Origin of the sequence: Klebsiella ornithinolytica NBRC 105727 = ATCC 31898 (assembly GCF_001598295.1) — a bacterium.
Classification (GTDB): domain Bacteria; phylum Pseudomonadota; class Gammaproteobacteria; order Enterobacterales; family Enterobacteriaceae; genus Klebsiella; species Klebsiella ornithinolytica.
Window position 1 is genome coordinate 1 of the sequence record NZ_BCYR01000011.1, and the last position, 56,373, is coordinate 56,373.

Here is a 56,373-nt window from a genome sequence, read left to right on the forward strand (position 1 = left end):
GCGAATCTATCCCCCCCTCACCGCCATATTTAAAGAAGAGCTCGTACGCAGGTACGGGCTTTTTTTTCGCATATTGCACCCAGCTGGAGGTATGGCCTTATCGCTCCTCCGCCAAACCCCCCGCTCTCTGACCTGACCGCTTCGCGGTGCATCCCTGCCCCGCGAAGCGTCACACGTTTAGAACGCCAGCGACGCCTGAACAAAGAAGGTTCGCGGCTCGCCGACATATTTGCCGTAGTTATTATCCGTTGAACGCGTGTAGTAGCGCTGATCGAAAAGGTTTTTAACCCCGGCGCCCAGTTTCAGATTTGACCACGACGGCCCCATGTCATATTCGCCGCGCATATTCCACACCATATAGCCGGCAATATTACCGTACTGGCCATCATCGCTCTCCTGGGTGATATAACCATTCCCGGCAGCAGAAGACCCCGGAGAATGCTGGCGGGATTGCGAATAGCCATCGACGTTCCACACCCAGTTGCCCGTCGCGTAGCGGGAACCTACCGTCAGCACCTGGCGGGAATAGAAGGGCAGATCTTTACCCGAAAACTCGCCGCTGACGGATACGGCGCGGGTATAGGTATAGGTGGAATAGAGGCTGACCCCATCCAGGCTGTGCGTCAGTTCGCTGAGATCGTAGTTCAGAGCCAGCTCGACGCCTTGATGTTTGGTGGCGCCCAGCGTGGTCCAGCCGATGGTGTTGTTGATGTACTGCAGCTGATTATCAAAATCAATGTAGAAAGCCGTCAGCTCCGCTTTGAGTAAGGAGTCGTCATAGCGGGTACCGACTTCATAGGTGCGCGCCTTTTCCGGCTGCAGGCCCGGAGCCGGCTGCCCGTGATTCCCTCCGCGGGTGAGCTGGAAATACTGCAAGCTGCCGAAAGAGGTATTGGCATTAGCAAATAGCTTCCAGCTATCGGACAGGTGATACATCACGTTGATCGATGGCAGCGGTTCACTGTACGATTTTTCACGCGCAATATCGGCAAAAGCGTCATTCACATGCGTGCGGATGCTTTCATAACGCAGCCCCGGGGTAATCGTCCAGTTACCAACGTTGACGGCATCATCAATATAAAACGCGTTAGCTTCCGTACCGCCGGAGGTATGCTGATAATAGTTTTCTTTAGAATTCGGGGCGGAGGTCGTGGTCGTCGGATCGTACCAGTTGGACCGATATCCTTTTTCATCCGATGTCTCGTTCAGATAGCGATAGCCAAGGGTGACTTCATGGGCCATATCCCAGAAGCGGAACAGATGCGAATAGGTTGGTTCGATGGCCCAGGTGGTGTAGTGGCGAGGGGCGGCAGCCAGACGACTCTGTCCTTCCAGAGCCCCGGAGCCGTTGGTCTGAATATCGCTGGTGCGGAAACTTTTGGTGAAATAGGTCAGCACTTCAAACTGGCTATCCTCTTCCTGATGGCGATATTTGAAAGACATATCCTGGCGGCGTCCGGCGAACTGATCGAACGGGCGCACTGACTGGAAGGGATTTTGCTGGTACTGCTCTTTCGTCAGGCCGCCGGGCATACCCGCAGAGGCGTTATAATAATGGAAGTTACCGGTCAGTTCGTCCTGCGGAGTGAAACGATAACGCGTTTTCAGCATAAAATCGTCAATATCGGTATTGTCATTATTTTCCCGGTATCCCTGCCCGTGCAGACCCGAGTACAGCAGCTCCGCCCCCAGACCGTTCTCCGCCGTGCCGCCAACGGAAGCGCTGGTCAGCGTTTTTAATCCGCCGTGTGAGGCCCCTTCCGTTTGCGCGCTCACCGCGCCGCCGAACGTTTCCGGAATATCCTTCGAGACAAAGTTGATCACTCCGCCGACGTTCTGCGGCCCGTAACGAACGGCGCTGCCGCCGCGGATGACGTCAATGGACTGAATGTTCCCCATTGACAGCGGAGCCATTGACAGCTGAGGCTGGCCGTAAGGCGCGACAGAAAGCGGTACGCCGTCCATCATGATGGTTGAGCGAGGCGAAAGGCGCGATGTCAGGCCGCGCACGCCGACGTTCAGTGACACATCGCTCCCGCCGGTGCCGTTATTCTCCTGAACCTGAACCCCGGGAATACCGCGCAGCGCTTCTGAAATCGTCTCGCCGCCTTTTTCCTTAACCTGCTGCTCCGTCACGATGGTCCTTGCGCCGGGATGATCGAGCACTACCGTGCTGTAATCCGGCGAATCAAGCCAGTTGCCCACGACCGTCAGGGTATCCGTACGATCGGTTGATGAAGAGTTATCATTTTTATCAGCAGCCCAGGCCGGGAACGCTAAAACAATAGCGCTAGCAAGCAGCGAGAGCCGGAAGTGACCAGACATGAGAAGATCCCCTGTAAAATAAATATATTAATTATCAATTATTTGTATTGCGAATGATTTGAATTATGAGAAACGAAATGATAATAGTTAGCAATACATAGCAATGTAAACTTTTTTTTGAACGGAAGGTTGTTTTACGCTCCAGCCAAACTGGCCGGGTTGTGTCGCTGCTATTTGGATTGGGAAAATGAGAGAGAAACGTTAGTGGCAGCTGGCGTTAACCGGCCGTATTTACTCTTTGCAGCAAATCTGCAGGCATCCCCCGTCACGGCGACGGATATTGCCGGAAGAGAAGTGCCCCTCCAGCAACCGGCAAAAAGAGTCATCCTGGCGGATGCCAGGGCCATTCAGGCATGACAGATTGTGCATCCGGATAATCCTTTTGCGCAGCTGATTGCCTGGGATAATCCCCTCAAAATCAAAGCGCCGGACCTTGACTCGCTTTATCTTGCAAAATCCCCCCAGCTAAAACAGCTGCCGATGCTTGAAAATGCATATCTCACTGGTTTCAGCGTCGAGCGCGCCGTTCAGATGCAGCCGGATCTGAACGTCTTCGATTTTGGCGTACGGGGAAAACTGAAAGAGAGCCGCGTGCTGGATCTGCTTGCGGCGATCGGTATTCCCGTCGTCTTTATCGACTTTCGCCTGCGCCCTCTTACCAACAGCGTCACCAGCAAAAGGCTGCTGGGGAAAGTGCTGGGCGGCGACGACGCGCCGAAGCGTGGGCGCGTTTCTATGAAGAGCGGCTCAACCTGATACGCCAGCGCACCGCCGGATTAAATGACAAAGAAAAGCCGCTTAATAAATGGTTAAGCGAAATGTCAGGGCACAAACTCCGCTACAAGAAAGATTGTCTACAGGCGAAGCAAAACTCCCACATACAGGCATACGTCCTTCTCCCGGAATCGACATAAATGCCTCCCCGACTGGCCGCCCCGCAGGCAGAATCCGACGTTCGTCGTTTTTTGTCGTCAACACATTACGTTACTACTTTTTCCCCATGAAGCATGACAGACAATGTTTTAAATAAAACCCTGGTCATTTATTCCGTTATAAATATTAAAAACATACAGTTAATGTCATCATAACAGCCAACAATGCCCCTCAACCGAGTAGATCGCATCCGCTGACAAATTTATACTTAGCGCACATTTTTATTCCAAAGGTCTGGACATGACGTTCTCTTCTCCACTTAACAAACGCGGCGTAACGCCGGCGAAAGCCATGGTCGCGGCGATCAGCGGCTACGCAATGGATGGCTTTGACCTGCTGATCCTCGGTTTCATGCTGCCGGCAATCAGCGTTTCGCTGGCGCTCACCACTTCTCAGGCCGGTTCCCTCGTTACCTGGACGCTGATTGGCGCGGTACTGGGCGGGATTTTTTTCGGCCATCTCAGCGACCGTCTGGGCCGCATTCGCGTCCTGACCTTCACGATCCTGATGTTCTCGGTCTTTACCGGTCTCTGTGCGGTTGCCCAGGGCTATTGGGATCTGCTGGCCTATCGCACCCTTGCGGGTATGGGGCTCGGTGGCGAATTCGGTATCGGCATGGCGCTGATTGCCGAAGTCTGGCCGGCCCATAAGCGCAACCGCGCCTCGGCGTGGGTTGGTATCGGCTGGCAGCTTGGCGTGCTGCTGGCCGCCTTTATCACCCCTCTCCTGCTGGATATCATCGGCTGGCGCGGGATGTTTCTGGTTGGCCTTCTGCCGGCGCTGGTCTCATTTGCCATCCGCCGCGGGATGGGAGAACCGGAGGCGTTTACCAAAGATAGCCGTGTCGCGCAGGAAATATCGTTCACCGCGCGCCTCAGGATGCTGTTTGCCGACCGCGCCACCTCGAAGGCCAGTATCGGCATCCTCATCCTCTGCTCGGTACAGAATTTTGGCTACTATGGCCTGATGATCTGGATGCCCAGCTATCTCTCCTCCAGTTTTGGCTTTTCGCTCACCAAATCAGGGCTGTGGACGGCGGTCACCGTCGTGGGGATGACCTTCGGCATCTGGCTGTTCGGCGTGCTGGCAGACCGTTTCGCCCGCTGGAAGATCTTTCTGATTTACCAGGTGGGGGCCGTCGTGATGGTCATCGTCTACGCCCAGCTGCGGGACCCGACCCTGATGCTGTTTACCGGAGCGGTAATGGGGATGTTTGTCAACGGCATGATTGGCGGCTATGGCGCGCTGATCTCTGATACCTACCCGCTACAGGTCCGCGCCACCGCGCAGAACGTGCTGTTTAACCTCGGGCGCGGCGTGGGCGGCTTTGGACCGCTGGTGATTGGCCTGTTCGTCAGCCACTGGTCGTTTACCGCGGCGATCACCCTGCTGGCCCTGCTCTATCTGCTGGATATTTTCGCCACCCTGTTCCTGCTGCCAAAAACCCAGGGCAGCGAAGATGCGCTGGGCGCGATCGGCTAACGCCCTGCGCTCCAGATAACAAAGCCCGGGTTTCCCCGGGCTTTGCACACAAGATAGCGATCAGTAGTAGGCTTTCAACGTTCGCTGGCAAAGCATCGAACGGACGCAATCATCGGCGGTAAAACGCACAACGCCGATCATGTCGTCTTCCGCAAAACGCGCCAGCGCATCGACCAGCCCGGACTTCACGCCAGAGGGTAAATCACACTGGGTAATGTCGCCGTTCACGATGACCGTCACGTTTTCCCCGAGGCGGGTTAAAAACATTTTCATTTGCGCAGCGGTCACGTTCTGAGCCTCGTCCAGAATCACAACCGCATTTTCAAATGTACGTCCGCGCATATAGGCGAACGGCGCGATTTCCACCTTGCCAATTTCCGGTCGCAGGCAGTATTGCATAAAGGAAGCGCCCAGCCTTCTCACCAGTACGTCGTACACCGGTCGGAAATAGGGAGCAAACTTCTCGGCGATATCTCCCGGTAAGAAGCCGAGATCTTCATCGGCCTGCAGAACGGGACGGGTAACAATAATCCTGTCCACATCTTTGTGAATCAGGGCTTCAGCGGCTTTTGCTGCGCTAATCCAGGTTTTACCGCACCCGGCTTCGCCCGTGGCAAAAATCAGCTGTTTATTGTCGATGGCATTCAAATAATGCGCCTGAGCGTCATTGCGCGCTTCAATTGGGGAAGTATCACGGCTGTCCCGCGCCATGCCAATTGCTTCTACGCCACTCATTTGCACAAGCGATGTGACCGATTCTTCTTCGCGTTGCTTATGGCTGCGCGAATCCTGTCTCAGCACACGTTTGGCCTCACGACGAGCTTTGGTCACTGCTTTTTGTCTTCCCATGGATAGCACCTTGCGTTGTTGGTTTACATCACACGCGTCAATATCGACGCGATTATGCGCACGAACGATTGAGGTTTGGCTTCCTTGTAAGCCATTGCTTGCCTGTCGAATTGACAACGGGTCACGGCTACGCGCACCGCGTACCCGGTCTGGGTTTAGGTTATTGGTGGTGACTGGAGAAAAATTCGAGGTGTGGGAATCGCGGCCGGAAGTGTGGCCCCCGTGCTGAGGAGTACGGTAAGAAGATTTACATTTTCCGTTACAGCAATCGGGCATTCGCGATCTCCATAGTGAAACGACATCACTGCCGGGAACTACCGCGTCTGTAATAAGTACATCAAAAATAATTCTTAATGCAACTTATTTTTTACATGCGGACAACAAATAATTCTCATCGCAGCTCAGGAGAGTTTCCGACAAATAGATTACAGAAAAATAACACAAGGCAGGAAATACAAAAAAAGAATGGAAAAACAGCAGAAACGCCCTGCCCTTGCGGGCAGGTGCGTCAGGCTTCGAGCAGAGATTGCGCCAGGTAGTGCTGGCTGTCGATTACGCCCGGTAACACAAAGAAGTAGCCGCCGCCGATAGGTTTGACGTACTCCTCCAGCGCTTCGCCGTTAAGGCGTTTTTGCACCGTCAGGAATCCCTTCTCCAGATCATGCTGATAGCAGACAAACAGCAGTCCCATATCCAGCTGCCCGGAGTTGGTCACCCCCAGTGAATAACTGTAGCCGCGACGCATCATCAGACTGGACTGCGTCTGCGGTGTGCGCGGGTTCGCCAGACGAATGTGGCTATCCAGCGCGATAATATCGCCATCAGGATCCCGACTGTAATCCGGCACGTCATGCTCATGCTGCATACCCAGCGGCGCGCCGCTGTGCTTATCGCGCCCAAAAATGGTCTGCTGCTCTTTCAGCGGGGTGCGATCCCAGAACTCCACATGGAACTGGATGATACGCGCCGCCTGATAGCTGCCGCCGGTTGCCCACGCAGGCTCGCCTTGATCGGAGGTCACCCATACCACTTCATCCATCAGCGCCTTATCGGTACTGACCGGGTTCGCGGTGCCGTCTTTAAAGCCCAGCAGGTTAACCGGCGTCTCTTTGCCTTTACTCCGCGCGGCGCTATCGGAAATAAACCCTTCGCGCTTCCAGCGGACGCTGAGCAGGTCCGGCGTATGTTTAATCACATCGCGCAGCGCATGGATAACCGTATCCTGAGTATTGGCACAGATTTGCAACAGCAGATCGCCATGACAGAGCGCCGCATCCAGCGAATCGTTGGGGAAGCGGGTCATTTTTTGCAGCTTTTTCGGCGCCTTATCCGCTAATCCATAGCGCTCATCAAACAGCGAATGGCCAACCGAAACGGTGACAGTCAGGTTATCCGGGGAGATCCACGCGCCGAGGATCCCCGAATCCATCGGCGGCAGACGCGGATTTGGCGTGTCCGGCGCCGGCCCCCCTTTGGTCAGAAAGGCAATGCGCTGAGTCAGCAGGCGAAACAGGCGCTCCAGGTCAGCTTTATCGCTGGCCAGCACATCAAAGGCCACCAGCATCATCGATGCCTGCTGCGGCGTCAGCACGCCGGCCTGGTGCTGCCCGTAAAAAGGCTGCGCTTCGGCACGCGCGTCCGGCGACAGCACGCCCGGAGAGCTGTTGCCCTTCGCCGCGTGTGCCACCGGACAGCCGCCGGTGATAGCCAGCGCGCCGCCAAGCGCGCCGATCCCTTTTAATAATCGACGACGTGAAGGTTCATTCACATCAAGTTGCTTCTGTTCTGCCATCGACTTAGTCCAGCCCAAGGATCCCGCGCAACTGAGCCAGATCTTCCGCCAGCGTGGTGATCGGCCCTTTTAACGCATTACGATCCGCATCCGTCAGCTTGTCATACGTTTCGAAGCCGTCTTTAGTGCGGTATTTGCTGAGGATAGCGTCAACTTTCTTGAAGTTAGCGTCAACTTTCGCCAGCAGCGCGCTGTTCTCTTTTTGCAGCTGCGGGCGCAGCAGGTCAACGATCTTCTGCGCGCCGTCGATGTTCGCCTGGAAGTCCCACAGATCGGTGTGGCTGTAGCGATCTTCTTCACCGCTGATTTTGCTGGCCGCGACTTCTTCAATCAGGCCCGCCGCGCCGCCCACCACTTTCGACGGCGGGAACGCCAGTTCGCTGATGCGTTTTTGCAGTTCAAGCACATCGCTGTTCAGCTGATCGGCATACTTTTCCATCCCCTTGACGCTGTTGTCGCCAAACAGGGCTTTTTCCAGACGGTGGAAGCCGGTGAATTTCGGATCTTCGGCTTTTTTCTCGTAATCGTCTTCACGAGCATCAATACTGCCGTCCAGATCGGAGAACAGCTCCGCGATCGGTTCAATGCGCTCGTAGTGCTGACGCGTCGGAGCATACAGCGCTTTCGCTTTTTCAATATCTCCCGCCTTCACCGCGTCGGTGAACGCTTTCGTGCCGCTAACCAGCTGTGCGGTTTCCGCCGTAACGTAGGCTTTATAGGCGGTAATCGCCTCGCCAAGACTCAGCAGCGCATCGGCTTTCGCCGCATCTTTGGTGGCGGCACCGGTCACAATCAGCTTGCCTTTCGGGTTGGTCAGCAGCCCGCAGGTCATATCGTATTCGCCCGGCTGCAGGTTCGCCGTCAGCTTTTGCGTAAAGCCTGGCGCAATGTTCTCGCGCTCTTCAACGACCATCACGCCTTTGAGAATCTCCCACTCCAGCGCTTTCTGACTGTGGTTTTGAATAATGAACTGCGTTTTCCCCGCTTTCACGGTGACGTTCATCGGCTCACACTGTTTGTCGTTAACGGTGACTTTTACCTGCGGGATATCCGCAGCCTGAGCGTAGAAGGCAGAGCTGAACAACGCTGCGACGGCAAGCTGCAGCGCATTACGGCGAAAATGAATCATCATGATCATCCCTTTCGGTAAGTATGTTGTAACCATAATCCTGCGGCGCCCTACTTAAGCGGAGCGGTGCGCGAGGTTGCTGTATTGCTACGCGGCGGCAGCGCAAACAGCACCAGCGCCGGAATCAAATAGATAAAGTAGACCGCCACTTCACTGACGGTAGGCGCCTCCTGGTAACCGAAGATCCCTTCGAGCAGCGTGCCGAAAAGCGTGTGGGTCGACAGCACGCCGCTCAGGTCAAACGCCACGTCCTGGAAGTGGTTCCACAGACCGGCTTCATGGAAGGCGCGAATGGCCCCGGCCGCCAGCCCGGCCGCCACCAGCAGAATGAACAGACTGGTCCATTTGAAGAACACCCCGAGGTTGAGGCGGATCCCGCCCCAGTAAAGCAGAAAGCCGAGGACAATCGCGGTAGCCAGCCCCAGCATCGCCCCGAGCGGCGGCCAAATCCCCACATCCTGCTGGAAGGCCGCCAGCAGGAAGAACACCGACTCCAGCCCTTCCCGCGCGACGGCGAAAAAGACCATCATGATCAGCGCCCAGCCATGATGATTACCGCGCTGCAGCGCATTATCCACCGCCTGTTCCAGCTGCTGTTTCACGTTGCGCGAGACTTTGCGCATCCAGAAGACCATCCAGGTCAGGATGCATACCGCTACCAGTGCCACGATGCCTTCGAACAGCTCCTGTTCCCGCTGGGGAAACTCGCCGGTCGTTTCGTTAATGAAGATCCCCAGGCCCAGGCACAGCGCCGCCGCCAGGATAACGCCAATCCACATGACGCCAATCAAGCTGCCGCGCTGGGTGCGTTTGAGATAGCTGGCAATCAGGCTGACAATCAGCGCCGCCTCCAGCCCTTCGCGTAACATAATGAGAAATGGAACGAACATGCCGACACCCTTCAATGTGAATCGCAGTCAGTGGATGCAAAGATAAGTAAATATTTCTGATAGTGATTATCATTACAATAATCAGAAACACAAGTGAAATGTAGAGAGTTTGGTATCGAGTTGTAAATTAATCGCTTTAAAATAATTACTTAGGGGATTATCTGTCTTCATCGCGGTCAGGCAGCCGGCGCGGCGGTTTTTTCGCTACAGATATTTACCAGGCTGACCGGCTGTGGCTAAATAGCGGCCTTATTGACCTGCGAAAAGAACAACATGACACAATTCTTGCACTTCCTGCTGGCGCTGGCGGTTATTCTCGGCCTTGCCTGGCTTGCCAGCTATGACCGACAAAAAATCCGTGTTCGTTATATTATCCAGTTAATTATCATTGAAATTGCGCTGGCATTCTTTTTTCTGCATGCCGAAAGCGGTCTGTGGATAGTTAAAAATATCTCAAGCTTTTTCACTTCGTTGCTCGGTTTTGCTGCCGAAGGCACCAACTTTGTATTTGGCGGTATGAGCGAAAAAGGAATGGCGTTTATTTTCCTTGGCGTGCTGTGCCCGATTGTCTTTATTTCGGCGCTGATCGGTATTCTTCAGCACTGGCGCATTCTGCCTGTTTTCATCCGTGTGATTGGCACCCTGCTCTCCAAAGTCAACGGCATGGGTAAACTGGAATCCTTCAACGCCGTCAGCTCGCTGATTCTCGGCCAGTCGGAGAACTTTATCGCCTATAAGGGCGTGCTCGGCGACCTCTCCTCACGCCGGCTGTTCACCATGGCAGCCACCGCGATGTCAACGGTATCGCTCTCCATCGTCGGCGCCTATATGAGCATGCTCGATGCAAAATATGTGGTCGCGGCGCTGATCCTTAATATGTTCAGCACCTTTATTGTACTGTCGATTATTAACCCGACGCGTCCGGGTAGCGAAGAAGAGATTAAGCTGGAGAAGCTCCACGAATCACAAAGCTTCTTCGAAATGCTCGGGGAATATATTCTTGCCGGCTTTAAAGTGGCGATGATTATTCTGGCGATGCTGATTGGTTTTATTGCCCTGATCAGCGCCATTAATGCCCTGTTTGCCACGCTATTTGGCCTGAGTTTCCAACAAATTCTCGGCTACGTTTTTTATCCGCTGGCCTGGCTGATTGGTATTCCGCTCAGCGATGCGTTGAGCGCCGGAAGTATTATGGCAACCAAGCTGGTGGCGAATGAGTTCGTGGCGATGATTGAGCTGCAAAAAATTGCCGCCGGCATGACCCCGCGTGGACTGGGTATCCTCTCGGTCTTCCTGGTCTCTTTCGCGAACTTTGCCTCCATCGGCATTATTGCCGGAGCCATTAAAGGACTGAACGAACAGCAGGGGAATATCGTCTCCCGCTTCGGCCTGCGTCTGGTCTACGGCGCCACGTTGGTCAGTCTGCTTTCCGCCAGCTTCGCCGGCCTGGTGCTGTAACAGACAGGGCGGGGAATTTCCCCGCCCTGTTTTCAGAAGTGAACGCAGACCGGCTGGTCAACGCGCATCACCGACTCCTGGGCAAAGCGCGATTTATAGAGGTGACGTAACGCCTCAATCCCCTCTTCGCTGCCACCGTCTTTACCATGAATCAGCATCAGCGCTTTGCTCTGCTCGCGGGCCACGCTGCCGTCATTCCCCAGCCACTGGCCCCGGGCGTCAAACACCGTTAACCCCTCGCGAAAACGCGGCGTGACGTCGCGGTCAACAAACTGCTGCCACTCCTGGGCGGTGATATCTTTACCCGCCGGCCGGCTTAAACCGAAATAGAGCGTGGTCTGCACCATCGCATTCTCTGCCGGGCATACCGCTGCCGTGGGAGTCGGCGGACGCTTCTTCGCCGGCGCCACGCAACCGCCAAGCAGCCCTGCCATCACCAGCACCAGCGCACCCTGTCTGAACGTCATTTTGCTATCCTCATTGTTTTTTGTGCCCCCGATATCAGCGTATTTTCATGGAATTAGCAAGAGGGGGGAGCTGTGGCGGACGCCGGAACTGCTTTCAGCAACAAAAAAGCCCGCTGAACGCGGGCTTGATTAAGCGGTCCTGAATTTACTCGGCGGTAGCCGGTATCGACGGAGCCGAATGATAATGGGCGTCCGCTTCGGCAAAGCGTTGCTGCATGGATGTCGACGGGGCTTTGCCCAGCAGGCTGAAGACCACGATGCCCAGGCTGCCGAAGATAAAGCCAGGGATGATTTCATACAGCCCCAGCCAGCCGAACTGTTTCCAGACAATCACCGTCAGCGCGCCAATCACCATCCCGGCCAGCGCCCCGTTACGCGTCATGCGCGACCACATCACCGAGAACAGCACCACCGGACCAAACGCGGCGCCGAAGCCTGCCCAGGCATAGCTCACCAGACCCAGCACACGGTTGTTCGGGTTTGCCGCCAGCGCAATGGCGATCAGCGCCACCACCAGGACCATCGTCCGTCCGACCCACACCAGCTCTTTCTGACCGGCGTTTTTACGCAGAAACGCTTTATACAGGTCTTCGGTAATCGCGCTGGAGCACACCAGCAGCTGGCAGCTCAGGGTGGACATTACCGCCGCCAGAATCGCCGACAGCAGAATACCGGCAATCCACGGGTTAAACAGGATTTGCGCCAGTTCGATAAACACGCGCTCGGAGTTCTGATTCACCGCGCCGGCCAGCGCCGGGTTATTATTGAACCATGCAATACCGAAGAAACCGACCGCCACGGCACCCGCCAGGCAGAGAATCATCCAGGTCATGCTGATACGACGTGCGTGAACGATACTGTGGTGGGAATCCGCCGCCATAAAACGCGCCAGAATATGCGGCTGGCCAAAGTAGCCCAGGCCCCAGCCCATCAGCGAAATAATCGCCACAAAATTCAGTCCTTTGAGCATATCGACGTTTTCAATGCTCTTCTGCTTGATCACTTCCAGCGATTCGCCAAAACCGCCAACGGAAATAATCACCATCACCGGCGTCAGAATCAGCGCGAAAATCATCAGGCTGGCCTGCACGGTATCGGTCCAGCTTACCGCGAGGAATCCGCCGACGAAGGTATACACAATCGTCGCCGCCGCACCGGCCCACAGCGCCGTTTCATAGCTCATGCCAAAGGTGCTTTCAAACAGACGAGCACCGGCGACAATCCCGGAGGCACAATAAATGGTGAAGAACAGCAAAATAACCAGCGCCGAAATAATACGCAGCACACGGCTTTTATCTTCAAAGCGGCCGGTAAAATAATCCGGCAAGGTCAGCGCATTATTATTTACCTCGGTATGAACGCGCAGACGACCGGCGACCAGTTTCCAGTTAATCCATGCGCCGAGCGTCAGACCAATGGCAATCCAGCTCTCAGAAATACCGGAGAGAAATATTGCGCCAGGTAATCCCATCAGCAGCCAGCCGCTCATATCGGAGGCGCCGGCGGAGAGCGCCGTCACAAATGGCCCGAGACTGCGGCCGCCGAGAATATAATCATCAAAGTTTTTCGTCGATCGCCAGGCAATAAAACCGATCAGTACCATGCCAAATATATAAATAGTAAAAGTCACCAACATGGGGGTGCTAATAGCCATGTAAAATCTCCAGATTCTTTTGTCGACAACATCCTGCTTTGTCATTTTATTCCACTACCGGAACGGGGTAATGGCACAATGGTTGTATTGGGCGACCGTATCCTGACGGAAGCGTCGGAATTTCACAAACGATTTAACACAGCATTTACACTACTTTTTGTCCGCACCAAACTTCATTTTGTTATAGGTTGCACTCTCTCACGTTTTTATTGGTTGCACCTTGTAAAACTGTTAACTGACGCATAAAAACACCCTGATGGAGAAAGGTTAATTTCCCGTTACATCCACCATCTCAATTAACAACTCACTCATTTCTCAGCTTGCTACACAGGTCACGATTAACAAGGTTGCACAAAGTTGCAACATAGTGGATATTTTCGCGTAACCGCAAAAAAGAACAACGATTCATAACAGGAGTGATAAGCATGGGCACCACTACCATGGGTGTTAAGCTTGACGACGCGACGCGTGAACGCATCAAGTTCGCCGCGAGCCGTATTGACCGCACGCCGCATTGGCTGATTAAACAGGCCATTTTCAACTATCTGGAAAAGCTGGAAAACGACGAGACGCTGCCCGAGCTGCCGGCCCTGCTTGCCGGCGCCGCCAATGAAAGCGATGACGTCAGCAGCCCGGTCGATGAACCGTGGCAGCCTTTCCTCGATTTTGCCGAGCAGATTCTGCCGCAGTCCGTCACCCGGGCCTCGATTACCGCCGCCTACCGCCGGGCAGAAACCGACGCCGTCCCGATGTTGCTGGAGCAGGCGCGCCTGCCGCAGCCGCTGGCAGACCAGGCGCATAAGCTGGCTTATCAGCTGGCGGAAAAACTGCGTAATCAAAAAACCGCCAGCGGTCGTGCCGGCATGGTGCAGAGTCTGCTGCAGGAGTTTTCGCTCTCTTCACAGGAAGGGGTGGCGCTGATGTGTCTGGCGGAGGCGCTGCTGCGTATTCCGGACAAAGCCACCCGCGATGCCCTTATCCGCGACAAAATCAGCAACGGTAACTGGCAGTCGCACATCGGTCGCAGCCCGTCGCTGTTCGTCAATGCGGCAACCTGGGGCCTGCTGTTTACCGGCAAACTGGTCTCAACCCACAACGAAACCAGCCTTTCGCGCTCGCTGAACCGGATTATCGGCAAAAGCGGCGAACCGCTGATTCGCAAAGGCGTCGACATGGCGATGCGTTTGATGGGCGAACAGTTCGTGACCGGCGAAACCATCGCCGAAGCGCTGGCCAACGCCCGCAAGCTGGAAGAGAAAGGGTTCCGTTACTCCTACGATATGCTGGGCGAAGAGGCGCTCACCGCCGCCGATGCTCAGGCCTATATGGTCTCCTACCAGCAGGCGATCCACGCGATCGGCAAAGCCTCTAATGGCCGCGGCATTTATGAAGGCCCGGGGATTTCGATCAAGCTCTCCGCGCTGCACCCGCGCTACAGCCGCGCGCAATACGATCGGGTGATGGATGAACTGTATCCGCGCCTGAAATCATTGACCCTGCTGGCGCGTCAGTACGATATCGGAATTAACATCGATGCCGAAGAGGCCGATCGCCTGGAGATCTCTCTCGACCTGCTGGAGAAGCTGTGCTTTGAACCGGAGCTGGCCGGCTGGAACGGGATCGGCTTCGTCATTCAGGCCTATCAGAAACGCTGCCCGTTCGTCATTGATTCCCTGATCGATCTTGCCACCCGCAGCCGCCGTCGCCTGATGATCCGCCTGGTAAAAGGGGCCTACTGGGATAGCGAAATCAAACGCGCGCAGATGGACGGCCTCGAAGGCTATCCGGTCTATACCCGCAAAGTGTATACCGACGTCTCCTACCTCGCCTGCGCAAAAAAGCTGCTGGCGGTGCCGAGCCTGATCTATCCGCAGTTCGCCACCCACAACGCCCACACCCTGGCAGCCATTTATCAGTTGGCCGGGCAGAACTACTATCCGGGCCAGTATGAATTCCAGTGCCTGCACGGCATGGGTGAACCGCTCTACGAACAGGTAGTCGGCAAGGTTGCCGACGGGAAACTGAACCGTCCATGCCGGATTTATGCGCCGGTCGGGACCCACGAAACGCTGCTGGCATACCTGGTACGCCGCCTGCTGGAAAACGGCGCCAACACCTCCTTTGTTAACCGTATCGCGGATACGACGCTACCGCTGGATGAGCTGGTTGCCGACCCGGTCAGCGCCGTGGAAAAACTGGCTCAGCAGGAGGGTCAGGCCGGTCTGCCCCATCCGAAGATCCCGCTGCCGCGCGATCTGTACGGCAAAGGCCGCAGCAACTCCGCGGGCCTGGATCTGGCCAACGAACATCGTCTGGCCTCCCTCTCCTCCTCTCTGCTGAACAGCGCATTGCACAAATGGCAGGCGCTGCCGGCGCTGGAACATCCGGTCATTGCCGGGGAACTGCAGACGGTAATTAACCCGGCCGAGCCGAAAGATATCGTCGGCCACGTGCGTGAAGCCCGCCCGGAAGAGATTGAACTGGCGCTGACCAGCGCAGTCAATAACGCGCCTATCTGGTTTGCCACCCCGCCGCAGGAGCGAGCGGCGATCCTTGAACGCGCGGCGGTGCTGATGGAAGATCAGATGCAGACGCTGATCGGCATTCTGGTCCGCGAAGCCGGTAAAACCTTCAGCAACGCCATCGCCGAAGTCCGCGAAGCCGTCGATTTCCTCCACTACTATGCCGGTCAGGTGCGCGACGATTTCGATAATGAAACCCACCGTCCGCTGGGACCGGTCGTTTGTATTAGTCCGTGGAACTTCCCGCTGGCGATTTTCACCGGTCAGATTGCCGCCGCGCTGGCCGCCGGTAACAGCGTACTGGCGAAACCCGCCGAACAGACGCCGCTGATTGCCGCTCAGGGCGTGGCAATTCTGCTGGAAGCCGGCGTTCCGCCGGGCGTAATTCAGCTGCTGCCGGGCCGCGGGGAAACCGTCGGCGCCGCGCTAACCACCGACGAACGCGTTCGCGGCGTGATGTTCACAGGCTCAACCGAAGTCGCCACGTTGCTGCAACGCAACATCGCCAGCCGCCTGGATGCACAGGGTCGCCCGACGCCGCTTATCGCTGAAACCGGCGGGATGAACGCCATGATCGTCGACTCCTCCGCCCTCACCGAGCAAGTGGTGGTCGACGTGCTGGCCTCGGCGTTTGATAGCGCCGGGCAGCGCTGTTCCGCCCTGCGTATACTCTGCCTGCAGGAAGAGATCGCCGACCATACGCTGACCATGCTGCGCGGCGCGATGGGCGAATGCCGGATGGGCAACCCTGGCCGTCTGACCACCGACATTGGTCCGGTCATCGATGCCGAAGCGAAAGAGAATATTGAACGCCATATTCAGAGCCTGCGCGCCAAGGGCCGCACGGTGTTCCAGGCGGTACGGGAAAACAGCGAGGATGCGCGTGAGTGGCAAAGCGGGACCTTCATTCCGCCGACCCTGATCGAGCTCGAGAGCTTTGATGAGCTGAAAAAAGAGGTCTTTGGCCCGGTGCTGCACGTGGTTCGCTATAACCGTAACGCCCTGGATCAGCTGGTCGAGCAGATTAACGCCTCCGGCTACGGTCTGACCCTCGGCGTCCATACCCGCATCGATGAGACCATCGCTCAGGTCACCGGCAGCGCCAAAGTCGGTAACCTGTACGTTAACCGCAATATGGTTGGCGCCGTGGTCGGCGTGCAGCCGTTTGGCGGCGAAGGTCTGTCGGGGACCGGACCGAAAGCCGGCGGCCCGCTGTATCTGTATCGCCTGCTCTCCAGCCGTCCGCAAAATGCCGTGGGGACCACCCTTGCCCGCCAGGATGCGGAGCGTCCGCTGGATGCGCAGCTGAAAACCCTGCTGGAAAAACCGCTGAACGCGCTGCAGCAGTGGGCCGCCGGTCGCCCTGAACTGCAGGCGCTGTGCCAGCAGTACCGTGACCTGGCGCAAGCCGGAACCCAACGTCTGCTGCCGGGCCCGACCGGCGAGCGCAATACCCTGACCTTTATCCCTCGCGACCGCGTACTGTGCGTAGCGGATAACGAGCAGGATGCGCTGATTCAGCTGGCGGCGGTCACCGCGGTCGGCTGTGAAATCCTGTGGCCGGAGAGCGCTCTGCATCGTGAGCTGGCGAAAAAGCTGCCGCGCGAGGTCAGCGAACGTCTCCACTTTGCCAAACCAGAGATGCTGACCGCTCAGGCTTTCGATGCGGTGATCTACCACGGCGACTCCGATCAGCTGCGTGAATTGTGCGAACAGGTGGCGGCACGCGACGGCGCGATTATTTCGGTCCAGGGCTTCGCCCGCGGTGAAACCAACCTGCTGCTGGAACGCCTCTACATTGAACGCTCGCTGAGCGTCAATACCGCGGCGGCAGGCGGTAACGCCAGCCTGATGACCATCGGCTAAGGGTCTGTTCCGACCGGTATCCACGTCGGCTGATGACACCGGACGCCGGCTGTGGTTAATTAAAGCTCCCCGACGGGAGCTTTTTTTATGGGAGTGGACCAATGAAACGAACTTTAGTTGCCCTCGCAGCTCTGCTGGCAAGCGGACATGCGCTGGCGGACGAATGCGCCAACGCCGGCAATCAGGCTGAGATGAACCAGTGTACGGCCGCGCAATATCAGGCGGCCGATAGCAAGCTGAATCAGACTTATCAGGAAGCGTTGAAGCGCGCGGCGGGTAAACAGCAGGAACAGCTGAAAAAAGCGCAGCTGGCGTGGATAGCGCTGCGCGACGCCGACTGCACCTTCCTCGCTTCCGGCGCCGAAGGCGGCAGCGTCCAGCCGATGCTTATTAACCAGTGTATGGCAGACAAAACCGTTGAGCGCGAATCGTTCCTTGCTTCGCTGCTGCAGTGTGAAGATGGCGACCAGAGCTGCCCGCTTCCCCCCGCCAATTAACGTACCCGGATTCCTTCAATGATCATCCGCTGAACGTTGTCTACGGTTTGTTGAAAAAACGCCTCGTCGCGTAACGTTGCGCCGGTGACCGCCTCAATCTGCGTGGCAAAATCGGCGTAATGTTGAGTGGTGGCCCAGATCATGAAGATCAGATGCTGAGGGTCGACCGGCGCCAGTTTCCCGCTATCGACCCAGCCAGAGACAATCGCCGATTTCTCATCAACCAGCGCTTTCAGATCGCCGGTCAGCTCGCCCATCAGCAGCGGCGCGCCCTGTAGCATCTCCAGACAAAACAGCCGGGAGGCCTGCGGATAATCGCGCGACACCTCCAGCTTAAGGCGAATATATTCGCGGATAGCAACCAGCGGGCTGATATCTTCGCGAAACGCCCTCAGCGGCGCCAGCCAGATGGTGAGGATCTGCTGCAGTACGGCAACATACAGCGCCTCTTTCGACGGGTAGTAATAGAGTAGATTGGTTTTCGATACCCCGGCCAACTCTGCAACCTGCTCAAGCCGCGTACCGTGGATACCAAATTGGGAAAATGCGTCCAGCGCAGCGGCCAGGATAGCCTCTTTCTTTGCGCTCACCGCCTGCGAACGCTTCCCGGTTTTTTTCACAGCGCCCTCTGCCATCATCATCTCCTTCTTTCAACGCCATCAGCATAGCAAAAGCCCACCCCTGGCACGACCTTATGCACTCCAATTGCGCATGACTGCCGTTTTTTCGTGCACTCATTTTGACCATTCAGTCCACTTTTATCACGCTCACTTTCAGCAACCAATACGCAACACATTAATAACATTGGTTTTTGCAAAACTGGCATCGCCTTTGCTTTAGCTTTCTGGCGAGGTGACCCAGGAGATGCAGGATGCAGCACCGCGCGCCTTCTTCTTCACGATTGCAGAGAGGTACGTATGAAAATTGGTGTCTTCGTTCCGATTGGTAATAACGGCTGGCTGATTTCAACCCACGCTCCGCAGTACATGCCGACGTTCGAACTGAATAAAGCGATCGTCCAGAAAGCGGAGCATTACCACTTTGATTTTGCGCTGTCGATGATCAAACTGCGCGGTTTCGGCGGCAAAACCGAGTTCTGGGATCACAACCTCGAATCCTTTACCTTAATGGCCGGCCTGGCGGCGGTCACCTCGCGGATCCAGATCTACGCCACCGCCGCGACGCTCACGCTGCCGCCGGCCATTGTCGCTCGTATGGCCTCCACCATCGACGCTATCTCCGGCGGCCGCTTTGGCGTCAATCTGGTGACCGGCTGGCAAAAACCAGAATATGAGCAGATGGGCATCTGGCCCGGCGACGACTACTTCGCCCGTCGCTACGACTATCTCACCGAATATGTCCAGGTGCTGCGCGACCTGTGGGGCACCGGGCGCAGCGACTTTAAAGGCGACTACTTCACGATGAATGACTGTCGCGTCAGCCCGCAGCCGTCGCAGCCGATGAAAGTTATCTGCGCCGGACAGAGCGATGCAGGGATGGCCTTCTCCGCCCAGTATGCCGACTATAACTTCTGCTTCGGAAAAGGGGTCAATACGCCGACCGCCTTTGCGCCGACCGCCGCGCGCATGATGCAGGCGGCGGAAAAGACCGGTCGCGACGTGGGCTCCTATGTGCTGTTCATGGTTATCGCCGATGAAACCGACGAAGCGGCTCGTGCTAAATGGGAGCACTACAAGGCGGGAGCCGATGACGAAGCGCTGGCCTGGCTCACCGAACAAAGCCAGAAAGACACCCGTTCCGGGAGCGACACCAACGTGCGGCAAATGGCCGATCCGACCTCGGCGGTCAATATCAATATGGGCACGCTGGTTGGATCCTACGCCAGCGTCGCCCGTATGCTCGACGACGTCGCCTCCGTACCCGGCACCGACGGCGTACTGCTCACGTTTGATGATTTTCTTTCCGGCATCGATGCCTTTGGCGAGCGCATTCAGCCGCTGATGCGCTGCCGCGACCATATTGCCACCGTTACCCGCGAGGTTGCCTGATGATTACGCTTTCCGCCCGTCCGGAATCCCTGACCTTCCCGGCGCAAAACAGCGCGCTGATCGTCGTCGATATGCAAAACGCCTATGCCAGCCAGGGAGGATATCTCGACCTCGCCGGATTTGACGTCTCCACCACCCGGCCGGTTATCGACAACATTAAAACCGCCGTCGCCGCGGCTCGCGCCGCCGGAATGGCGATCGTCTGGTTCCAGAACGGCTGGGACGAGGAGTATATGGAAGCCGGTGGCCCGGGGTCGCCGAACTACCACAAATCTAACGCCCTGAAGACCATGCGCCGTCGTCCTGAGCTGCAGGGCAAGCTGCTGGCTAAAGGCGGCTGGGATTATCAGCTGGTCGATGAGCTGCAGCCCCTGCCCGGTGATGTGGTGCTGCCGAAACCGCGCTACAGCGGCTTTTTCAACACGCAACTGGACAGTATTTTGCGCAGCCGCGGCATCCGTCACCTGATTTTTACCGGTATCGCCACCAACGTTTGCGTGGAGTCCACCCTGCGCGACGGCTTCTTCCTGGAGTATTTCGGCGTCGTGCTGGAAGACGCCACCCACCAGGCGGGCCCGGCCTTCGCCCAGCAGGCTGCGCTGTTCAATATTGAGACCTTTTTTGGCTGGGTCAGCAATGTCGCCAGCTTCTGCGATGCGCTGGCCCCGGCCGCCGCGCACTCTCTCCCGGAGGAGAAACGTTATGCCTAAACAGGTCATTATTCCGCCCGGCACCACCACGCCGATCGCCCCTTTTGTCCCCGGTACGCTGGCCGATGGCGTGGTTTACGTCTCCGGTACGCTGCCGTTTGATAAACACAATAACGTGGTCTATCTCGATGACCCAAAGGCGCAAACCCGCCACGTTCTCGAAACGATCAAAACGGTGATCGAAACGGCGGGTGGCCGCATGGAGGATGTGACGTTCAACAGCATCTTTATCACCGACTGGAAAAACTACGCCGCGATTAACGAAGTCTATGCCGAGTTCTTCCCCGGGGATAAACCGGCGCGCTTCTGCATCCAGTGCGGACTGGTCAAGCCAGAGGCGCTGGTTGAGATTGCGACCGTCGCCCATATCGGAAAAACCGCATCATGAAACTGAATATCTCCCCGGCCCCCTTTGAGGGCGCACCGACGGTGGTGCTGAGCGCCGGTTTAGGCGGTGCGGGCAGCTACTGGCTCCCGCAGCGCGCGGCGCTGGAACAACGGTATCAGCTGGTGAGCTATGATCAGAACGGCACCGGTGAAAACGCCGGGCCGCTGCCCGCCGGCTACAGCACGGCGATCATGGCGCAGGAGCTCAATCAGGCGCTGCAGGCGGCGGGAATCTCCCGCTTTGCCCTGGTGGGGCACGCCCTCGGTGCGCTGATCGCCCTGCAGCTGGCGTTGGATTTTCCCGACGCGGTCAGCGGCCTGGTGTTGGTCAACGGCTGGCTAACCCTGTCTCCCCACACCCGTCGCTGTTTTCAGGTACGCGAGCGGCTGCTGCACGCCGGCGGCGCCCAGGCGTGGGTTGAGGCGCAGCCTTTGTTCCTCTACCCCGCGGAGTGGATGGCCGCCCGGATGCCAAGGCTGGAAGCGGAAGATGCGCTTGCGCTCAGCCATTTTCAGGGCAAGGAGAATCTGCTCAAGCGGCTGCAGGCGCTGAAGCAGGCCGACTTCACTCGCCGGGCCGCCGCCGTGGCATGCCCGACCCTGATCGTCAGCGCCCATGACGATCTGCTGGTTCCTGCTTCCTGCTCGCGCACGCTACAAGCGGCGATACCGGGTAGCCAGCGGGTCGAGATGGCCTGGGGCGGCCACGCCTGCAACGTGACCGATGCCGACACCTTCAACCCTATTTTATGCAACGGTCTGGCCGCCATGCTGGCCTGATATCAGGAGAATCTATGAGCGAAAGCATTAGCCAAAGCGCGCGCGACAGTCTGTTTACTCACGCCCGTACCCACAACGGCTGGCTGGATAAACCGGTCAGCGATAGCCTGCTGCACGAAATATACGATCTGATGAAAATGGGTCCGACCTCCGCCAACTGCTCCCCCGCGCGGATCCTTTTTGTCCGCACGCCGGAAGGAAAGGAGAAGCTGCGCCCGACGCTCTCCAGCGGCAACCTCGAAAAAACCCTGCGCGCGCCGGTGACCGCCATCGTGGCCTGGGATCGCGCCTTCTACGATCGTCTGCCGACGCTGTTTCCCCACGGCGATGCCCGCAGCTGGTTCACCTCCAGCCCACAGCTGGCGGAAGAGACCGCCTTTCGCAACAGCTCTCTGCAGGCGGCATATCTGATTTTCGCCTGCCGCGCCCTTGGCCTGGATACCGGCCCGATGTCGGGATTTGACCGCGACAAGGTCGATGCGGCGTTCTTCGCCGAAAACGGCTGGAAGAGCAATCTGTTGATCAATATCGGTTACGGCGACGAGACCCGGCTGTACGGTCGTCTGCCGCGCCTGCCCTTCGATGATGCCTGCCAGCTGGCGTAAGGAGCCACTATGTCCGTAGCGGATAAACAGAGTTTTCGTGACGCCATGGCCCAGGTCGGCGCAGCGGTCAACGTCATTACCACCGATGGCCCGGCGGGTCGGGCCGGATTTACCGCCAGCGCGGTCTGTAGCGTGACCGATACGCCCCCCACGCTGCTGGTCTGTCTCAACCGTTCCGCCTCGGTGTGGCCAACCTTCCGCCAGCACCAGGCGCTGTGCGTCAACACCCTGGCGGCTGGCCAGGAGTCGCTCTCCAACGTCTTTGGCGGTAAAACGCCGATGGCGGAGCGTTTCGCTGCCGCCGAATGGCAAACCGGTCTCACCGGCTGCCCGCGGCTGGTGGATGCGCTGGTCAGCTTCGATTGTCGTATCAACCAGATAGTCAGCGTCGGCACCCACGACATTTTGTTCTGTGAAGTGGCCGCCATCGTCAGACATCCAGAGCCGCGCGGGCTGATGTGGTTCGACCGCGGCTACCATACGCTTATGCGTCCAGCCTGTTAACTTCAAACCCGGGATATCATCATGGCACTTTTCGATTTTCCTCGCTGGCAGTTGACCTCCCCTTCCGCCGCGTCCGGCGTGGTGGCCCCCGATGAACGCCTCTCCGTCGGACAAACGATGGTCATGGGCGTCCAGCACGCGGTCGCCATGTTTGGCGCCACGGTGCTGATGCCCATCCTGATGGGGCTGGATCCTAACCTGGCGATTTTATTGTCCGGTATCGGCACGCTACTGTTTTTCCTCGTGACCGGCGGCCGGGTGCCAAGCTATCTGGGCTCCAGCGCCGCCTTCATCGGCGTGGTTATCGCCGTCACCGGCTTTAATGGGCAGGGACTCAATCCGCACCTTAGCGTTGCCCTCGGGGGGATTATCGCCTGCGGCCTGGTCTACACCCTGATTGGCGTCGTGGTGATGAAAATCGGTACCCGCTGGATTGAACGACTGATGCCGCCGGTAGTGACCGGCGCGGTGGTAATGGCCATTGGGCTCAATCTCGCCCCTATCGCCGTGCACAGCGTCTCCGCCTCCGCCTTCGATGGCTGGATGGCGGTGCTGACCGTACTCTGTATCGGACTGGTGGCGGTTTTTACCCGCGGGATGATCCAGCGGCTGCTGATTCTCGTTGGCCTGATCGTCGCCTGCGGGCTGTACGCGCTGCTGGCGAATATCTTCGGGCTGGGTAAACCGCTCGACTTTACCTTACTCCACCAGGCGGCGTGGTTCGGGCTGCCGCACTTTACCGCCCCGACCTTTGACGGCCAGGCAATGATGCTGATAGCCCCGGTGGCGGTGATTCTGGTGGCGGAAAACCTGGGGCATCTGAAAGCGGTCGCCGGAATGACCGGACGCAATATGGATCCTTATATGGGACGGGCGTTCGTCGGTGACGGGCTGGCGACGATGCTCTCCGGCGCGGTTGGCGGCAGCGGCGTGACCACCTATGCCGAAAATATCGGCGTGATGGCGGTGACCAAAGTCTATTCCACCCTGGTGTTCGTAGCCGCCGCGCTGATTGCCATTTTACTCGGCTTTTCACCGAAGTTTGGCGCGTTAATCCACACCATTCCCGGGCCGGTTATCGGCGGCGCGTCGATCGTGGTGTTTGGCTTGATTGCGGTCGCCGGCGCCCGTATCTGGGTGCAGAATCGGGTTGATCTGAGTCAGAACAGCAATCTGATCATGGTGGCGGTCACGCTGGTGCTCGGTGCCGGTGATTTTGCCCTGTCGCTGGGCGGGTTTACCCTTGGCGGGATCGGAACGGCCACCTTCGGCGCCATTTTACTTCACGCGCTGCTTAACCGCCGCGCACGTGAAGCAGAACAGCCCGGCGTCACCCCCGTTTAAATCGCAGCGCTTACGGGCGGCGAAGAGGGTGTCGCCCCACCCTCTATGCGCTGCCAGCAGGCTCTCGCGATGGGCAATAAAAACCGCCGGCGAATGCCGGCGGCGAGGAGAATGTGGCTGGCGCCGAGGAGAGGATAGCCACATCGAACACAGTCAGCCGCGCCGATCAGCTATGACGATTGCCGTGACTGTTTTTCCCCCCTTTTTTGCCTGCTTCCGAGGCGCGCTGGGGATCGTTTTTGAAGTTCCCCCCGCTATGCTGGCCACCCTTACGACCTGCTTCTGATGCTCTTTCACGATCCTCAGCAAAATTGCCGGAACCGCCACGATGGTTTGCCATCACTGACCTCCACTTGGTTAGACATCATCTTGCATTGCGTACAATACGAGGCCGCGACTCAGCGGCAGATGGCATGGCCATTTTTCGTATTGCGTGCTGTTAAGCGTAGTGAATGAAACTCATTCACCAGGTAAATAGTAACATTCTGTAATAATTTGACGCCCGCAACGGATTTACCGCCGTCCGCGCCGCGCTAAGCGTCTCTTATGGCTGATGAAAAGCGGGCGGATAAAGATGTTTCTTTTTGCGACAAACGCGTTCTTTGCAATTTTGTTATAAATCAAATAAATGATTGTTAGATTTGCACTCTTAGCCAGAGGCCTTATCTTTAAAGGTAGCCAGTCGTTTGGCTGGTCTCAAACGCAACCGAGGAGTGATGCAAATGGCTAAAATTCTGGTGCTTTATTATTCAATGTATGGACACATCGAAACCATGGCTCATGCCGTCGCCGAAGGGGCGAACAAAGTAGACGGCGTTGAGGTGGTCGTGAAGCGCGTGCCGGAAACTATGCAAGCTGAGGCGTTCGCCAAAGCAGGCGGGAAAACGCAAAATGCACCCGTCGCCACGCCGCAGGAACTGGCAGAGTATGATGCTATCATCTTTGGTACCCCCACCCGCTTCGGCAATATGTCCGGGCAAATGCGCACCTTCCTCGATCAGACCGGCGGCCTGTGGGCATCGGGCGCACTGTACGGCAAACTGGCCAGCGTCTTTAGCTCTACCGGTACCGGCGGCGGACAAGAGCAGACCATTACCTCTACCTGGACAACGCTTGCCCACCATGGGATGGTGATTGTCCCTATCGGCTACGGTGCCCAGGAGCTTTTTGATGTGTCGGCGGTGCGCGGCGGCACACCGTATGGCGCAACCACTATCGCCGGCGGCGATGGTTCCCGTCAGCCAAGTCAGGAAGAGCTGGCGATCGCCCGCTATCAGGGTGAACATGTCGCAGGACTGGCAGTTAAACTACACGGCTAACCTTCAGCAGGAGGATTTGCATGCCAACTCAAGAAGCGAAAGCCCACCACGTGGGTGAATGGGCAAGTTTACGAAATACCTCTTTAGAGATCGCCGAAGCGATTTTTGAATTAGCCAAATACGATGAGAAGTTAGCAGAAAAAATCTGGGAAGAAGGCAGCGATGAAGTGCTCTCTTTGGCCTTCGCGAAAACGGATAAAGACGCCCTTTTCTGGGGTGAGCAAACCATCGAGCGCAAAAACGTATAACCCGAAGCGCCCGGCGCACGATCGGGCCAACAAAACAAAACCCGGACCGACCAGCCATGGCCGGTCCGTTTTTTCTATTTCGCCGCGTCGTTCATCACCTGCTTAAAGGTCTCCATCGGACAGAAGCCGTTGGCATCCACCGGGCAGCCGTTCAGCGCCAGGGTCACGCGCTGCGGCGGGGATTGCAGGGTTAAGGTTTCGGTATTGCGCAGCTGCGCCGTGCTTTGATACACATACTCGATTTTCATCAGCTCGCGGTTAGCGCCGCTATCATGCCAGCGCTGGAAAACGATCTTCCCGCCGATCGGGGTGCGTTCATACTGGTCATGCAGCTGATAAGGTCTGAAGTCTAATGCCGTCAGCAGTGAGGCAATATTGGAATCGTGCCCCACCAGCAGCGTCACTTTCGCCGCCTGAGCGGGATCGCTGACCAGCGCTTTATCGATATATTTCACCAGCGGTTTAGCCACGTTGCGCGCCACTTCCGCCGAGGTGAACAGGCTATCCTGATAGCCGTTTTTCAGCTTCGATAACACCTGCCACTGTTTGTCGGTTTTTATCTCACCCCACGCCACCTGATCCAGCGGATACCCTTCGTAATACTGCAGCGTGAAGGCATCAACCAGCGAATTACCCACCTTTAACGGCCCGGAAACACCCGGTTCCTGCTGATATTTTGCGCTGAAGGTATCTTTGCCGTCGCTCAGCGAGCACTGCTGCTTCTCTTTACAGGAGGGTGAATTTTGATAGTCCGTCATCACTTCGAGTAGCTTGTAGCTGTCGGCCAGCTGCATTGTCTGCCGCTCTTTTTCCATCGCCTGTACGGCTTTTTCGCTAAAGGCGGCAGAATCGTCGGTAATCACCGGGTTAAACGTCGGGTCCATGGTGCCCATTTGCGGCTGGTGATGAACCGTGACTCCACAGCCGGGGAAGGCGCCGGTTATAAAGAACTGCGCGGTCGCCACGGTACGTTGCAGACTGTTGGCGTAAGCGTAAACGGTATTCTCCGGCGGACACTCACCGCGGGTGACCAGCCCCTGCTGCGCCAGCCATTCACGCATATAGTGCCCCATATAGACCTCAAGCACTCCGCCCTTCGTGGTCAGCTGGCCGCCGGGCACATCCCACTCCGGCCATGATTTCGGCGTTGACTGCTCCAGCACGCTGCCGTTGTTGGCCAGCGGCGCGCGCAGGTTGTGGCGACTCATGATCAACACCTGCTGTAGCTGATAGCCCTGCGGTGCCGTCTGTTCCTCAGCCTGGGCAGCCGTCGATAACAATACGGCGCCGGCCACGACGCTGGCGAGTAGACTCTTTTGCATCCCTTAATCCTCAGTCAGTGATTATCATCGCTTACATTGTGACAAATTGATGACATTTTTCCGCACGACGGCTCGCAAACTGACGCAACGGGAGAAACTTTTCTCAGCCCGGGGAAATAGTTTTATAATAAAACAACTGAAGCCACAGGAGCTCTCGTGAAACGTACCCGTCTGGAAAACAGCAGTTGCCCTATTGCCCGCTCACTTGACGTCATTGGCGACTGGTGGTCGCTACTCATTGTCCGCGATGCCCTGGGGGGGACCCGGCGCTTCAGCGAATTTCAAAAGCACCTTGGCATTGCTAAGAACATGCTCGCCGGGCGGCTAAAAATGCTGGTGGATGAAGGTATTCTCACGATGCAGCCCGCTTCAGACGGTAGCGCATGGCAGGAGTACGTGCTTACCGAAAAGGGGCGTGGGCTGCAAACTGTGCTGGTTGCGCTGGCGCAATGGGCCGACGAGTATCTGTTGACGCCCGACGAACCCGCCACCGTATTGATTGATAATCTCACGCGCCAGCCGCTGCGCAAACTGGTGCTGCAGGCCGCCGATGGCCGGACGCTCCGACCCGATGACATCACCACCAGGCTACCTGTAACAGACTGATTTTAATTATTATTCTGTTTTAATCATTTCTCATAATAAAATAATCCTTACATATTGGTTGCATTATTAAACTATTTAACTCAGGCTGAATTTGGTTTAATAATGCAACTATATTACTTGAGGTAACGCCATGACGACCCCTTCCCAAACCGCGTTAATTACCGGCGCATCTTCCGGCATCGGCGCCCTGTATGCCGAACGTCTCGCCGCGCGCGGCTATCACCTGATTCTGGTCGCACGCCGTGAAGAACGTTTGCAGGCCCTCGCCGAGGAGCTGCAACGCCAGTATGGCATTCGGGCCGACGTGCTAAAGGCAGACCTGAGCGAAGAAAGCGGTATCCGCGCCGTTGAAGCGCGCCTGCAGTCGGATCCGACGATTGCGCTGGTGATTAATAACGCCGGCACGGCGAAAATGGGAGGATTGCTGAGCGCGGATGTGCGCGAGCATCAGATGATTCATACCCTGAATACCACCGCTCTGCTGCGCCTGAGCTATGCTGCGTTGGCTGCCTTCAGCCCCCGAGGTCAGGGGACGCTGATCAATATCGCCTCAATCCTTGCGCTGCATGCGCTACCGGGCAGCGCCGTCTACAGCGCCAGCAAAGCGTGGGTGCTGAGCTTTACCCGCGCGCTTCAGGAAGAGTTTGCCGACAGCGGTGTGCGTATTCAGGCGGTGCTTCCGGCGGCAACCGCGACGGATCTGTGGCCCACCTCCGGCGTCGCTCTTGACGCCCTGCCGGCAGGATCGGTGATGACGACGGAAGATCTGGTGGACGCGGCGCTGAGCGGCCTCGATCAGGGCGAGAATATCACCCTGCCGCCGGTTCACGATCTGGCGCTGTGGACCCATTTCGACCAGGCGAGACTCGCGCTGTTCGGCAGTGCACGCACCGGCCAACCGGCGCCGCGCTATCGCCGGGCTTAACGTTTGAGCAGGTGGCCGTGCTGACTCATCCACTCCGCCAGCGGCTGAAGCGCACTGCGCATCGACAGCCCCAGGGCAGTTATCTGATATTCAACGCGGGGGGGTATTTCGGGATAGACGCAGCGCGACACCAGCCCGCGCTGCTCGAACAGCCGCAGCTGGCGGGTCAGCTCTTTTTGCGTAATCGGCGCCGCCGCGCGCAGCAGCTCGCCGAAGCGCACCGGCGCATTTAGGACAATCAGCCGGTAGAGAATCGGGATCGCCCACTTCCCGGCAATCAGATTCACAAAATCGGTCATCGGGCACGCATGCTGCACAAAATTATTTTCCCCGACGCGCGCCGCTCTCTTCGCCATAGCACACCTTTCGCCTCATTAGTATCCAATTGGTACCTGGTATCCTTTGGATACTAAAGCTTTTATAGTCCCTTTTCCAGAGCACAGTCAGGAGAAGATAATGGGACGTTTAGCAGGAAAATATGCGCTGATCACCGGCGGCACCAGCGGGATTGGTCTCGCGACGGCGCAGACGTTTATCGCCGAAGGGGCGCAGGTGGCGGTGACCGGGCGTAATCCGCTCGCCCTTGAGCAGGCGCAGGCGCTATTGGGTGACAATGGCTGGGTCATCGCCGCCGATTCCGGCGACGCCGCCGGGCAGCGCCAGCTGGCCGCAACCCTCGCCGACCGCTGGCCGCAGCTGGATGTGGTATTCGTCAACGCCGGTGATGTCACCCACGCCCCCTTCGGCGACTGGCGCGAAGCGGAGTGGGATCGATTGATGAATATCAACCTGAAAGGGCCGTTCTTCTTGCTGCAGGCGCTGCTGCCGCTGCTCGCCAACCCGGCGTCGGTCATTCTTTGCGGATCGGTCAGCGCCCACATCGGCCTGCCCACCAGCAGCGCCTATGCCGCCAGTAAAGCCGGGCTGCTGTCGCTGGCGCGCACCCTGTCGGCGGAGCTGCTGCCGCGCGGGATCCGGGTGAATGGCCTGAGTCCGGGACCGGTGCGCACCCCGGCGCTGGATAAGCTGGGCCTCAGCGCCCAGGCCTTGAGCGACCTGCAGGAGGAGATCAAAAACCTGGTGCCGCTGGGACGGATGGGCACGCCGCAGGAACTGGCCAACGCCGCTCTGTATCTGGCATCGGATGAGTCCAGCTACGTCCTCGGCAGCGAACTGCGGGTGGATGGCGGCACGGGAAATCTCTGACCCGGCGGCGGCGTGGGTTACTCCGGTAGCGGTACCGCCGCCAGCGTGCAGATCGCCTGATGTTCGCCGCCGCGGCGATCGACCATCACTACTTTGTCCCCCGCTTTTTTGCCTTCACAGGGTTTTAGCACCTGATCCATGATGCGTTCGCGGGTTTGCTGGCGATCTGACTCCGCTGCGCCGGCAAATGAAGTCAGGATAAGAGTCAGCCCAACCAGGCCGACGATATGTTGATTACGCATGCATTACTCTCAGATAATTCTTACTCAAATGCAGGGTATCAGCCCGCGGGCTGTACGTCTGTAAAATCACTTAACGGAGTGTTACCCGACCGACGAAACGGCGCTTCAGACCGGTCAGCATGATTTTATCATCCTGATTTTTTTCGATTTTAACCGAAAAACGAGTCATATTTCGGACACATCCTGATGCTATCTTACACGTAACTTAATAGAGTTCATGGTTTTCAACTCAAGCCCAGGATCGCTTATGTCCGGTATTATTCTCATTGTTGTCGCGGTCATTTTGCTGGGAGTGGCGATTTACAGTCTGGTGTCATACGTCAAAGAACGCCGCGCCAGCCAGCTCCCGACCCATAAGAAGAAAAAATAGCCCCTCTCGATATACCACGTTGCGCCACGACGCATCATAGAAGAATAAAAGCAGGCGTTATGCCTGCTTTTATTCTTTACTTCCTGTTCAGTCTGAACGGTTACGACTCCCAGGCCTGCTCCGCTTTGCGGCCATCGAACTGCGGCGGAGGCTGACGGAAGCGACGGGTCAACCAGGTCAGATACAGCAGCCCTACCGCCGCCCACACCAGACCGAGGGTCAATGATGTTGCCTCCAGGTTAACCCACAGCACCGCCACCGTCGCCGCGCCAATCAGCGGTAGAATCAGGTAGTGCACACGATCCTTCCACGTTTTGTTATAGCCTTTACGCCGCCAGAAGTGGTTGAACACCGACAGGTTGACGAAGGTAAACGCCACCAGCGCGCCAAAGTTAATCAGCGCCGTCGCGGTCACCAGATCAAAGAACAGCGCCGACATCGCCACCACGCCCACCATCAGCACGTTGAGGGCCGGAGTCCGCCATTTCGGATGCACATAGCCAAAAATACGCTCCGGAAAGACGTTATCGCGCCCCATGACGTACAGCAGGCGGGAGACGCTGGCGTGTGAGGCCAGACCCGAGGCCAGCGTGTTGACGAAGGTGGTGCAGAGGAAAATCGACTGGAACAGTTTTCCGCCAACGTACAGCGCAATTTCCGGCAGCGCCGCATCCGGATCCTTAAAGCGGCTGATATCGGGGAAAAAGAGCTGCATAAAGAAGGAGGCGACGATAAAGATAATCCCGCCATAGACCGCCGTCAGGAAAATGGCTTTCGGAATGGTGCGCGCGGCATCCGGCGTCTCTTCCGATAGCGTGGTGACCGCATCAAAACCGAGAAACGAGAAACAGACAATCGTCGCCCCGGTGATAATCGGAATCAGATGGGCATTCTGGCTGATGAACGGTTGCAGCGACCAGACGGTCCCGACCCCTTCTCCCTTATGCAATCCCTGCACCACCAGGAAGATAAAGACCACCATGATCGCAATCTGCACCAGCACAAACAGCGTATTGAAGTTGGCCACCAGATTGACGCTTTTAAGATTCGCCGCGGTCAGAATCGCGACAAAACCGACCACCCAGATCCACGGCGGCACCTCCGGGAACAGCGCCGACAGATAAATCTTCGCCAGCAGCACGTTGATCATCGGTAAGAAAAGATAATCCAGCAGCGACGACCAGCCCACCATAAAGCCCACGTGCGGACTGATCGACTTCTGCGCATAGGTATACGCCGACCCCGCTTCGGGGAACTGACGGACCAGCTTGCCATAGCTAATAGCGGTGAACAGCACCCCAGCCAACGCCAGAATATAGGAGGCCGGCACGTGGCCATTGCTGATACCCGACACAATACCAAACGTATCAAATACCGACATCGGCGTGAGATAGGCCAGCCCCATAACCACCACCTGCCAGAGCTTGAGCGACTTGCGCAGACGAGGTTTTCCCGCCTCGGATGAGATGTCGAGAGAAGCGTTAGCAGCCATAGTCATACCCCCCCATGTAAACGTGGGTTTGTAGGCGCAATGACCGGGTAACAAACCTGCTTAGCAAGGGGGTAAGGCATAAATAATCGGTTAAAACGTATCGACTTACGGCGGTTAATTCTGTGTTATTGCGGCCTTCATGGCCCCCTTCTCCCTGCGGATATTTGAACATCGGCGTCATCTCTTACCTCGTCACACACTGTGTCGTTAACTGAAGCCCCGTTATCGCCTGCGCTCCTTTACGCGACATCCGGGAAATGGCTGGACTCCCAGCAAAAACGTCCGACCAGGCTCCGCTCAGGCCGTATGATGCTACTTGTCGATCAAATCTACAGGCCCCTTGCGGGGCGACAATCAGGCGTTTTTCAACATCCACTCAATTTCTGTTTCTGTGATAAGACGCTCAAATTGCAGTAATTCGTCATGTTTACAGGCGTGGTAAACGTGGCAGAAACGTTCACCCAGGCGCTCGCGCAGGCTATCGTTTTGCATAAACTCCCACAGCGCATCGCTTTGACGGATCGGGAACGGCAGCCCTTCCTGCTCCAGGCCGTTGCCTTCCACCTCTTCCTGCAACGGCAGCGTATTGTCCAGACCGTGCAAAATGCCGGCAAAAATTGCCGCCATCACCAGATACGGGTTGGCGTCGGCCCCCGCCACGCGATACTCCACGCGGTGATTCTGGCGGTCGCCGCAGGGGATCCGCAGCGCCACCGTCCGGTTGTTATGCCCCCAGGAGGCCTGCGTCGGCACATACATACCCGGCTGGAAGCGGCGGTATGAGTTGACGTTTGGCGCCAGCAGCGCCATCGACGCCGGCATCAGGTCAATCATCCCGGCGAGCGCGCGTTTCAACAGCGCAGAATCTTCGCCATTGGCATCCGCGAGGACGTTTTCACCCTTGTTGTTTTGCATGCTGATATGGATATGCATCCCGCTACCGGCATGCTCTTCATAAGGCTTGGCCATAAAAGTGGCATGCATCTTATGCTTCTCGGCCATCAAACGCACGAGGCGTTTTAACGCCAGCGCATCATCGCAGGCATCCAGCACGTTATCGGTATGATGAAGGTTGATTTCGAACTGACCCGGCGACGCTTCCGCCACCGCGCCATCGGCCGGAATCAGCTGCAGCTGGGCCAGCTCATCAATATCGTTGAGCACGTCGGCGAAGTGGTTGAGGTTATCCACGGAATAGACCTGGCTTTGGGTGTTGCGATCGCCGGTACCCGGCGCGCAAGGCGGCTGGAGATAGCCTTCAGCATCGCGTTTACGATCGAGTAAATAGAACTCCAGCTCTACCGCTACCACGGGGAACAACCCACGCTGGCGCAGCTGCTGCCAGAGTCGATTGAGAACGTTCCGCGGCTCAACGTCAAAGGGAGCGCCATCTTCATCAACCATGGTCAGCTGCAGCTGCGCGATAAATGCCGGGTCGGCAGCAGAAGGCGTTAAGGTACCCGGTACCGGTACGCAGGTGCAGTCCGGTTCCCCCATCTCCTGGCCGAGACCGGCCTCTTCTACCACATTTCCCAGAATATCCATGGCAAAAACGGAGGCCGGGAAGTAGCACCCTTTTTCCAGTTTGCTCAGGCTGGAGACCGGGATGCGCTTCCCGCGGAAACAGCCGTTCAGATCGGTCAGCAGCACATCGACATACTGCGTATTCGGATACTGCTCAAGGTAGCGCTTCACTTCCCAGGTGAATGCGCTGCCCCGTCTCTCTTCTGACTGCTGAACAAAATTCTCAACTTCTACAATATTGGTTTCCATCATTCACCGCCGTTGTGTTGGTTTCGGAGCCGGGCTTTCTTGCCGTTAAATATAATGTCCACTCTTCGAATGTGTATGCAAACAAAATGTTTGTCAAATGTTAAATTAAGTTTGCAAACGGCAATTCTCACTGCTAGATTGAGAAAATATTGAACGATATGGCCATTTCAAGCGCTAAATGGTCATAATTTAGTCCACTTTGTGAGGGCGATCATGGAAAATATAATGTACAAGCCAGTTATTGGTGTCGTGATGTGCAGGAACAGGCTGAAGGGTCACCAGACCCAGACCCTGCAAGAAAAATACCTGAATGCAATAATTAACGCCGGTGGATTACCGATTGCCCTGCCGCATGCGCTGGCTGAACCGGAACTGCTTGCCGCGTTGTTACCTCAACTGGACGGAATTTACCTGCCGGGCAGCCCCAGCAATGTGCAGCCGCACCTTTATGGTGAAAACGGCGATGAGCCTGACGCCGATCCCGGGCGTGATCTTCTGAGCATGGCACTGATTAACGCCGCGCTCGAAAGGCGCATCCCCATTTTCGCCATCTGCCGTGGGTTACAGGAACTGGTTGTCGCCACCGGTGGGACTCTGTATCGTCGTCTTTTCGAGCAGCCGGAGCTCCTCGAACATCGCGAAGATCCGGAACTGCCGGTTGAGCAGCAATATGCGCCGTCTCACGAAGTACAGGTTCAGCAAGGAGGATTACTTTCTCAGTTAATACCGGGCTGCAACACGTTTTGGGTAAACTCGCTACATGGGCAGGGAGCAAAGACATTAAGCTCGCGTCTGCGCGTCGAAGCCCGTTCTTCCGATGGGCTGGCAGAAGCGGTCAGCGTTAATGACCACCCCTTCGCGCTGGGGGTACAGTGGCATCCGGAATGGAACAGTAGTGAATACGCCCTGTCGCGTTTGTTGTTTGAAGGTTTTATCACCGCCTGTCAGAAGCGCATGGCTGAAAAGCCGCGACTCTGACCATTACAGTTAAGGAAATGCAAATATGAGCGATGACGGACTGGCGCCAGGAAAACGTCTGTCAGAGATCCGCCAACAGCTGGGTCTCTCACAACGTCGTGCCGCCGAACTGTCTGGGTTAACACATAGTGCCATCAGTACCATAGAACAGGACAAAGTCAGTCCTGCCATCAGTACGCTGCAAAAGCTGCTGAAAGTTTATGGGCTGTCGCTCTCGGAATTCTTTTCTGAACCAGAAAAACCTGATGAACCGCAGGTGGTTATTAATCAGGATGACCTTATCGAAATCGGCAGTCAGGGGGTTTCGATGAAGCTGGTGCATAACGGAAATCCGAACCGTACGCTGGCGATGATTTTTGAAACTTACCAGCCTGGAACCACAACCGGGGAGAGGATCAAACATCAAGGTGAGGAAATTGGCACCATACTGGAAGGTGAAGTCGTACTGGTCATAAATGGTCAGTCGTATCATCTGGTGGCTGGGCAAAGCTATGCCATAAATACCGGCATACCGCACAGTTTCAGCAATACTTCGGCCGGCATTTGCCGAATTATCAGTGCCCATACTCCCACCACATTCTGATTTTTTAGCCTGAGCAGGTTTCAGGCTTTCTTCTGGCCTGCTCCGTCGGATGCCCTGTTTCCGGCGGAGCGAAGAACACGCAAATAATACGCAGCGTAGTGCGGAATCTTATTTCCTGCTGGCCTCAATAATACGCGCAAATAAAACGCGCGAAAGACGGTATCTGACTCCGGGGACGCCCTGCGCCCTGTGCTGTCTGAAATGCCCACTATTCGATTATGTGATTAAGGAGTCTTATATGGATTTCAAACATCTGGCCTGGTGGCAGGATAAAGCGAAAAGCATGGAGATTGAAACGCGGTTATTTATTAATGGCGAATACTGCTCTGCTGTCGATAATACCACGTTTGAAACCATCGACCCTGCCGCCCAGCAAACTCTGGCGCATGTCGCCCGCGGTAAAAAGGCCGACGTCGACCTCGCTGTTCAGGCCGCGCGCCGCGTTTTTGAACGCGGCGACTGGTCGCAGACCTCACCCGCGCAGCGTAAAGCGGTGCTCAATAAGCTGGCGGACCTGATGGAAAGCCACCGTGAAGAGCTGGCGCTGCTGGAGACGCTCGATACCGGAAAGCCGATCCGCCACAGCCTGCGCGACGATATCCCCGGCGCGGCGCGGGCGATCCGCTGGTATGCGGAAGCCATCGACAAAGTGTATGGCGAAGTCGCCCCTACCGGCGTCAATGAACTGGCGATGATCGTCCGTGAGCCGGTAGGCGTGATTGCCGCCGTGGTCCCGTGGAATTTCCCGCTGCTGCTGGCCTGCTGGAAACTCGGCCCGGCGCTGGCCACCGGCAATAGCATCGTGCTTAAACCGTCTGAAAAATCACCGCTCACCGCCCTGCGCCTTGCTGGCCTGGCGAAAGAAGCCGGGCTGCCGGACGGCGTGCTGAACGTGATCAGCGGGTTTGGCCACGAGGCGGGCCAGGCCCTGTCGCTGCACCCGGACGTTGAGGTCATCACCTTTACCGGCTCTACCCGCACCGGCAAACAGCTGTTAAAAGATGCCGGCGACAGCAACATGAAGCGCGTCTGGCTGGAAGCGGGGGGGAAAAGCGCCAATATCGTCTTTGCCGACTGCCCGGATCTGCAAAAAGCGGTCAACGCCACCGCCGGCGGCATCTTTTACAACCAGGGCCAGGTGTGCATCGCGGGTACCCGCCTGCTGGTTGAAGAGAGCATTGCCGATGAGTTCCTCAGCCGTCTGCAGGAGCAGGCTCGCCTCTGGCAGCCGGGCAACCCGCTCGACCCCAACACCACCATGGGCATGTTGATTGATAACACCCATGCCGACAGCGTCCACAGTTTTATCCGCGTGGGAGAAAGTCACAGCACCTTACTGCTCGATGGCCGGAAAAATCCGTGGCCGGCCGCCGTCGGCCCGACCATTTTCGTTGATGTCGATCCGGCCTCTCCCCTGAGTCGGGAAGAGATTTTCGGCCCGGTACTGGTGGTCACCCGCTTCACCTCAGAAGCAGAGGCACTGCGGCTTGCCAACGACAGCCATTACGGCCTGGGCGCAGCGGTCTGGACCCGCGATCTTTCCCGCGCCCACCGCATGAGCCGCCGCCTGAAAGCGGGCTCCGTTTTTGTGAACAACTATAACGATGGTGATATGACCGTCCCGTTTGGCGGCTATAAACAAAGCGGCAACGGACGCGATAAATCTCTGCACGCGCTGGAAAAATTCACCGAACTGAAAACGATCTGGATGACTCTGGAGTCTTAATCATGACCGAACATACCACCAGTTATTACGCCGCCAGCGCCAACAAATACGCACCGTTTCCGACGCTGAGCGAATCCATCAGCTGCGACGTCTGCGTCGTCGGCGGCGGCTACACCGGCCTCTCTTCCGCCCTACATCTTGCCGAAATGGGCTACGACGTGGTGCTGCTGGAAAGCGCCCGAATTGGCTTTGGCGCCAGCGGACGCAACGGCGGCCAGTTGGTTAACTCCTATAGCCGCGATATTGACGTCATTGAAAAAACCTACGGACCGGACGCGGCAAGAATGCTCGGCAGCATGATGTTTGAAGGTGGCGAGATCATCCGCGAACGTATCCAGCGCTATCAGATTCAGTGCGACTATCGCCCCGGCGGCCTGTTTGTGGCGATGAACCACAAACAGCTGGAAACTCTGGAAGAGCAGAAAGCCAACTGGCAGCGCTACGGTAACAACCAGCTGGAGCTGCTGGATGCCAATGCCATCCGCCGTGAGGTCAACAGCGATCGTTATACCGGCGCCCTGCTCGATCATAGCGGTGGTCATATTCATCCCCTGAATCTGGCCATCGGCGAAGCGAATGCCATTCGTCTGAACGGCGGTCGGATTTATGAACAATCGCCGGTCATCCGCATCCAGCACACCAGCCCGGCGGTGGTGAGCACCGCCAAAGGCCAGGTGACCGCACGCTACGTGATCGTCGCCGGAAACGCCTACCTTGGCGACAAAGTGGAGCCGGAGCTGGCCAAACGCAGTATGCCGTGCGGTACCCAGGTCGTCACCACCGAGCCGCTGTCCGACGACGTCGCCCGTTCGCTGATCCCGAAAAATTACTGCGTGGAAGACTGCAACTACCTGCTGGACTACTACCGTCTGACCGGCGATAACCGCCTGTTGTACGGCGGCGGCGTCGTCTACGGCGCCCGCGATCCGGACGACGTTGAACGGCTGATCATGCCGAAACTGCTGAAGACTTTCCCGCAGCTGAAAGGGGTGAAAATCGATTATCGCTGGACCGGCAACTTCCTGCTGACGCTTTCGAGGATGCCGCAGTTCGGACGCCTGGACAACAACATCTACTATATGCAGGGCTACAGCGGCCACGGCGTCACCTGTACCCATCTCGCCGGGCGGCTGATCTCCGAGCTGCTGCGCGGGGATGCCGAGCGCTTCGACGCCTTTGCGAACCTGCCCCACTACCCGTTCCCGGGCGGGCGCAGCTTACGCATTCCGTTTACCGCAATGGGCGCGGCGTACTACAGCTTGCGCGACCGCCTCGGCGTGTGAGCCGCTACGCCGCCTGGAACAACTGCCGCCGGGTGCGTCGATCCGGCGCCCGGCGCGCCGCTGTTTGAGCCAACGCCCGGCGGCGTTAACGCCGTCCGCACCACCGACAGCCAACGCCGGTGGTGTTCTCATCTTGCGCATCAGGTTTCGCGGCTCACAACGCATTGCTGCGGATAGTGCTGCTGAAAGTAGTGGCGTAAAAACTCCACCGTGGCCCGAATTTTCGCCGAAGTCGCCAGCCGCGACACATACACCGCCCAGATGTTAGCCGGCTGAGAGTATTCCGGCAGCAGATGCACCAGGTGACCGCTGGCGATATTGTCACTGACATCCCACCACGAGCGTAGCGAGATCCCCTGCCCGTCAAGACACCACTGATGCACGATCTCCCCGTGGTTAGAGGCGAGCGGGCCGGTCACCTTAATCGCCTGCTCCCCCTCTTTACCGTGGAGCTGCCAGACGCCAAACGGTCGATCGCGCTCTTTAATCACCAGACAGGGCAAGGTCGCCAGATCGCTGAGCTGCCTGGGCTGCGGATAGCGGGCCAGAAACGCCGGTGAAGCGCAGAGAATCCGCTGGTTGGTCGCCAGTTTGCGGGCAATCAGATTGGGGGCAATATCATCACCCACGCGAATATCGAGATCGACGCCTTCATTCACCAGGTCGACCAGCCGGTCTTCAACATCAAACCGCAGCTCCAGCTGCGGATACTGACGCGACAGCGCCGACAGCGCCGGCGCCACCACCCGGCGGCCAAAACCAAAGCTGCTGATAATCCGCAGCGTACCCTGCGGCACCTGACGCACATCGGACAGCTCATCCATCATTTGGTCGACGTCCTGCAAAATGCGCTGCGCCCATTCGTAGATGCGCTCGCCCTCTTCGGTTATCGTGACCCGACGGGTAGTGCGGTGCAGCAGCAGCACATTCAGCGTCTGCTCAAGCAAAGAAATGCGCTTGCTGACAAAGGCGGGCGAAACGCCGAGCTCTTCGGCGGCAGAGGCAAAACCGGCGCGGCGGGCTACCAGCATAAACACGCGTAAATCATTTAGCAGCGGCAGATTATTCATGAACTGTGTTTTATGTTTCACCAGTTAGCGTGATTAATTATGAACCAGTCAATTATAGGATAGAAAGGAAGTCAATTTTCATCGCTGATAAGTGAGAACCGGTATGAAGAAAAGCTGTCGTATTGCCGCCATCCCAGGAGACGGGATAGGTAAAGAAGTGCTGCCTGAAGGTATTCGCGTCTTACAAGCCGCGGCTGAACGCTGGGATTTGTCATTAAGCTTTGAACAGATTGAATGGGCCAGCTGCGACTATTATGTCCGCCACGGTAAAATGATGCCCGACGACTGGCATGAGCAGCTCAAAACCTTTGATGCTCTCTATTTTGGCGCCGTCGGCTGGCCCGACACCGTAGCGGATCACGTCTCACTGTGGGGCTCGCTGCTCAAGTTTCGCCGCGAGTTCGATCAGTACGTCAACCTGCGTCCGGTGCGCCTGTTCCCCGGCGTTCCCTGCCCGCTGGCGGGTAAAAAAGCCGGCGATATTGATTTCTACGTGGTGCGGGAGAATACCGAAGGGGAATACTCCTCGCTCGGCGGACGCGTGAACCCCGGGACCGAGTATGAGATGGTGATTCAGGAGTCGGTCTTCACCCGCCGCGGCGTAGACCGGATCCTGCGCTACGCGTTTGAACTGGCGCAAAGCCGCCCGCGTAAAACCCTGACCTCCGCCACCAAATCCAACGGGCTGGCCATCAGCATGCCTTACTGGGATGAGCGCGTAGAAGCCATGGCCCGGGAGTATCCTGAGATCCGCTGGGACAAACAGCATATCGATATTCTGTGCGCCCGCTTCGTCCTCCAGCCGGAACGCTTCGACGTGGTCGTCGGCTCAAATCTGTTCGGCGATATCCTCTCCGATCTTGGCCCGGCCTGTACCGGTACCATTGGCATCGCCCCGTCGGCGAACCTGAATCCGGAGCGTACCTTCCCGTCTCTGTTCGAGCCGGTCCACGGCTCAGCGCCGGATATTTACGGTCAGAACATCGCCAACCCGATAGCGACTATCTGGGCGGGCGCCATGATGCTGGATTTCCTCGGCGCCGGCGATGCGCGTTATCAGGCAGCCCATGACGGTATTTTACAGGCTATTGAGCAGGTTATCGCCAGCGGGCCGAAAACGCCGGATATGAAGGGGGATGCCTCGACCCGGCAGGTCAGCGAAGCCATCTGCCAGGCGATTTTGCGCTAACCTGCCTCTCCGGCGGCACCGTTCCGCCGGAGAAACTACAGCTCCAGCTCGCGCTGCAATAACCCGGCGATGGCCTCGCTGCTGTCGGCGGTGACCAGCGCGTGACGAAACGCCTCGTGCATAATGCGCCGCGCCAGACGAGAGAAGATGCGCATATGCTGATCCCCGGCGGCATGTTTGTTCAGCGTCAGCATAATCACAAATTGCGCTTCGTCCTCTCCCCACGCCACCGGCCGGGCCAGGCGAGCCACGCTGATGGTGGACTGCTCAATATGTTCCGACTTGCTGTGCGGAATGGCAAAGCTGAAGCCCAGCCCGGTGGAAAATACCGCTTCGCGCGCCCAGAGATCGGCCTCCAGCTTACGCGGGTAGCGGCAACGCCCCGCCAGCAGCAGATTGTCGGTCATGCCTTTCAGCACCTCTTCTTTACTGCGCCAGTCGCTGTTTAAGGTAATGCACTGCGTGGTAATCAGCGGCGCGTCCTGCTGGGCCATGCGGAACTGAGCTAATAAATGTTCCACCTCCAGCGAGGTGCGACACTGCATAGCCTGGTTCAGCAGCTGGCGACAGGCCCGACTATCCAGCCGGGCCAGACGCGCTTTCGTCGCCGGAATCGCCGGCGCGCTCATGCTCAGTTCATCCAGCCCAAGTCCCACCAGCAGCGGCAGCACCGAGCCTTTCGCCCCCAGTTCACCGCACAGACCAATCCATTTCCCCTGGCGATGTACCGCCTGCACGGCGTAGTCCAGCGCGCGCAAAAAAGCCGGGTTGAGGCTGTTGTAGTGGCGCGTGACCTTGCTGTTATCACGATCCACCGCCAGCAGGTACTGCGTCAGGTCATTGCTGCCAATACTGAAAAAATCGATCTCTTCACAGCACTGGTCGATGATAAACATCACCGACGGCACTTCCAGCATGATGCCAAACGGGATCTTCTCATCGAACGGAATATGTTCATCGCGCAGGGATTGCCTGGCTTCGGCCAGCCTTTCTTTCACCCACAGAATCTCCTCCATCGAGGAGATCATCGGAATCATAATTTTCAACGAGCCGTGCGCCGAGGCGCGCAGAATCGCCCTGAGCTGCGTGCGGAACAGCGTCTGGTACTCTTCGTAAATTCGCACCGCGCGATAGCCGAGGAAGGGGTTGTTTTCCGCCGGGATATTGAGATAGGCCACCGGCTTATCGCCTCCGATATCCATGGTGCGAATAATAATGCTGCGGCCCTTCGCCGGTTCCAGCGCCTGGCAAAAAATATTATACAGTTCATCTTCAGACGGCGCGCCGGGCCGGTCCATATACAGCATTTCGGTACGGAACAGGCCCACCGCCTGCGCGCCGTTGCCAAACGCCGCGGCGGCTTCAACGGAGTGGGCAATATTGGCCGCCACCTCCAGACGCAGGCCATCTTTTGTGACCCCGTCTTTATCAAACCACGCCTGCTGCTGACGACGTAACTGCGCCGCGGCCCAGGCCTCCTGCTGGTAGTAGCGCGTCACCGCCTCATCCGGGTTAACCGCCACCAGCCCGGCATTGCCGTCGATATATACCGGTTGCCCCACCCACGGCTGCAGCGCCGCCATCTCCACGCCGACCAGAGTCGGAATATTAAACGAACGCGCCAGAATCACGGTATGCGAAGTGGTCCCGCCGCCGCTCAGCAGCAGGCCTTTCAGCAGCGTTTTATCCAGCTCAAGAAACTGGCTGGGCGTTAACTCATCGGCAAGACAAATCGCCGGGACGGTCAGCTTACCCGGAGCCGGGAAGCGGGACTCGCCGTAGATATGCTGCAGAAGCTGGAAGCAGACATCGCGGATGTCCAGCACCCGCTCCTGTAAATAGCGGTTGCCGGAGTCGTGGAACTGAGCGCAGAAGTGCTCGCCGCTGGCGACGATCGCCTGGGCGCAGCTCAGGCCGGTCAGCAGCCCGCCAAGCAGATGCTGGCGTAGAGAAGCATCCGTCGCCAGCGAACGATGCGCCTCCAGAATGGCGCCGGCGGTTCCGTCGTTATCCAGCAGCCGCAGCTCGATATTTTTAACCAGCAGCAGCAAACCTTGATCCAGCAGCGCCTGCTCGTGCTCAACATTCCCGGCAGCGGGCAGCGGGCCCGGGTCGCGCAGATCGAAAGATTTCAGCCGGGTGAGCGTGCCCCCGGCGCTCCCGGCACACACTGGCCGCCCGTGCAACAGGATGGGATTCAGCCGCGACAGCGATTCCGGAACCGGCTGTACCTCTGGACTTTCCGCCGCCGGCAACGGCGTATCGCAGTGCGGAAATTCATCCTGAATAAATGCCGACAGGGCAGCAAGCGCCCGCTGCTCATCCTCACCGCGGATAATTAACTGGCACTCGTCGCCCTGTATTGTGTTGGTGGCAATAATAGCCAGCGCGCTTTTCGCATTGCCGCGCAGGTCGCTGCGCGTATTCCACCAGTCAACAGAAGACAAAAAGGTATTGCATAGCGTTTCTACCAGACTAGCCGGACGGGCGTGGACGCCATTTGGCAAATCACAACGGAATTTAATAACCTGGGCCATTGGCTTTCTCCTGAGCAAGACATCATTGCCTCAACGGTAAAGAAAGCGCGCCGCAGGAACTACGCGAGAAAAGAGTGAATTACTGGAAAATTGTACACAGAGATCTTTTTTCTGTTCCGGCTCACAATTCTCTCGTTTGCTCGCAACATTCCCCCATAACACCTAAGATTTGAGGTGGATCGCAATTTCACGCGCACCTTACAAATATCCAGTAAATGCACTTTTTCTCTACTGTTTTCTCCCCCGCCATTTTCCTACTGTTGAAGCAACAATACTGTCACGAGCGTTAGCGCGCTCAGGAGCAAGCAATGAACGAACTGGTGCAAATACTAAAAAATACACGCCAGCATCTCATGACCGGCGTCTCACATATGATCCCCTTTGTGGTCTCCGGCGGGATCCTCCTCGCCGTCTCGGTCATGCTATACGGCAAAGGCGCCGTGCCCGATGGCGCGACGGATCCCAACCTGAAAAAACTGTTTGATATTGGCGTCGCCGGACTGACCCTGATGGTGCCTTTTCTGGCGGCCTATATCGGCTACTCCATTTCTGACCGCGCGGCGCTGGCCCCGTGCGCCATTGGCGCGTGGGTCGGCAACAGTTTTGGCGCCGGTTTTTTCGGCGCACTGATCGCCGGGATGATCGGCGGCCTGGTGGTTTACTACCTGAAGAAAATCCCTGTCCACAAAGTGCTGCGCTCCGTGATGCCCATTTTTGTTATCCCCATTATCGGCACTTTTATTACGGCCGGGATCATGATGTGGGGGCTGGGTGAACCTATCGGCGCGCTCACCGCCGGTCTGACAACCTGGCTACAGGGCATGCGCGAGGGCAGCATCGTGCTTCTCGCCATCATCATGGGGCTGATGCTGGCCTTCGACATGGGGGGGCCGGTCAATAAAGTGGCCTACGCCTTCATGCTGATTTGCGTCTCCCAGGGGGTTTATAGCGTGGTGGCTATCGCCGCCGTCGGGATCGCCATTCCGCCGCTGGGCATGGGTCTGGCGACGCTGGTGGGGCGCAAATACTTCACGCCAGAGGAGCGAGAAGCGGGCAAAGCCGCGCTGGTCATGGGCTGCGTTGGCGTGTCGGAAGGCGCCATCCCCTTCGCGGCCGCCGACCCGCTGCGCGTCATCCCGTCGATCATGATTGGCGCCGCCAGCGGCTGCGCGACGACCGCCCTGCTCGGCGTTCAGTGCTACGCCGGCTGGGGCGGACTGATTGTCCTGCCGGTGGTTCAGGGTAAAGGCGGGTTCATCATCGGCCTGCTGGTCGGGGCATTGGTCAGCGCCGCCTGCGTCATCGTGCTTAAAGCCCTCACCAGGAAGAAAGCGTCAGAAGCCAAAGCCGATGACGAACTGGATCTTGATTTCGAAATTAACTGAAACCGCAGAAGGAATAGTTTATGACCAGGATTATCGCCGTTACCGCCTGCCCGTCCGGCGTCGCACACACCTACATGGCAGCGGAGTCGCTGGAGAGCGCCGCCACAGCCAAAGGCTGGCAGGTCAAGGTGGAGACCCAGGGCTCCATCGGTATTGAAAATGAGCTGTCGGCAGACGATGTCGCCAGCGCCGATATCGTGATTCTGACCAAAGATATCGGCATCAAGAGTGAAGAGCGGTTTGCCGGTAAAACCATCGTTCGCGTCAATATCAGCGATGCCGTGAAGCGGGCTGACGCCATTATGAACAAAATCGACAGCCATCTTTCGCAGAAAGCCTGAATACCGTCGCGCGCAGCGACGCTGCGCAAGACTCAGCGCCCCGCTCCACGAGCGTCATTGTGACCGGCAGTCCGTGCGCAACGCGCATCGCGAATTGCCTCAATCCGCGCGTGGAGAGGGCGTTCACATGGAGTTTGTCATGACCAATCGTACCCAACGCTTAATAGCGGGCCTGTTCGCTCACCCGCGGGAAATCTCGCTCGAACGCGCCCTGCTCTATACCGAAAGCCACAAACGCACCGAGGGGGAGCCGACGATGATTCGTCGGGCGAAGGCCACCGCCTGGATCCTTGACCATGTACAGATTTCGATTCGTGATGATGAACTGATCGCCGGCAACCGGACAATCAAACCGCGCGCCGGCATCGTCTCGCCCGAGATGGACCCCTACTGGTTGCTTAACGAGCTGGATCGGTTCCCGGTTCGCCCGCAGGATCGCTTCGCCATCAGCGATGAAGACAAGCGCATCTACCGTGAAGCGCTGTTCCCGTACTGGGAAAAACGCTCGATGAAAGATGTTATTAACGCCCAGATGACCAACGAGGTGAAAGCGGCGGTAGGCACGCAGATTTTCAGCATCAACCAGACCGACAAGGGCCAGGGGCACATCATTATCGATTATCCCCGCCTGCTGAATAAAGGACTGGCGGCGCTGGCGACGGAAATGAAAAGTCTGGCCCGACAGCATCCGGAGAACGACTTTTATCAGGCGGTGCTGATTTTACTGGCGGCCTCGCAGCGCCACATTTTGCGTTACGCCACCCTCGCCGCTGACATGGCCCGCCGCTGCGACGATCCGCAGCGACGCCAGGAGCTGGAGACGATTGCCGCTCATTCGCGCCATAACGCCGCGCATCGCCCGGAAGATTTCTGGCAGGCCTGCCAGCTGTTCTGGTACATGAACATCATTCTGCAGTACGAGTCCAACGCCAGTTCGATTTCGCTTGGCCGTTTTGACCAGTATATGCTGCCGTTTTATCAGGCGTCGCTAACCCGTGGCGAGGATCCCGCGTTGCTGAAAACGCTGCTGGAATCGCTGTGGGTCAAGTGCAACGATATTGTCCTGCTGCGCTCATCCAGCAGCGCCCGCTACTTTGCCGGCTTTCCGACGGGCTATACCGCCTTGCTCGGCGGCCTGAGTGAGACCGGACGCAGCGCGGTAAACGTGCTCTCCTTTCTCGCGCTGGATGCCTACCAGAACGTCCGTCTGCCGCAGCCCAATCTCGGCGTGCGCGTCAACGAACTGATCGACCGCCCGTTCCTGCACAAAACGGCGGAAACCATCCGCTTAGGCACCGGGATCCCACAAATTTTCAACGACGAAGTGGTGGTTCCGGCCTTTCTCAACCGCGGCGTCTCGCTGGAGGATGCGCGGGATTATGCCGTCGTCGGCTGCGTCGAACTCTCTATCCCCGGCCGCACCTATGGGCTGCACGATATTGCGATGTTCAACCTGCTGAAGGTCATGGAGATCGTGATGCTGGAGAACGAAGGTAACCCCGATATCAGCTGGGACGGGCTGATTCAGCAGATCCGCGAGAAAATCCGCTACTACATCAGGCTGATGGTCGAAGGCAGCAACATTTGCGACCTCGGCCACCGGGATCAGGCGCCGGTTCCCCTGCTCTCTTCGTTTATTCAGGATTGCGTGTTGCACGGAAAGGACATCACCGAAGGCGGCGCGCGCTACAACTTCTCCGGCGTTCAGGGAATTGGTATCGCCAATCTCAGCGACTCCCTGCATGCGCTCAAGGGGATGGTCTTCGAGCAGCAGCGCATGAGCTACGACGAGCTGATTCAGGTCCTCAAGGCCAATTTCCAGACGCCGGAAGGCGAGAAAATCCGCGCCCGACTGGTTCACCGCTTTGAAAAATATGGCAACGATATCGACGAGGTAGACAATATCAGCGCCGACCTGCTGCGCTTTTACTGTAAAGAGGTTGAGCAGTACCGCAACCCGCGCGGCGGGCACTTCACCCCCGGTTCCTATACCGTCTCGGCGCACGTTCCGCTCGGCTCGGTGGTCGGCGCAACGCCGGATGGCCGCCTGGCCGGCGAGCAGTTAGCCGATGGCGGTCTGTCGCCGATGGTCGGCCAGGATTCTCAGGGGCCAACGGCGGTCCTGAAATCGGTCAGCAAGCTGGATAACTACCTGCTCTCCAACGGCACGCTGCTGAACGTGAAGTTCACCCCGGCGACCCTGAGCGGAGAGAGCGGGCTCAACAAGCTGGCCGATTTCTTACAGGCTTTCACCAGCCTGAAGCTACAGCATATCCAGTTTAACGTGGTCAACGCACAGACGCTGCGGGAAGCGCAGCAGCGCCCTCAGGATTTCGCCGGCCTGGTGGTACGCGTCGCGGGCTACAGCGCCTTCTTTGTGGAGTTATCGAAGGAGATCCAGGATGACATTATCCACCGCACCACGCATCAACTGTGACGTTATCGAGACGCGCGCCGACCGGGCGCGCATTTTCAATCTCCAGCGCTACTCTCTGAACGATGGCCAGGGGATCAGAACCGTCGTCTTTTTTAAAGGTTGCCCGCACACCTGTCCGTGGTGTGCCAACCCGGAATCCCTCTCCCCCCAAATTGAAACCGTGCGCCGGGAAAGCCGGTGTCTCCACTGCGCTCGCTGCCAGCAGGACGTCGAAGAGTGCCCTTCCGGCGCATGGGAGCAGATTGGCCGCGATGTCACTCAGGAAGCGTTGCTCAAAGAGGTTCTGAAAGATGAGATCTTTTTTCGTGCCTCGGGCGGCGGCGTCACGCTATCGGGTGGAGAGGTGTTGATGCAGGCCGGGTTTGCCACCCGTTTCTTACGCGCGTTGCGCCAGTGGGGGATCCACACGGCGATAGAAACGGCGGGCGACGCCGCCTTCAGCCGCGTTTACCCTCTTGCCCAGGCATGCGACGAAGTGCTGTTTGATCTGAAAATGATGGATCCCGGGCAGGCCAGAGAACAGCTCGCCCTGAATCTCCCCCGGGTGCTGGAAAATTTCAGCCGGCTGGTGGAAAATGGCGTTCACGTCATTCCCAGAGTGCCGCTCATTCCCGGCTTTACCCTGTGTGAAAAGAACTTCAGCCAGATTCTCTCCTTCCTGGCGCCGTTTGCGCTGCCTGACATTCACCTGCTGCCGTTTCACCACTATGGCGAACCGAAATACTCGCTGTTGGGCAAGAGATGGGCGATGGCAAAGGTCGGAGCGCCATCGGCAGCAGAGATTAACCGATTCACTCTCATGGCTGAACAAGCTGGTTTTCGCGTAACTGTCGGTGGCTAATGCCCGGAGGATGCTATGGATCTCAAGATCGTTGCGGTCACGGCCTGCGTGAGCGGCGTGGCCCATACCTATATGGCGGCGGAGCGGTTACAAAAAGTCGGCCACCACGAAAAGTGGCAGATCAAAATCGAAACCCAGGGCGCGCTGGGGATTGAAAATAAAATTACCCCCGACGATATTGCCGGGGCCGATGTCGTCCTGCTGGTTACGGATATTGAAATCGACGACGCCAGGCGCTTTTGCGGCCAGCGCACGATTAAAACCAGCATCAAAACGTTTTTACTTCAGCCGCAGCAGATCGCGGAAGCGGTAAAAAGCATCATGAAAAAGCCGGTCGTCTATTTAGAGATCCCCTGAGAGCGGGCTGGCGCATTCCACTGCTTCTCAGGAACGACGAACCGCTATCGCCTGCCGGTTTGTCGCCCGGACAGCAGAGCAGCGCCGCCGGGACGACAAGGGATGCCGGGCCGTAGCCCGGGCAAATAATCTATCCCGCCGCCCAGGAACCTCTCCCCGGTGGCGCTACGCTTACCGGGGCTACCTGATACCGAACCGACAAGGGATGCCGGGCCGTAGCCCGGGCAAATAATCTATCCCGCCGCCCGGGAACCTCTCCCCGGTGGCGCTGCGCTTACCGGGGCTACCTGATACCGAACCGACAAGGGATGCCGGGCCGTAGCCCGGGCAAATAATTTATCCCGCCGCCCGGGAGTCTCTCCCCGGTGGCGCTACGCTTACCGGGGCTACTTGATACCAGACCGACAAGGGATGCCGGGCCATAGCCCGGGCAAATAATCTATCCCGCCGCCATCTGGCAAAAAATGGACGCCCGGGCTTACTCCACATCCAGCAGCCATTTTTGCGCCGGCGTCAGGCGACTGGCGGTTTCCGGCTTTAGCCAGCGCCGCTGGTCCTGCTGCGCGCTGTCCTGGCGGTCAATGTATAAACCGTGCAGCACCCGTCTTCTGCTGCCGGTGGTATTACAGGTTCCGCCGTGCCAGGTATGTGCGTTATAAATCATTACGCTCCCCGCCGGGGCGGCAAACACCACCTCATCCGGGTGCGGCAGTTCAGGGTCGCTCAGGACCTCCTCGGGCAGCTCCGGGCGCAGATGCGTACCGGGAATAATTCGCGGGGCGCCATTCTCAGCACTCAAATCATCGATTGCCCAGATGGTATTCACCAGATGCACTTTGGGAAAATCGGGACGCGGTTTTTTCCAGTCGGCATGTAGCGGCTGGTGGCCGCCGTTAACCAGCGCCTCGCGCGCATTCAGGCTGGACACTTTAAAATCGCCCTGAAAAATATAGCGGCAGGCCGACAGCACCAGCGGATGGGACCACACCTTCTCCCAAATCACCCCTTTATTCACCAGGTTGGCAATGCGCGTCGCGGTCGCCTCCTGATGGTGTTCCATGGCCAGGTTATCCCCCTCGCTCTCGACAAGCGTATCGATGAGCTCGCGCATCGCCGCCAGCCACGCCGGGTCGGCCAGATGATGCACCACGGTGTAGCCAAGCGTATCCAGCTCCTGTTTCATTTTGTCGGATAAGGCGATGTTGGCGCCGAGGGCATCCAGATAGACAGCAGATTGATGTTCCATATTTCCTTTCCTTAACCTTTCGATAACACGAAATAAACTCTAATCGTCGGCCAGGGGAAATACATGAGGCGATTCCTACGAAAAACTGGACATCCGTACGCGGGGAGGCAAAGTGTGATGATCGTCAAACTCTGAGACTCAGGCGGCCGCAGGCTGGCTCTGCGCGCTCAATCGGGCGAACTAAAAGAGATCTGCGGATATTAAATAGATTATATTCAACAGGATAATAGTTCGCTCTCGGGGTGAAGGGATGATTGAAGATCTGCCGGATATTTTAAATCGTCTGGTCAATCAGAAGGACAGGCTGCTGGTCAGGTTCCCGGAACCGGATATTTCTGTCCCGGAACTGGCCTATCAGGTCGCGTTTCCGCGTCTGGAGATTGTGCTGGAGGGCGAGCTGCGGGAGAACGGTTTACCCTTGTCCGATATGGTGCTGTCAACATCGCAGGTGCTTTATGTCCAGGCGGGAAAGTGGACCTGCCCGCAGTGGACCGGTCAGGCATCGACCTTAAGTATTTTATTTGGCAGACAAAAGCTGGGGTTTTGCATCCAGCACTGGGACGGTAAACGGCTGCGAACGGAGAAACAAAGCGTCGCCCGCCTGGGGCCGCGCGTGGGCTCTTATCTGCTGCTGGCGCTGAACGAAATCTGTCTGCAGCCAGACCCGGTCACCGCCCGGCTTGTGGTGTCGGCGCTGCTGAGCCACTGCCTTGAACAGCTGGTCGGCCTGGAGATGCGGGTCAGCCGCAGCCGCGATCTGTTTATGGCGGTACAGGATTATCTGGAGGAGAATCTCAGCCAGCCGTTAACCCGCGAATCGGTGGCGAAACGTTTTCATATCACCCCAAACTACCTGTCGCACATTTTTCAGAAATCGGGTTCCGTCGGTTTTAACGAATACCTGACCCGCGTCCGACTGGAGCAGGCCAAAAAGCTGCTGCGGGGTTACGACTTAAAAGTCAAAGAGATTGCCCACAACTGCGGCTTTATCGACAGCAACTATTTTTGCCGGGTGTTTAAACGCTATACCGAACGTTCGCCTTCCGAATATCGCCGCCATTGTCGCAGTGCGCAGCAGGGGTAGCGGCCTCAGGATGCGGCCCACTCGACGCGTCCGCGGCCGTTATGTTTAGCCTGGTAGAGCGCTTCATCCACCTTCTTAATAAACGCATCCTGCGCTTCATCTTTTTCACGCATGCCGACGCCAATGCTGACCGACAGCGGATAATCATGATTAATCAGAATGGAGCGGACATTCTCCAGAATGGACTGCGCCAGGTTGCGCACCTCTTCGGCCGACATTCCGTCAACAATAATGGCAAACTCTTCGCCACCAATCCGGGCCGGCAGAATTTTATCGCTGGTTAATTTTGCCAGCTGTTTACCCAACGCGAATAGCACCTCATCGCCCACCAGATGGCCGTAGGTATCATTTATCTTCTTGAAAAAATCAATATCCAGAATCATCAGCGCCAGCTGATGGCCCTGTTTTTCCCGGATAGTATCAATGAAAAAGCGCCGGTTAGGCAGTTGAGTCAGCTCGTCTTTTAACGATTGAGAACGCGCGTCCACGTACAGCACGTTAATACGCTCGATAATTTTGTAGATGCCGATAGTCGTCAACAGCATGCCGGAAAGACGGAGCAGATCTTCGCAGTAATAGCCCATCCATTTCGGCTGGACAAATATCTCGTCCATTAAATCAAAGGTGCCGCCGGCTATCCAGAGTAACAGCCCGTAGCGCACCCAGTTTACCGCGACATAGCTCATTCTGACTTTTGCCGAAATCCATAACATAAACACCAGGAACAATAAGGCTAACAGATCAATATACAGCCCGGCGTTGGCGAAGATAACCTCCCAGGGACCTAATGGTTTCGATATCACGACACACAATGTGGAAACGGCGATAATCACCAGTAATGCGGGGAAAAGATTCATCCCGGAACGGGAGGACTGCGTCTGTATATTAATACTCTTATCTGAATTCAGCATCGGCATGTCTCTCGTCAGCAGCATATCTTTTCACAAGGTAGCATAACAGTCGGGGAATTTTCAGCGAATAAAAATGATGATTATCTGAGGGTTAAAGGCGTCATCGATGCTTGACAAGAAGAGCAGACTGACCCCGCGGAATTATTCCAACTGACTACCAATCCATGGCGACGAGGTCAGTGCCGCGGATGGTATAGAGTTCATCACCCGCACATTTAGCACTTTGTGCTACTTTCGCGTAAAAATAGCCCTTCACTGCGGTCAATCTGCCGCCGGTCAGCGGCCTCCAGCGCGGCGCCGGCGCAGAAGAAGCCGCGAGTGCGACCGCGCGGGACGACTTATGCGTTTTCGGCCAGCGCCCAGGTCGCGCGGCGAAACGCGGCGATAGCCAACGCCACATCCTGCCGGGTCACGGACTCCGCCGGGTGGTGGCTGACGCCGCCTTTGCAGCGCACAAACAGCATACCTACCGGCCAACGTTCGGCGATGGCGATCGCATCGTGCCCGGCGCCGCTCGGCAGGGACAGCGAGCGCCCCTGAACCTCGTTGACGGCTTGCGTCAACACCGCCTGTAGCCGCCGATCGCAGGCGGTCGCGGCGATGTGGTAGAACGCTTCGGCGGCAAAGTGCAGATGGCGACGAGCGGCTATCGCCTGCGCGGCATCCAGCAACGTGGCGAGCAGCGCGTCGAGCGGACCATCCTGCGGGCCGCGAATATCCAGCGTCAGCGCCACCTCGCCGGGAATGACGTTAACCGCACCCGGGGCGCAGCGCAGCGTCCCCACCGTAGCCACCAGGTTTCCCCCGTGCTGCCGGGTTGTCGTCTCAATGAGGACCATCCATTCGGCGGCGGCGGCCAGCGCATCCCGACGCTGACTCATCGGAACCGTTCCGGCATGGCCCGCTTCGCCGGTAAAACGGCAGTTCAGGCGGCGGGCACCGTTGATCGCCTCCACCACCCCGAGCGCCAGCCCCGCTTGCTCAAGGCACGGCCCCTGCTCAATGTGCAGCTCCAGATAACCAGCGATATCCGCCGTCGGACGCGCGGCCAGACTGACTCGCGCAGGATCAAGCCCGACCTGCACCATCGCCTGCGCCACGCTGATCCCCTGGGCATCGGTCTGCGTCAGCCAGCTCTCTGGCCAGGTTCCCGTCAGGCCGCGGCTGCCCAGCAACGTGATGCCAAAACGGGTCCCTTCTTCGTCGCAGAAACCCACAATCTCTATCGCTTTCGCCAGGCGACGCCCCTGCTGATGCAGGTTTTCCACCACGTCAATCGCCGTGAGCACCCCCAGCATGCCGTCGTAGCGCCCGGCATTGCGTACCGTATCCAGATGCGACCCCAGCAGAATTGCCGGCGCCCCCTCCTGCTCGCCTTCATAGCGCCCGCAAATGTTCCCGACGCTATCCTGCCAGACGGTCATCCCCGCCTGCGTCATCCAGCGCGCCACCTGCTGATTGGCCTGCAAATGCTGCGGCGAGAGATACACCCGGGTCAGTCCTTCTGCCGTTTCGCTGATCGCGGCCAGCTCATCGGCGCGGGCCATCACCCGCTCCGCGGCCGCCATCATCTCCGCCTGCTGGCGTGTTGATTGATTCATCGCGCACTCTCGCTGCAATAGTGATCCCACGCCGCCTGCATCGCCGCGCCCTGGGTGGTAGAGAATTTCAGGTAATTCAGTACCGACTCCAGAGCGCTGAGCGTGGTCAGCACGCAATCTTTCCGCGCGTTATAGCCCATAGTGCCGATGCGCCACACTTTGCCATGCAGCGGGCCAAAGGAGGTGCCGATCTCAATGCCGAAATCTTCCAGCATCAGTTTCCGTACCTGGTCACCGTTGATGCCCTGCGGAATCATGACGCCGAGCACGTTGTTCATCTTATGTTGCAGGTCGCCAAAGGTCTCCAGCCCCATCGCCTGAATGCCTTTGAGCAGCGCATCGCCATGCAGCTTATGCCGGGCGATCCCCTGATCCAGCCCCTCCTGCAGGATCAGGCGCGCGCATTCGCGGGCGCCAAACAGCGCCGATGTAGCTTCGGTGTGGTGATTCAGGCGCTCCGGCCCCCAGTAGTCCATCACCATGCCGAGGTCGAAGTAGTTGGAGTAAACCATCTCATCCACACCATCAAGGTGGGCGTCGGTACGAATGCCCTCCTCCACGCATTTGCGGCGGCGAATCACCTCCTCCATGCGCGCGCTGAGGGTAATCGGCGAGGTTCCGGACGGGCCGCCGAGGCATTTCTGCATGCCTGCCGACACCGCATCCAGCCCCCAGGCATCGGTCTCCAGGGCGTTGCCGGCCAGCGAGGCGGTCGCGTCGGTGTAAAACAGCACCTCGTGACGGCGACAGATATCGCCCAGCTCCGCCAGCGGCTGGAGCATGGTGGTCGAGGTGTCGCCCTGCACGGTCAGCAGCAGGCGCGGACGCACGCGTTTGATGGCGTCTTCAATCCGATCGGGAGTGAAGACTTCGCCCCACGGTACCTCGATGGTGTGAACCTCGGCACGACAGCGGCGGGCGATTTCGCACAGCAGATGGCCGAAGCGGCCAAATACCGGCACCAGCACCTTATCGCCAGGGCGAATAGCCGATACCAGAATCGCTTCGATTCCCGCGCGCGAGGTGCCGTCCACCAGCATCGTCCAACGGTTTTCGGTACGGAACACCCCGCGATACAGCGCCATGACCTCATTCATATAGTGGGTCATCGCCGGATCGTACTGACCAATCAGCTGACTCGACATGGCGCGCAGCACGCGCGGGTCGGCGTTAATCGGCCCCGGTCCCATCAGCAGGCGCGGCGGCGGGTTGAGTTGCGAAAATTGAGCGATATCCATTTTAGAGTCCTTTGATTAATTCAGGCCGCGAACGGAGGAGATAAACTGCTTCAGTTCATTGGTCTGCGGGTTGGCAAACAGCGTTTTACTGTCACCCTGTTCCCAGACCCGTCCCTGATGCATAAACACCACCCGATCGCCCACTTCACGGGCAAAATTCATTTCATGGGTGACGAGAATCAGCGTCATTCCCTCAGCAGCCAGCTGCTCAAGAACCTTGAGCACTTCACCCACCAGTTCAGGATCCAGCGCCGAGGTAATCTCGTCACACAGTAACACCTTTGGCGACATCGCCAGCGCGCGGGCAATCGCCACCCGCTGCTGCTGGCCGCCGGAGAGACTGGAAGGATAATAGTCCAGCCGATCGCCAAGACCGACCTTCTCCAGCATTCGCTGCGCCAGCTCACGACATTCGGCGGCGCTTTTTTTCAGCACCCGTCGCGGCGCCAGCATGACGTTTTCCAGCGCGGTCATGTGCGGAAACAGGTTAAAGTTCTGGAACACCATCCCGACGGAACGGCTGATCTCGCGGGCCTGCGAATCGCGGTCGGTGATGGTCATGCCGCCCAGTTTGATGCTGCCATCCTGATAACCTTCCAGCCCGTTGATGCAGCGCAGCAGCGTGCTTTTCCCCGAGCCGCTACGGCCAATAATGGAAATCACCTCGCCCATCTCGATGTCCAGATCGACACCTTTCAGCACGTGGTTGTCGCCGTAGTACTTCTGCATCTGATTAATGGTGATGAGAGGCATTGAATTTATTCTCCAGATAGCGGCTGTAGCGGGACAGCGGGTAGCACAGAATGAAGTAGCCCAGCGCCACCAGCGCAAAGACTTTAAACGGCTGATAGGTGACGTTGGTCAGCATCGTGCCGGCTTTGGTCAGCTCGACGAAGCCGATAATCGATGCCAGCGCGGTACCTTTCACCACCTGCACCGCAAACCCCACGGTGGGCGCAATGGCGATACGCAGCGCCTGCGGCGCAATGACGCGAAACAGCGTCTGGGCGAAACTGAGGCCCAGACAGCGCGAAGCTTCCCACTGCCCTTTCGGCAACGCGCGGATGCTGCCAAACCAGATATCAAGTAAAAAGGCGCTGGTGTAGAAGGTCAGCGCCATCGACGCAGCGGTCCACGGCGAAACATCGATGCCGAACAGCGCCACGCCGAAAAAGGCCAGAAACAGCTGCATCAGCAGCGGCGTCCCCTGAAACAGTTCGATATAGCCGCGAATCAGACGTCTGACCTGACGTCCGCCGGTCAGGCGCAGCAGTAGCAGCGGCAACGTCACCAGCGCGCCGCCGATAAAGGCCACCAGCGACAGCAGCACCGTCCAGCGGCCGGCCAGCAGCAGATTGCGAATAATGTCCCAGTCGGTAAAGGTGACCATCATGCCTGCACCCCCAGCCATTTTCGCCCTGCCGCCATCAGCAGCTGACGCAGCGTTATCGATAACACTAAGTAGATCCCCGTCGTCACCAGATAGACCTCGAAGCTCAGAAACGTCCGCGACTGGATCAGGTTGGCGGCAAAGGTCAGCTCTTCATAAGAGACCTGAGAAACCACCGACGATCCCAACATCACGATAATGCACTGACTGACCAGCGCCGGATAAATCCGCTGTAGCGCCGGCGGTAATACCACCCGGATAAAGGTCTGCGTGCGGCTCAGCCCCAGCACGCGCCCGGCCTCCCACTGCCCTTTTGGCGTCACCTGGATCCCGGCGCGGACAATCTCGGTACTGTAGGCGCCAAGGTTGACCACCATCGCCAGCAGCGCGGCTTCACCCGCCGTCATCTTGAGCCCGAGGTTAGGCAGCCCAAAGACGATAAAAAACAGCTGGACCACGAACGGCGTGTT

General features: G+C 57.6%; 53 protein-coding genes (1 of these 53 only partly in view). 29 read left to right on the plus strand and 24 right to left on the minus strand.

What is annotated here, in order from left to right:
* Positions 1-177 precede the first annotated feature (177 nt).
* Both ROR01S_RS19695 and ROR01S_RS27155 read right to left on the minus strand, forming a co-directional pair.
* Positions 178-2,325, minus strand: coding sequence for a TonB-dependent receptor family protein (locus ROR01S_RS19695; protein ID WP_004860455.1), 2,148 nt, complete (start codon positions 2,323-2,325; stop codon positions 178-180).
* Positions 2,326-2,556: 231 nt separating this feature from the next.
* The gene (locus ROR01S_RS27155; protein ID WP_155269521.1) at positions 2,557-2,694 is read right to left on the minus strand and encodes a hypothetical protein; all 138 of its coding nucleotides are present in this window, start codon (positions 2,692-2,694) and stop codon (positions 2,557-2,559) included.
* On the opposite strand from ROR01S_RS27155, the gene ROR01S_RS19700 reads away from it, so the two are divergent.
* Positions 2,689-3,081 carry a TroA family protein gene (locus ROR01S_RS19700; RefSeq protein WP_052626773.1) on the plus strand — a complete coding sequence of 131 codons (393 nt, stop codon included), beginning with the start codon at positions 2,689-2,691 and terminating at the stop codon, positions 3,079-3,081. The genes ROR01S_RS27155 and ROR01S_RS19700 overlap by 6 nt on opposite strands.
* Positions 3,082-3,498: 417 nt before the next feature.
* The gene (locus ROR01S_RS19705; protein WP_015584663.1) at positions 3,499-4,740 is read left to right on the plus strand and encodes an MFS transporter; all 1,242 of its coding nucleotides are present in this window, start codon (positions 3,499-3,501) and stop codon (positions 4,738-4,740) included.
* 60 nt (positions 4,741-4,800) lie between these two features.
* On the opposite strand, the gene phoH is transcribed toward ROR01S_RS19705, so the two are convergent.
* The 4 genes from phoH to efeU all read right to left on the minus strand — a co-directional run bounded on the left by phoH (position 4,801) and on the right by efeU (position 9,400).
* Positions 4,801-5,589 carry a phosphate starvation-inducible protein PhoH gene (phoH, locus tag ROR01S_RS19710; protein WP_015584664.1) on the minus strand — a complete coding sequence of 263 codons (789 nt, stop codon included), beginning with the start codon at positions 5,587-5,589 and terminating at the stop codon, positions 4,801-4,803.
* A gap of 508 nt (positions 5,590-6,097) precedes the next feature.
* Positions 6,098-7,381 (minus strand): iron uptake transporter deferrochelatase/peroxidase subunit, encoded by a 1,284-nt coding sequence (gene efeB, locus ROR01S_RS19715; protein WP_032717675.1) that lies wholly within the window; start codon positions 7,379-7,381, stop codon positions 6,098-6,100.
* 4 nt (positions 7,382-7,385) lie between these two features.
* Positions 7,386-8,513 carry an iron uptake system protein EfeO gene (efeO, locus tag ROR01S_RS19720; protein ID WP_004860442.1) on the minus strand — a complete coding sequence of 376 codons (1,128 nt, stop codon included), beginning with the start codon at positions 8,511-8,513 and terminating at the stop codon, positions 7,386-7,388.
* Positions 8,514-8,560: 47 nt separating this feature from the next.
* Positions 8,561-9,400 carry an iron uptake transporter permease EfeU gene (gene efeU / locus ROR01S_RS19725; protein ID WP_004860440.1) on the minus strand — a complete coding sequence of 280 codons (840 nt, stop codon included), beginning with the start codon at positions 9,398-9,400 and terminating at the stop codon, positions 8,561-8,563.
* A gap of 273 nt (positions 9,401-9,673) precedes the next feature.
* On the opposite strand from efeU, the gene ROR01S_RS19730 reads away from it, so the two are divergent.
* Complete coding sequence (locus ROR01S_RS19730) at positions 9,674-10,858, plus strand: NupC/NupG family nucleoside CNT transporter (RefSeq protein ID WP_004860438.1); 1,185 nt, start codon at positions 9,674-9,676, stop codon at positions 10,856-10,858.
* Between the two features lie 32 nt (positions 10,859-10,890).
* Here the strand turns inward: ROR01S_RS19730 and ROR01S_RS19735 are convergent, their stop codons facing one another.
* Together ROR01S_RS19735 and putP are read right to left on the minus strand one after the other, a co-directional pair.
* Positions 10,891-11,325 (minus strand): DUF3574 domain-containing protein, encoded by a 435-nt coding sequence (locus tag ROR01S_RS19735; RefSeq protein ID WP_004860436.1) that lies wholly within the window; start codon positions 11,323-11,325, stop codon positions 10,891-10,893.
* Between the two features lie 145 nt (positions 11,326-11,470).
* Positions 11,471-12,979, minus strand: a complete 1,509-nt coding sequence (gene putP, locus ROR01S_RS19740; protein ID WP_004860434.1) for a sodium/proline symporter PutP — start codon at positions 12,977-12,979, stop codon at positions 11,471-11,473.
* A gap of 425 nt (positions 12,980-13,404) precedes the next feature.
* Between putP and putA the strand changes: the two genes are divergently transcribed.
* On the plus strand, positions 13,405-17,367 hold the full coding sequence (gene putA, locus ROR01S_RS19745) for a trifunctional transcriptional regulator/proline dehydrogenase/L-glutamate gamma-semialdehyde dehydrogenase (RefSeq protein ID WP_064359819.1): 3,963 nt from the start codon (positions 13,405-13,407) through the stop codon (positions 17,365-17,367).
* Between the two features lie 101 nt (positions 17,368-17,468).
* Positions 17,469-17,864, plus strand: a complete 396-nt coding sequence (locus ROR01S_RS19750) for a lysozyme inhibitor LprI family protein (RefSeq protein WP_004860430.1) — start codon at positions 17,469-17,471, stop codon at positions 17,862-17,864.
* Here the strand turns inward: ROR01S_RS19750 and rutR are convergent.
* A complete protein-coding gene (rutR, locus tag ROR01S_RS19755; protein WP_004860428.1) occupies positions 17,861-18,499 on the minus strand; it encodes an HTH-type transcriptional regulator RutR in 639 nt (212 codons plus the stop codon). The two genes, ROR01S_RS19750 and rutR, sit on opposite strands and share 4 nt — an antisense overlap.
* A gap of 282 nt (positions 18,500-18,781) precedes the next feature.
* On the opposite strand from rutR, the gene rutA reads away from it, so the two are divergent.
* Genes rutA through rutG form a run of 7 tightly spaced genes read left to right on the plus strand, consistent with a single transcriptional unit; the run spans position 18,782 to position 24,203 of the window.
* Positions 18,782-19,873, plus strand: a complete 1,092-nt coding sequence (gene rutA, locus ROR01S_RS19760; protein WP_004860426.1) for a pyrimidine utilization protein A — start codon at positions 18,782-18,784, stop codon at positions 19,871-19,873.
* The gene (gene rutB / locus ROR01S_RS19765; RefSeq protein ID WP_064359820.1) at positions 19,873-20,583 is read left to right on the plus strand and encodes a pyrimidine utilization protein B; all 711 of its coding nucleotides are present in this window, start codon (positions 19,873-19,875) and stop codon (positions 20,581-20,583) included. Before rutA ends, rutB begins: the two co-directional genes overlap by 1 nt.
* Positions 20,576-20,971: a pyrimidine utilization protein C gene (rutC, locus tag ROR01S_RS19770; RefSeq protein WP_004860423.1), complete on the plus strand. Its 396-nt coding sequence runs from the start codon at positions 20,576-20,578 to the stop codon at positions 20,969-20,971. Before rutB ends, rutC begins: the two co-directional genes overlap by 8 nt.
* Positions 20,965-21,750 (plus strand): pyrimidine utilization protein D, encoded by a 786-nt coding sequence (gene rutD, locus ROR01S_RS19775; RefSeq protein WP_064359821.1) that lies wholly within the window; start codon positions 20,965-20,967, stop codon positions 21,748-21,750. The genes rutC and rutD overlap by 7 nt, the downstream gene beginning before the upstream one ends.
* A 14-nt stretch (positions 21,751-21,764) precedes the next feature.
* On the plus strand, positions 21,765-22,355 hold the full coding sequence (locus tag ROR01S_RS19780) for a malonic semialdehyde reductase (protein ID WP_004860419.1): 591 nt from the start codon (positions 21,765-21,767) through the stop codon (positions 22,353-22,355).
* Between the two features lie 9 nt (positions 22,356-22,364).
* Positions 22,365-22,859, plus strand: a complete 495-nt coding sequence (gene rutF / locus ROR01S_RS19785) for an NADH-dependent FMN reductase RutF (protein WP_004860416.1) — start codon at positions 22,365-22,367, stop codon at positions 22,857-22,859.
* A gap of 21 nt (positions 22,860-22,880) precedes the next feature.
* Entirely contained in the window at positions 22,881-24,203 is a 1,323-nt protein-coding gene (gene rutG, locus ROR01S_RS19790; protein WP_004860414.1) for a pyrimidine utilization transport protein G, read from the plus strand.
* A 166-nt stretch (positions 24,204-24,369) separates the two neighbouring features.
* On the opposite strand, the gene ROR01S_RS19795 is transcribed toward rutG, so the two are convergent.
* Complete coding sequence (locus tag ROR01S_RS19795; RefSeq protein WP_004860412.1) at positions 24,370-24,543, minus strand: con-10 family general stress protein; 174 nt, start codon at positions 24,541-24,543, stop codon at positions 24,370-24,372.
* A 382-nt stretch (positions 24,544-24,925) separates the two neighbouring features.
* Between ROR01S_RS19795 and wrbA the strand changes: the two genes are divergently transcribed.
* Positions 24,926-25,522: an NAD(P)H:quinone oxidoreductase gene (gene wrbA, locus ROR01S_RS19800; RefSeq protein WP_004860410.1), complete on the plus strand. Its 597-nt coding sequence runs from the start codon at positions 24,926-24,928 to the stop codon at positions 25,520-25,522.
* A gap of 20 nt (positions 25,523-25,542) precedes the next feature.
* A complete protein-coding gene (locus tag ROR01S_RS19805) occupies positions 25,543-25,770 on the plus strand; it encodes a YccJ family protein (protein WP_004860407.1) in 228 nt (75 codons plus the stop codon).
* A 74-nt stretch (positions 25,771-25,844) separates the two neighbouring features.
* On the opposite strand, the gene agp is transcribed toward ROR01S_RS19805, so the two are convergent.
* Entirely contained in the window at positions 25,845-27,092 is a 1,248-nt protein-coding gene (gene agp / locus ROR01S_RS19810; protein ID WP_015584674.1) for a bifunctional glucose-1-phosphatase/inositol phosphatase, read from the minus strand.
* Positions 27,093-27,248: 156 nt separating this feature from the next.
* Between agp and ROR01S_RS19815 the strand changes: the two genes are divergently transcribed.
* Both ROR01S_RS19815 and ROR01S_RS19820 read left to right on the plus strand, forming a co-directional pair.
* Complete coding sequence (locus ROR01S_RS19815; RefSeq protein WP_004860404.1) at positions 27,249-27,698, plus strand: winged helix-turn-helix transcriptional regulator; 450 nt, start codon at positions 27,249-27,251, stop codon at positions 27,696-27,698.
* A 130-nt stretch (positions 27,699-27,828) separates the two neighbouring features.
* Positions 27,829-28,623: an SDR family NAD(P)-dependent oxidoreductase gene (locus tag ROR01S_RS19820; RefSeq protein WP_048023077.1), complete on the plus strand. Its 795-nt coding sequence runs from the start codon at positions 27,829-27,831 to the stop codon at positions 28,621-28,623.
* On the opposite strand, the gene ROR01S_RS19825 is transcribed toward ROR01S_RS19820, so the two are convergent.
* Complete coding sequence (locus ROR01S_RS19825; RefSeq protein ID WP_004860400.1) at positions 28,620-28,979, minus strand: winged helix-turn-helix transcriptional regulator; 360 nt, start codon at positions 28,977-28,979, stop codon at positions 28,620-28,622. The two genes, ROR01S_RS19820 and ROR01S_RS19825, sit on opposite strands and share 4 nt — an antisense overlap.
* Positions 28,980-29,079: 100 nt before the next feature.
* On the opposite strand from ROR01S_RS19825, the gene ROR01S_RS19830 reads away from it, so the two are divergent.
* A complete protein-coding gene (locus ROR01S_RS19830) occupies positions 29,080-29,829 on the plus strand; it encodes an SDR family oxidoreductase (protein ID WP_004860398.1) in 750 nt (249 codons plus the stop codon).
* A 17-nt stretch (positions 29,830-29,846) separates the two neighbouring features.
* Here ROR01S_RS19830 and ROR01S_RS19835 read toward each other — a convergent pair whose 3' ends face one another.
* The gene (locus tag ROR01S_RS19835; RefSeq protein ID WP_004860396.1) at positions 29,847-30,071 is read right to left on the minus strand and encodes a hypothetical protein; all 225 of its coding nucleotides are present in this window, start codon (positions 30,069-30,071) and stop codon (positions 29,847-29,849) included.
* Between the two features lie 247 nt (positions 30,072-30,318).
* On the opposite strand from ROR01S_RS19835, the gene ROR01S_RS27160 reads away from it, so the two are divergent.
* Positions 30,319-30,441, plus strand: a complete 123-nt coding sequence (locus ROR01S_RS27160) for a small membrane protein (protein WP_004860391.1) — start codon at positions 30,319-30,321, stop codon at positions 30,439-30,441.
* A 100-nt stretch (positions 30,442-30,541) separates the two neighbouring features.
* Here the strand turns inward: ROR01S_RS27160 and ROR01S_RS19840 are convergent, their stop codons facing one another.
* Both ROR01S_RS19840 and ROR01S_RS19845 read right to left on the minus strand, forming a co-directional pair.
* On the minus strand, positions 30,542-31,933 hold the full coding sequence (locus ROR01S_RS19840; protein WP_004860389.1) for an APC family permease: 1,392 nt from the start codon (positions 31,931-31,933) through the stop codon (positions 30,542-30,544).
* A gap of 354 nt (positions 31,934-32,287) precedes the next feature.
* Complete coding sequence (locus ROR01S_RS19845; protein WP_004860385.1) at positions 32,288-33,706, minus strand: glutamine synthetase family protein; 1,419 nt, start codon at positions 33,704-33,706, stop codon at positions 32,288-32,290.
* A 225-nt stretch (positions 33,707-33,931) separates the two neighbouring features.
* Between ROR01S_RS19845 and puuD the strand changes: the two genes are divergently transcribed.
* From puuD to ROR01S_RS19865, 4 genes are all read left to right on the plus strand, one after another.
* Positions 33,932-34,684: a gamma-glutamyl-gamma-aminobutyrate hydrolase gene (gene puuD, locus ROR01S_RS19850; protein ID WP_195874263.1), complete on the plus strand. Its 753-nt coding sequence runs from the start codon at positions 33,932-33,934 to the stop codon at positions 34,682-34,684.
* 25 nt (positions 34,685-34,709) lie between these two features.
* Positions 34,710-35,267: an HTH-type transcriptional regulator PuuR gene (puuR, locus tag ROR01S_RS19855; protein ID WP_004860381.1), complete on the plus strand. Its 558-nt coding sequence runs from the start codon at positions 34,710-34,712 to the stop codon at positions 35,265-35,267.
* Between the two features lie 238 nt (positions 35,268-35,505).
* On the plus strand, positions 35,506-36,993 hold the full coding sequence (gene puuC / locus ROR01S_RS19860; protein ID WP_015584678.1) for an aldehyde dehydrogenase PuuC: 1,488 nt from the start codon (positions 35,506-35,508) through the stop codon (positions 36,991-36,993).
* 2 nt (positions 36,994-36,995) lie between these two features.
* Positions 36,996-38,276, plus strand: coding sequence for an NAD(P)/FAD-dependent oxidoreductase (locus tag ROR01S_RS19865; RefSeq protein WP_004860375.1), 1,281 nt, complete (start codon positions 36,996-36,998; stop codon positions 38,274-38,276).
* A gap of 140 nt (positions 38,277-38,416) precedes the next feature.
* Here ROR01S_RS19865 and ROR01S_RS19870 read toward each other — a convergent pair whose 3' ends face one another.
* Complete coding sequence (locus tag ROR01S_RS19870; protein ID WP_160873471.1) at positions 38,417-39,367, minus strand: LysR substrate-binding domain-containing protein; 951 nt, start codon at positions 39,365-39,367, stop codon at positions 38,417-38,419.
* A gap of 82 nt (positions 39,368-39,449) precedes the next feature.
* On the opposite strand from ROR01S_RS19870, the gene ROR01S_RS19875 reads away from it, so the two are divergent.
* Entirely contained in the window at positions 39,450-40,535 is a 1,086-nt protein-coding gene (locus ROR01S_RS19875) for a tartrate dehydrogenase (protein WP_004860370.1), read from the plus strand.
* Between the two features lie 35 nt (positions 40,536-40,570).
* Here ROR01S_RS19875 and ptsP read toward each other — a convergent pair whose 3' ends face one another.
* Positions 40,571-43,072, minus strand: coding sequence for a phosphoenolpyruvate--protein phosphotransferase (ptsP, locus tag ROR01S_RS19880; RefSeq protein ID WP_064359822.1), 2,502 nt, complete (start codon positions 43,070-43,072; stop codon positions 40,571-40,573).
* Between the two features lie 308 nt (positions 43,073-43,380).
* Here ptsP and ROR01S_RS19885 point away from each other — a divergent pair, with 308 nt between their 5' ends.
* The 5 genes from ROR01S_RS19885 to ROR01S_RS19905 all read left to right on the plus strand — a co-directional run bounded on the left by ROR01S_RS19885 (position 43,381) and on the right by ROR01S_RS19905 (position 48,433).
* Positions 43,381-44,457, plus strand: a complete 1,077-nt coding sequence (locus ROR01S_RS19885; protein WP_004860366.1) for a PTS fructose transporter subunit EIIC — start codon at positions 43,381-43,383, stop codon at positions 44,455-44,457.
* Positions 44,458-44,477: 20 nt separating this feature from the next.
* The gene (locus ROR01S_RS19890; protein ID WP_004860362.1) at positions 44,478-44,798 is read left to right on the plus strand and encodes a PTS fructose-like transporter subunit IIB; all 321 of its coding nucleotides are present in this window, start codon (positions 44,478-44,480) and stop codon (positions 44,796-44,798) included.
* A gap of 139 nt (positions 44,799-44,937) precedes the next feature.
* The gene (locus tag ROR01S_RS19895) at positions 44,938-47,235 is read left to right on the plus strand and encodes a formate C-acetyltransferase (RefSeq protein ID WP_015584680.1); all 2,298 of its coding nucleotides are present in this window, start codon (positions 44,938-44,940) and stop codon (positions 47,233-47,235) included.
* Positions 47,201-48,076: a [formate-C-acetyltransferase]-activating enzyme gene (locus tag ROR01S_RS19900; protein WP_004860358.1), complete on the plus strand. Its 876-nt coding sequence runs from the start codon at positions 47,201-47,203 to the stop codon at positions 48,074-48,076. The genes ROR01S_RS19895 and ROR01S_RS19900 overlap by 35 nt, the downstream gene beginning before the upstream one ends.
* A gap of 15 nt (positions 48,077-48,091) precedes the next feature.
* Positions 48,092-48,433 (plus strand): PTS fructose-like transporter subunit IIB, encoded by a 342-nt coding sequence (locus tag ROR01S_RS19905; protein WP_004860355.1) that lies wholly within the window; start codon positions 48,092-48,094, stop codon positions 48,431-48,433.
* 478 nt (positions 48,434-48,911) lie between these two features.
* On the opposite strand, the gene ROR01S_RS19910 is transcribed toward ROR01S_RS19905, so the two are convergent.
* Positions 48,912-49,679: a phytanoyl-CoA dioxygenase family protein gene (locus tag ROR01S_RS19910; RefSeq protein WP_015584682.1), complete on the minus strand. Its 768-nt coding sequence runs from the start codon at positions 49,677-49,679 to the stop codon at positions 48,912-48,914.
* Between the two features lie 250 nt (positions 49,680-49,929).
* Here ROR01S_RS19910 and ROR01S_RS19915 point away from each other — a divergent pair, with 250 nt between their 5' ends.
* On the plus strand, positions 49,930-50,763 hold the full coding sequence (locus ROR01S_RS19915) for an AraC family transcriptional regulator (RefSeq protein ID WP_004860349.1): 834 nt from the start codon (positions 49,930-49,932) through the stop codon (positions 50,761-50,763).
* Positions 50,764-50,768: 5 nt separating this feature from the next.
* Here the strand turns inward: ROR01S_RS19915 and ROR01S_RS19920 are convergent, their stop codons facing one another.
* From ROR01S_RS19920 to ROR01S_RS19945, 6 genes are all read right to left on the minus strand, one after another.
* On the minus strand, positions 50,769-51,674 hold the full coding sequence (locus ROR01S_RS19920; RefSeq protein WP_004860347.1) for a GGDEF domain-containing protein: 906 nt from the start codon (positions 51,672-51,674) through the stop codon (positions 50,769-50,771).
* 338 nt (positions 51,675-52,012) lie between these two features.
* A complete protein-coding gene (gene hpxK, locus ROR01S_RS19925; RefSeq protein ID WP_064359823.1) occupies positions 52,013-53,275 on the minus strand; it encodes an allantoate amidohydrolase in 1,263 nt (420 codons plus the stop codon).
* Positions 53,272-54,513, minus strand: coding sequence for a pyridoxal-phosphate-dependent aminotransferase family protein (locus ROR01S_RS19930; protein WP_004860342.1), 1,242 nt, complete (start codon positions 54,511-54,513; stop codon positions 53,272-53,274). The genes hpxK and ROR01S_RS19930 overlap by 4 nt, the downstream gene beginning before the upstream one ends.
* Before the next feature lie 15 nt (positions 54,514-54,528).
* Complete coding sequence (locus tag ROR01S_RS19935) at positions 54,529-55,266, minus strand: amino acid ABC transporter ATP-binding protein (RefSeq protein WP_004860340.1); 738 nt, start codon at positions 55,264-55,266, stop codon at positions 54,529-54,531.
* Complete coding sequence (locus ROR01S_RS19940; RefSeq protein WP_015584686.1) at positions 55,247-55,903, minus strand: amino acid ABC transporter permease; 657 nt, start codon at positions 55,901-55,903, stop codon at positions 55,247-55,249. The genes ROR01S_RS19935 and ROR01S_RS19940 overlap by 20 nt, the downstream gene beginning before the upstream one ends.
* Positions 55,903-56,373, minus strand: the 3' portion of a protein-coding gene (locus ROR01S_RS19945) for an amino acid ABC transporter permease (protein WP_004860336.1). It continues 195 nt past the right edge of the window; only the last 471 of its 666 coding nucleotides appear in the window; the start codon falls outside the window, past its right edge — the gene reads right to left on this strand; its stop codon occupies positions 55,903-55,905. Before ROR01S_RS19945 ends, ROR01S_RS19940 begins: the two co-directional genes overlap by 1 nt.

Excerpts from the sequence above, each read along its gene's own strand:
- ROR01S_RS19750 (WP_004860430.1), top strand. The coding sequence starts at position 17,469 with ATGAAACGAACTTTAGTTGCCCTCGCAGCTCTGCTGGCAAGCGGACAT.
- phoH (WP_015584664.1), bottom strand. The coding sequence starts at position 5,589 with ATGGGAAGACAAAAAGCAGTGACCAAAGCTCGTCGTGAGGCCAAACGT.
- ROR01S_RS19890 (WP_004860362.1), top strand. The coding sequence starts at position 44,478 with ATGACCAGGATTATCGCCGTTACCGCCTGCCCGTCCGGCGTCGCACAC.
- ROR01S_RS19895 (WP_015584680.1), top strand. The coding sequence starts at position 44,938 with ATGACCAATCGTACCCAACGCTTAATAGCGGGCCTGTTCGCTCACCCG.
- putA (WP_064359819.1), top strand. The coding sequence starts at position 13,405 with ATGGGCACCACTACCATGGGTGTTAAGCTTGACGACGCGACGCGTGAA.
- ROR01S_RS19805 (WP_004860407.1), top strand. The coding sequence starts at position 25,543 with ATGCCAACTCAAGAAGCGAAAGCCCACCACGTGGGTGAATGGGCAAGT.
- ROR01S_RS27160 (WP_004860391.1), top strand. The coding sequence starts at position 30,319 with ATGTCCGGTATTATTCTCATTGTTGTCGCGGTCATTTTGCTGGGAGTG.
- putP (WP_004860434.1), bottom strand. The coding sequence starts at position 12,979 with ATGGCTATTAGCACCCCCATGTTGGTGACTTTTACTATTTATATATTT.
- efeO (WP_004860442.1), bottom strand. The coding sequence starts at position 8,513 with ATGATGATTCATTTTCGCCGTAATGCGCTGCAGCTTGCCGTCGCAGCG.
- ROR01S_RS19780 (WP_004860419.1), top strand. The coding sequence starts at position 21,765 with ATGAGCGAAAGCATTAGCCAAAGCGCGCGCGACAGTCTGTTTACTCAC.
- ROR01S_RS19835 (WP_004860396.1), bottom strand. The coding sequence starts at position 30,071 with ATGCGTAATCAACATATCGTCGGCCTGGTTGGGCTGACTCTTATCCTG.
- rutC (WP_004860423.1), top strand. The coding sequence starts at position 20,576 with ATGCCTAAACAGGTCATTATTCCGCCCGGCACCACCACGCCGATCGCC.
- ROR01S_RS19705 (WP_015584663.1), top strand. The coding sequence starts at position 3,499 with ATGACGTTCTCTTCTCCACTTAACAAACGCGGCGTAACGCCGGCGAAA.
- puuD (WP_195874263.1), top strand. The coding sequence starts at position 33,932 with ATGTACAAGCCAGTTATTGGTGTCGTGATGTGCAGGAACAGGCTGAAG.
- ROR01S_RS19830 (WP_004860398.1), top strand. The coding sequence starts at position 29,080 with ATGGGACGTTTAGCAGGAAAATATGCGCTGATCACCGGCGGCACCAGC.
- agp (WP_015584674.1), bottom strand. The coding sequence starts at position 27,092 with ATGCAAAAGAGTCTACTCGCCAGCGTCGTGGCCGGCGCCGTATTGTTA.
- efeB (WP_032717675.1), bottom strand. The coding sequence starts at position 7,381 with ATGGCAGAACAGAAGCAACTTGATGTGAATGAACCTTCACGTCGTCGA.
- ROR01S_RS19695 (WP_004860455.1), bottom strand. The coding sequence starts at position 2,325 with ATGTCTGGTCACTTCCGGCTCTCGCTGCTTGCTAGCGCTATTGTTTTA.
- ROR01S_RS19730 (WP_004860438.1), top strand. The coding sequence starts at position 9,674 with ATGACACAATTCTTGCACTTCCTGCTGGCGCTGGCGGTTATTCTCGGC.
- ROR01S_RS19825 (WP_004860400.1), bottom strand. The coding sequence starts at position 28,979 with ATGGCGAAGAGAGCGGCGCGCGTCGGGGAAAATAATTTTGTGCAGCAT.
- ROR01S_RS19935 (WP_004860340.1), bottom strand. The coding sequence starts at position 55,266 with ATGCCTCTCATCACCATTAATCAGATGCAGAAGTACTACGGCGACAAC.
- ROR01S_RS19845 (WP_004860385.1), bottom strand. The coding sequence starts at position 33,706 with ATGGAAACCAATATTGTAGAAGTTGAGAATTTTGTTCAGCAGTCAGAA.
- ROR01S_RS19915 (WP_004860349.1), top strand. The coding sequence starts at position 49,930 with ATGATTGAAGATCTGCCGGATATTTTAAATCGTCTGGTCAATCAGAAG.
- rutG (WP_004860414.1), top strand. The coding sequence starts at position 22,881 with ATGGCACTTTTCGATTTTCCTCGCTGGCAGTTGACCTCCCCTTCCGCC.
- ROR01S_RS19735 (WP_004860436.1), bottom strand. The coding sequence starts at position 11,325 with ATGACGTTCAGACAGGGTGCGCTGGTGCTGGTGATGGCAGGGCTGCTT.
- efeU (WP_004860440.1), bottom strand. The coding sequence starts at position 9,400 with ATGTTCGTTCCATTTCTCATTATGTTACGCGAAGGGCTGGAGGCGGCG.
- ROR01S_RS19840 (WP_004860389.1), bottom strand. The coding sequence starts at position 31,933 with ATGGCTGCTAACGCTTCTCTCGACATCTCATCCGAGGCGGGAAAACCT.
- ROR01S_RS19920 (WP_004860347.1), bottom strand. The coding sequence starts at position 51,674 with ATGCTGAATTCAGATAAGAGTATTAATATACAGACGCAGTCCTCCCGT.
- rutF (WP_004860416.1), top strand. The coding sequence starts at position 22,365 with ATGTCCGTAGCGGATAAACAGAGTTTTCGTGACGCCATGGCCCAGGTC.
- puuC (WP_015584678.1), top strand. The coding sequence starts at position 35,506 with ATGGATTTCAAACATCTGGCCTGGTGGCAGGATAAAGCGAAAAGCATG.
- ROR01S_RS19940 (WP_015584686.1), bottom strand. The coding sequence starts at position 55,903 with ATGGTCACCTTTACCGACTGGGACATTATTCGCAATCTGCTGCTGGCC.
- ROR01S_RS19930 (WP_004860342.1), bottom strand. The coding sequence starts at position 54,513 with ATGGATATCGCTCAATTTTCGCAACTCAACCCGCCGCCGCGCCTGCTG.
- hpxK (WP_064359823.1), bottom strand. The coding sequence starts at position 53,275 with ATGAATCAATCAACACGCCAGCAGGCGGAGATGATGGCGGCCGCGGAG.
- ROR01S_RS27155 (WP_155269521.1), bottom strand. The coding sequence starts at position 2,694 with ATGCACAATCTGTCATGCCTGAATGGCCCTGGCATCCGCCAGGATGAC.
- puuR (WP_004860381.1), top strand. The coding sequence starts at position 34,710 with ATGAGCGATGACGGACTGGCGCCAGGAAAACGTCTGTCAGAGATCCGC.
- ROR01S_RS19885 (WP_004860366.1), top strand. The coding sequence starts at position 43,381 with ATGAACGAACTGGTGCAAATACTAAAAAATACACGCCAGCATCTCATG.
- ROR01S_RS19795 (WP_004860412.1), bottom strand. The coding sequence starts at position 24,543 with ATGGCAAACCATCGTGGCGGTTCCGGCAATTTTGCTGAGGATCGTGAA.
- rutA (WP_004860426.1), top strand. The coding sequence starts at position 18,782 with ATGAAAATTGGTGTCTTCGTTCCGATTGGTAATAACGGCTGGCTGATT.
- ROR01S_RS19820 (WP_048023077.1), top strand. The coding sequence starts at position 27,829 with ATGACGACCCCTTCCCAAACCGCGTTAATTACCGGCGCATCTTCCGGC.
- rutR (WP_004860428.1), bottom strand. The coding sequence starts at position 18,499 with ATGGCAGAGGGCGCTGTGAAAAAAACCGGGAAGCGTTCGCAGGCGGTG.
- wrbA (WP_004860410.1), top strand. The coding sequence starts at position 24,926 with ATGGCTAAAATTCTGGTGCTTTATTATTCAATGTATGGACACATCGAA.
- ROR01S_RS19905 (WP_004860355.1), top strand. The coding sequence starts at position 48,092 with ATGGATCTCAAGATCGTTGCGGTCACGGCCTGCGTGAGCGGCGTGGCC.
- ptsP (WP_064359822.1), bottom strand. The coding sequence starts at position 43,072 with ATGGCCCAGGTTATTAAATTCCGTTGTGATTTGCCAAATGGCGTCCAC.
- ROR01S_RS19875 (WP_004860370.1), top strand. The coding sequence starts at position 39,450 with ATGAAGAAAAGCTGTCGTATTGCCGCCATCCCAGGAGACGGGATAGGT.
- rutB (WP_064359820.1), top strand. The coding sequence starts at position 19,873 with ATGATTACGCTTTCCGCCCGTCCGGAATCCCTGACCTTCCCGGCGCAA.
- ROR01S_RS19865 (WP_004860375.1), top strand. The coding sequence starts at position 36,996 with ATGACCGAACATACCACCAGTTATTACGCCGCCAGCGCCAACAAATAC.
- ROR01S_RS19900 (WP_004860358.1), top strand. The coding sequence starts at position 47,201 with ATGACATTATCCACCGCACCACGCATCAACTGTGACGTTATCGAGACG.
- ROR01S_RS19910 (WP_015584682.1), bottom strand. The coding sequence starts at position 49,679 with ATGGAACATCAATCTGCTGTCTATCTGGATGCCCTCGGCGCCAACATC.